Annotated in this window: 37 protein-coding genes; 21 read left to right on the top strand and 16 right to left on the bottom strand. The window is 45.9% G+C overall.

The features are described from left to right. On the top strand, positions 1-3,024 hold a 3,024-nt coding region (locus QUA40_RS09335; protein ID WP_445301138.1), incomplete at its 5' end, for an Ig-like domain-containing protein. Between the two features lie 256 nt (positions 3,025-3,280). Here QUA40_RS09335 and QUA40_RS09330 read toward each other — a convergent pair. The 4 genes from QUA40_RS09330 to QUA40_RS09315 form a co-directional block, all read right to left on the bottom strand. Continuing rightward, complete coding sequence (locus QUA40_RS09330; RefSeq protein ID WP_333124375.1) at positions 3,281-3,985, bottom strand: rhomboid family intramembrane serine protease; 705 nt, start codon at positions 3,983-3,985, stop codon at positions 3,281-3,283. Between the two features lie 464 nt (positions 3,986-4,449). Further along, positions 4,450-5,547, bottom strand: coding sequence for a DJ-1/PfpI/YhbO family deglycase/protease (locus tag QUA40_RS09325; RefSeq protein WP_333124372.1), 1,098 nt, complete (start codon positions 5,545-5,547; stop codon positions 4,450-4,452). A gap of 136 nt (positions 5,548-5,683) precedes the next feature. After that, positions 5,684-6,442 (bottom strand): SDR family oxidoreductase, encoded by a 759-nt coding sequence (locus QUA40_RS09320; RefSeq protein WP_333124369.1) that lies wholly within the window; start codon positions 6,440-6,442, stop codon positions 5,684-5,686. A 258-nt stretch (positions 6,443-6,700) separates the two neighbouring features. Then, entirely contained in the window at positions 6,701-10,948 is a 4,248-nt protein-coding gene (locus QUA40_RS09315; protein WP_333124367.1) for a PAS domain S-box protein, read from the bottom strand. A gap of 245 nt (positions 10,949-11,193) precedes the next feature. Here QUA40_RS09315 and QUA40_RS09310 point away from each other — a divergent pair, with 245 nt between their 5' ends. The 4 genes from QUA40_RS09310 to QUA40_RS09295 all read left to right on the top strand — a co-directional run bounded on the left by QUA40_RS09310 (position 11,194) and on the right by QUA40_RS09295 (position 17,658). Beyond that, positions 11,194-13,368 (top strand): EAL domain-containing protein, encoded by a 2,175-nt coding sequence (locus QUA40_RS09310; RefSeq protein WP_333124364.1) that lies wholly within the window; start codon positions 11,194-11,196, stop codon positions 13,366-13,368. A gap of 178 nt (positions 13,369-13,546) precedes the next feature. Further along, the gene (locus QUA40_RS09305; protein WP_333124360.1) at positions 13,547-14,491 is read left to right on the top strand and encodes an NAD(P)-dependent alcohol dehydrogenase; all 945 of its coding nucleotides are present in this window, start codon (positions 13,547-13,549) and stop codon (positions 14,489-14,491) included. Between the two features lie 186 nt (positions 14,492-14,677). Next, entirely contained in the window at positions 14,678-15,523 is an 846-nt protein-coding gene (gene tatC, locus QUA40_RS09300; RefSeq protein ID WP_333124356.1) for a twin-arginine translocase subunit TatC, read from the top strand. A 674-nt stretch (positions 15,524-16,197) separates the two neighbouring features. Beyond that, positions 16,198-17,658 (top strand): calcium-binding protein, encoded by a 1,461-nt coding sequence (locus QUA40_RS09295; RefSeq protein WP_333124353.1) that lies wholly within the window; start codon positions 16,198-16,200, stop codon positions 17,656-17,658. A 203-nt stretch (positions 17,659-17,861) separates the two neighbouring features. Here QUA40_RS09295 and QUA40_RS09290 read toward each other — a convergent pair whose 3' ends face one another. Beyond that, entirely contained in the window at positions 17,862-18,170 is a 309-nt protein-coding gene (locus QUA40_RS09290; RefSeq protein ID WP_106149684.1) for a carbon dioxide-concentrating mechanism protein CcmK, read from the bottom strand. A gap of 404 nt (positions 18,171-18,574) precedes the next feature. Next, positions 18,575-18,892 carry a DUF3067 family protein gene (locus QUA40_RS09285; RefSeq protein ID WP_333124350.1) on the bottom strand — a complete coding sequence of 106 codons (318 nt, stop codon included), beginning with the start codon at positions 18,890-18,892 and terminating at the stop codon, positions 18,575-18,577. Positions 18,893-19,106: 214 nt separating this feature from the next. Here QUA40_RS09285 and petC point away from each other — a divergent pair, with 214 nt between their 5' ends. From petC to QUA40_RS09255, 6 genes are all read left to right on the top strand, one after another. Next, a complete protein-coding gene (gene petC, locus QUA40_RS09280; RefSeq protein WP_333124347.1) occupies positions 19,107-19,649 on the top strand; it encodes a cytochrome b6-f complex iron-sulfur subunit in 543 nt (180 codons plus the stop codon). 165 nt (positions 19,650-19,814) lie between these two features. Beyond that, positions 19,815-20,804 carry a cytochrome f gene (gene petA / locus QUA40_RS09275; protein ID WP_333124344.1) on the top strand — a complete coding sequence of 330 codons (990 nt, stop codon included), beginning with the start codon at positions 19,815-19,817 and terminating at the stop codon, positions 20,802-20,804. A 105-nt stretch (positions 20,805-20,909) separates the two neighbouring features. Continuing rightward, entirely contained in the window at positions 20,910-21,761 is an 852-nt protein-coding gene (locus QUA40_RS09270; RefSeq protein WP_333124342.1) for an alpha/beta fold hydrolase, read from the top strand. Between the two features lie 111 nt (positions 21,762-21,872). Then, a complete protein-coding gene (gene psbQ / locus QUA40_RS09265; RefSeq protein ID WP_333124339.1) occupies positions 21,873-22,316 on the top strand; it encodes a photosystem II protein PsbQ in 444 nt (147 codons plus the stop codon). 187 nt (positions 22,317-22,503) lie between these two features. After that, on the top strand, positions 22,504-23,631 hold the full coding sequence (locus QUA40_RS09260) for an FAD-dependent oxidoreductase (RefSeq protein ID WP_333124334.1): 1,128 nt from the start codon (positions 22,504-22,506) through the stop codon (positions 23,629-23,631). A 51-nt stretch (positions 23,632-23,682) separates the two neighbouring features. Continuing rightward, the gene (locus tag QUA40_RS09255) at positions 23,683-24,165 is read left to right on the top strand and encodes a hypothetical protein (RefSeq protein ID WP_333124331.1); all 483 of its coding nucleotides are present in this window, start codon (positions 23,683-23,685) and stop codon (positions 24,163-24,165) included. Positions 24,166-24,359: 194 nt separating this feature from the next. Here QUA40_RS09255 and QUA40_RS09250 read toward each other — a convergent pair whose 3' ends face one another. Beyond that, entirely contained in the window at positions 24,360-24,776 is a 417-nt protein-coding gene (locus QUA40_RS09250) for an NUDIX hydrolase (protein ID WP_333124328.1), read from the bottom strand. Positions 24,777-25,059: 283 nt separating this feature from the next. Then, positions 25,060-27,690, bottom strand: coding sequence for a M1 family metallopeptidase (locus QUA40_RS09245; protein ID WP_333124325.1), 2,631 nt, complete (start codon positions 27,688-27,690; stop codon positions 25,060-25,062). Between the two features lie 224 nt (positions 27,691-27,914). Here QUA40_RS09245 and QUA40_RS09240 point away from each other — a divergent pair, with 224 nt between their 5' ends. Together QUA40_RS09240 and cas6 are read left to right on the top strand one after the other, a co-directional pair. Next, positions 27,915-28,997 carry a class I fructose-bisphosphate aldolase gene (locus tag QUA40_RS09240; RefSeq protein WP_333124321.1) on the top strand — a complete coding sequence of 361 codons (1,083 nt, stop codon included), beginning with the start codon at positions 27,915-27,917 and terminating at the stop codon, positions 28,995-28,997. Between the two features lie 191 nt (positions 28,998-29,188). Further along, positions 29,189-30,070 carry a CRISPR-associated endoribonuclease Cas6 gene (gene cas6, locus QUA40_RS09235; RefSeq protein ID WP_333124319.1) on the top strand — a complete coding sequence of 294 codons (882 nt, stop codon included), beginning with the start codon at positions 29,189-29,191 and terminating at the stop codon, positions 30,068-30,070. 130 nt (positions 30,071-30,200) lie between these two features. On the opposite strand, the gene QUA40_RS09230 is transcribed toward cas6, so the two are convergent. After that, a complete protein-coding gene (locus QUA40_RS09230; RefSeq protein WP_333027158.1) occupies positions 30,201-30,527 on the bottom strand; it encodes an antibiotic biosynthesis monooxygenase in 327 nt (108 codons plus the stop codon). 384 nt (positions 30,528-30,911) lie between these two features. Between QUA40_RS09230 and QUA40_RS09225 the strand changes: the two genes are divergently transcribed. Next, a complete protein-coding gene (locus QUA40_RS09225) occupies positions 30,912-31,379 on the top strand; it encodes a response regulator (RefSeq protein ID WP_333124317.1) in 468 nt (155 codons plus the stop codon). 100 nt (positions 31,380-31,479) lie between these two features. Then, positions 31,480-31,773 (top strand): DUF2103 domain-containing protein, encoded by a 294-nt coding sequence (locus tag QUA40_RS09220; RefSeq protein ID WP_333124314.1) that lies wholly within the window; start codon positions 31,480-31,482, stop codon positions 31,771-31,773. On the opposite strand, the gene QUA40_RS09215 is transcribed toward QUA40_RS09220, so the two are convergent. From QUA40_RS09215 to QUA40_RS09185, 7 genes are all read right to left on the bottom strand, one after another. Continuing rightward, a complete protein-coding gene (locus QUA40_RS09215) occupies positions 31,762-32,388 on the bottom strand; it encodes a HEAT repeat domain-containing protein (RefSeq protein ID WP_333124311.1) in 627 nt (208 codons plus the stop codon). The genes QUA40_RS09220 and QUA40_RS09215 overlap by 12 nt on opposite strands. A gap of 235 nt (positions 32,389-32,623) precedes the next feature. Next, complete coding sequence (locus QUA40_RS09210) at positions 32,624-33,463, bottom strand: HEAT repeat domain-containing protein (protein ID WP_333124308.1); 840 nt, start codon at positions 33,461-33,463, stop codon at positions 32,624-32,626. 238 nt (positions 33,464-33,701) lie between these two features. After that, positions 33,702-33,998, bottom strand: a complete 297-nt coding sequence (locus QUA40_RS09205) for a phycobilisome linker polypeptide (RefSeq protein ID WP_333124306.1) — start codon at positions 33,996-33,998, stop codon at positions 33,702-33,704. A gap of 101 nt (positions 33,999-34,099) precedes the next feature. Further along, complete coding sequence (locus QUA40_RS09200) at positions 34,100-34,969, bottom strand: phycobilisome linker polypeptide (RefSeq protein WP_333124304.1); 870 nt, start codon at positions 34,967-34,969, stop codon at positions 34,100-34,102. A gap of 191 nt (positions 34,970-35,160) precedes the next feature. Next, positions 35,161-35,976: a phycobilisome linker polypeptide gene (locus QUA40_RS09195; protein WP_333124301.1), complete on the bottom strand. Its 816-nt coding sequence runs from the start codon at positions 35,974-35,976 to the stop codon at positions 35,161-35,163. 149 nt (positions 35,977-36,125) lie between these two features. Continuing rightward, positions 36,126-36,614, bottom strand: coding sequence for a phycocyanin subunit alpha (gene cpcA, locus QUA40_RS09190; RefSeq protein ID WP_006631256.1), 489 nt, complete (start codon positions 36,612-36,614; stop codon positions 36,126-36,128). A 103-nt stretch (positions 36,615-36,717) separates the two neighbouring features. Then, positions 36,718-37,236 (bottom strand): phycocyanin subunit beta, encoded by a 519-nt coding sequence (locus QUA40_RS09185; RefSeq protein ID WP_333124298.1) that lies wholly within the window; start codon positions 37,234-37,236, stop codon positions 36,718-36,720. A 986-nt stretch (positions 37,237-38,222) separates the two neighbouring features. On the opposite strand from QUA40_RS09185, the gene QUA40_RS09180 reads away from it, so the two are divergent. The 6 genes from QUA40_RS09180 to QUA40_RS09155 all read left to right on the top strand — a co-directional run bounded on the left by QUA40_RS09180 (position 38,223) and on the right by QUA40_RS09155 (position 46,723). Further along, positions 38,223-41,042 (top strand): cation-transporting P-type ATPase, encoded by a 2,820-nt coding sequence (locus tag QUA40_RS09180; RefSeq protein ID WP_333124295.1) that lies wholly within the window; start codon positions 38,223-38,225, stop codon positions 41,040-41,042. 300 nt (positions 41,043-41,342) lie between these two features. Beyond that, positions 41,343-42,596: a DNA replication/repair protein RecF gene (locus tag QUA40_RS09175; protein WP_333124291.1), complete on the top strand. Its 1,254-nt coding sequence runs from the start codon at positions 41,343-41,345 to the stop codon at positions 42,594-42,596. 147 nt (positions 42,597-42,743) lie between these two features. Continuing rightward, a complete protein-coding gene (gene psb27, locus QUA40_RS09170) occupies positions 42,744-43,142 on the top strand; it encodes a photosystem II protein Psb27 (protein WP_333124289.1) in 399 nt (132 codons plus the stop codon). A gap of 476 nt (positions 43,143-43,618) precedes the next feature. Beyond that, positions 43,619-45,262: a family 10 glycosylhydrolase gene (locus QUA40_RS09165; RefSeq protein ID WP_333124288.1), complete on the top strand. Its 1,644-nt coding sequence runs from the start codon at positions 43,619-43,621 to the stop codon at positions 45,260-45,262. Positions 45,263-45,521: 259 nt separating this feature from the next. Continuing rightward, positions 45,522-46,418 carry a polysaccharide deacetylase family protein gene (locus QUA40_RS09160; RefSeq protein ID WP_333124286.1) on the top strand — a complete coding sequence of 299 codons (897 nt, stop codon included), beginning with the start codon at positions 45,522-45,524 and terminating at the stop codon, positions 46,416-46,418. Positions 46,419-46,531: 113 nt separating this feature from the next. Then, complete coding sequence (locus QUA40_RS09155) at positions 46,532-46,723, top strand: hypothetical protein (RefSeq protein ID WP_333124283.1); 192 nt, start codon at positions 46,532-46,534, stop codon at positions 46,721-46,723. Positions 46,724-46,771 lie beyond the last annotated feature (48 nt).

Raw genomic sequence — 46,771 nt, 5'->3', positions numbered from 1 at the left:
GGGACTTCTCCGACAATGACGGGGACTTCTCCGACAATGACGGGGACTTCTCCGACAATGACGGGGACTTCTCCGACAATGACGGGGACTTCTCCGACGATGACGGGGACTTCTCCGACGATGACGGGGACGGGCCCAGACATTTCGATCACCCCGGTGCCACGGCCAACTCTGACAGTTCCCACGCCTCCCCCACAGCCACTTTTGGTCGATGGCTTAGTGGTCGCAAATGACGGCAGTAACTATTTAATCGGCAGCTTGTTCAATGACACGATTTCCGGGGGTGGCGGCGACGACACGCTTTTGAGTCGGGACGGAGACGATCTACTTAGGGGCGAAGACGGTAACGATTCTCTCAACGGTGGCGCTGGTAAAGATATCGTTGAGGGCGGGCGCGGCAATGACACGGCGCGGGGCGGCAAAGGCGATGACTTGGTTTCTGGTGACCAGGGCGATGACGTAGCTTTTGGCGACCAGGGCAACGATCTTGTCTTGGGTTCTGAAGGCAACGACACGCTGTATGGCGGTAAAGGGAATGACTGTCTGCGCGGTGGTGGCGAGGATGACCTGATTTTTGGCGACAAGGGCAATGACAGTGTTTTTGGCGACACGGGTAATGACTGCCTGATCGGCGGCGCTGGCAATGATATTTTGTTGGGCGCCGAGGGCGGGGATGTCATCACTGGCGGTGTTGGTAACGATACTGGTGACGGCGGCGAGGGTGATGACCTGATCTTCGGGGGCGACGGCAATGATTCTCTGTCTGGAGATGCTGGGGATGATATTCTTTCGGGCGATCGCGGATCTGATACTCTGACAGGAGGCGACGGATCGGATATCTTTGTTCTCGGTAGGGTGGGCACGTCGCCTGCTAGCAACGGGTTTCTCACTACTGGTGGTCGCGAAATCGGCGATGCTGATGTAATTAGAGATTTTAATGCGGGAGATTTGATCGGTCTGGCTGGAGGTTTGAACTTTACAGAGTTAGAAATATTCCAAGGTCAAGGCTCGAATTCTAGCAACACGATTATTAGGGACAGGCGAACTGGGGAATTTTTGGCGGTGTTGATTGATGTTCGATCGAACTCGCTAGATGAATCTAGGTTCACTACAGGTCAAATACCGCGCGTAGACGACAATCCTTTCACCATTGAGGGGACAACAACGAGTCCCACAACGGGAACCACAACGAGTCCCACAACGGGAACCACAACGGGAACCACAACGAGTCCCACAACCGGGACAACCACGAGTCCCACAACCGGGACAACCACGAGTCCCACAACCGGGACCACAACGAGTCCCACAACCGGGACCACAACGAGTCCCACAACCGGGACAACTCCTTCTAAGACAAACGGGACCACAACGAGTCCTACAACCGGGACCACAACGAGTCCCACAACCGGGACCACAACTCCCACACCAGCGACAACAACTCCCACACCAGCGACAACAACTCCAACACCAGCGACAACAACTCCCACACCAGCGACAACAACTCCCACACCAGCGACAACAACTCCCACACCAGCGACAACAACTCCAACACCAGCGACAACAACTCCCACACCAGCGACAACAACTCCCACACCAGCAGGGACAACCACGAGTCCCACAACCGGGACAACTACGAGTCCTACAACGGGGACATTGCCGACACAGCTTCCGAGTCCGAGTCCGAGTCCGACTCCGACTGCGGGCGGGACAACTCCAAGTCCCAGTCCTTCGATCGTCCCGACTCCAACGGCAGCGCCCCCGACTCCTCCGCCTTTAGGCGGCGGGCCGACTCCGCCGAGTTTTACATCTCCGACTCCTAACCAGCCGCCGATCGTGGAAGCGGGCAAGACGTTGACTGGTTTGCAGAATTTGCCTCTGTCTCTGAGCATTTCGGCGCCCAGCGACCCGGAGGGCCAGCCACTGGCGATCGCGGTAGTCGGACTTCCCAATCCTACTTTTGGTCAGGTAATTACGGGTACGAGCCCGATCGCCGTGAACCAAAAGTTAACCGTTCAGGATTTACTTGGGCTGAAATTTCAACCTGGAACAAACGTGATCGGGCAAGCCGGTTCTTTCAGCTACAGCGTAGCTGACGACCAAGGCGGCACGGCAGCAGCGTCAGTGGCGATTAACATCAATTCTTTCGATACCTCCGTAACTGTTCCAACTATTCTGTCGCCGATTGCTGTCAATGACGGCATCGTATTTACCAATACGAATAATTTGCTGCCCACTTTCATCGACGTATTGGCGAACGATTCCAGCCCGCAAAAAGGGACGCTCAGCATTATCAATGTCAGCACACCGCAACTCGGAATAGCTGTAAATCTTGTCTCTCAAGTGCAATTCATCCCCGGCAACGTAGCGGGTACAACTGCTTTCACCTACAGCGTCAGCGACGGATTCGGGACAATTCCGGGCGTAGGTACTGTCACCGTCCAAATCTTGCCTGCAGATAGCGGGCCTAACAATTTAGTTGGGGGTTCTTTGCCGGACAATTTGGACGGTTTGGCGGGCAGCGATACTATTGATGGTCAAGGTGGCAACGATACGATTAACGGCGGTTTGGATAACGACGTGCTCGTAGGGGGGCTCGGCGCAGATACCATGACGGGAGGCGGCGGCAGCAATCAATTCCGCTATACCAGCCCTGCACAAGGTGGGCCGGCTTTTGATGCGGCTTCTTCGGCGGCGCTCGATGCTGCGATCGCGGCGGGCGGATACGATGTGATTACTGATTTTAACGGTCTCGGTGTGCCCATCGCCGATCAGTTTAATTTTGCCCCAGGATTCCCCAATCTCAGCGGTAACACCCAAGTTCTGCTGAATGTGCAGACAACTGTTTCTGCAAATATTCTGGGAGGAACTGCTTTCTTGTTTGCTTACGATTCGGGCGGCAATACTTACATAATTTATGACGGCAATGGCAATAACGTCACCGGTGCTGATTCTCGCATTTTGGCGAAGTTAAATGGTGTAACTGGGGTTTCTTCTCTTTCGGGATTTGACTTCACCTTTATCTAAAAAGATAAGAGGTTTGAAACCGCAGATTAACGCAGATAAACGCCGATTTTGTTGGCCGTTTATCTGCGTTAATTTGCGTTCATCTGCGTTGAAAAATTAAATCCGATTATCTTCCGAAAACAATCCCAACAAAGGGCAAAGCATAGCACCGAACTGTGATAAAAATCTGAGGTTTGAAACCACAGATGAACGCAGATAAACGGATAACAAAATCGGCGTTTATCTGCGTTCATTTGCGTTCATTTGCAGTGAAAAATTAAATCTGATTATCTTCCGAAAAAAGCCCCAACAAAGGGCCGAGAATAGCGCCGAAAACAAAGCCGCCCGCGTGGGCCCAATAGGCAACTCCCCCGGATTCCATGCCGACACTTGCCGGGGCATTCAATGAAGCCAGGCCGCTCAATGCTTGCTGTGCAAACCAAAATCCTAGAAAGAAGAAAGCGGGGACTCTGACGGTGGTAAAAAAGATTCCCAGGGGAAGCAGTGTCAGAACTCTGGCTTGGGGATATCTGAGGATGTAAGCTCCCATCACGCCTGCGATCGCGCCGCTAGCACCTAGGGACGGAATGGCAGATGCTGAGGAAAAAAACCACTGAGTTAGTGATGCTAAAACGCCGCAAGTAAGGTAAAATATTATAAATTTGACGTGGCCTAAACGGTCTTCTACGTTGTTGCCAAAAATCCACAAAAATAACATATTTCCAGCAATGTGGAGAAAGCCTGCGTGCAGGAATTGGGAGCTAATTAGAGTAGTCCATTCTGGAAATGACGAAACTGGCAGAGATACCCGGCACATATTGCTTAACTGGCAAGGAACTACCGCCCAAGAGTAGAAAAATTGCGTTAATTGTCGATCGCCCAAACTGAGTTCGTACAAAAATACTAATATGTTTGCCGCAACCAGCCCGTAGGTGACGTAGGGAGTGATAGTAATGGGATTTTCATCGCGTAAGGGAACCACAGCCTTTTTTTCCTCATCAAAATATTGGCAACACAGTACCGCATTTATAGCCCAGGTGTCTCCTGTCTAAAGGAAGAGGGAAGAAGTCAATCGATTTTAGATTTTAGATTTTAGATTAAAGAATTGAATAATTAAAGAAATCGACTTTACGGATGTATCCGGCGGCTGGTTATCCGATACTATATTTTTTATTTCTGCACGGATGAATCCGGGGGCTTGTACCGCCCCCGGTTGCCGAAAGCTTCTTTCAAACCCGCCGTTTCCCGCTGAAACAAAAATAAAACCCATTTAATAAAACCCTCCACCTTGCAGTTAGTTGAATATCTGCTTTTTAGTGTTGGGTTTTATTTTAGCACACACGAGTATATTGTAGGATTGCAGAGCAAGTTTGTAGTTGGGTTCTTACTCTTAGTACGGGTTTTCACCTCTCTACAAAACTACAAACTTATTTCTCCCCTTGCTGATTACATTTTTACAGCGGGGCTAGTCGAAGGTTTAGGAGACTTAATTTCCTGGGAAACTGCACGGGCGCGGTAGAGTTTAGCAACAACTTGCTCACACTTAGACAAATCCGATTCTATCTCTGTCAAAATGGCAGTTGATACCGGATCTGTGAACTTCACCCGCAGGTTGTTGACATCGACAACACCGGTTTGCAACTCACCTAGAGTGCTCCGCAGCAAGAACGTTTCATCGGTTCCTTGCATCGAGGTTTTTAATTTAGCGTATTTGTCAGCAATTTGAGCAGGAATTGAGGGTTTTTCACCAAAATCGTTGAGGCGTTTTTCGAGAGCGATGATGTGGTGCTGTTTGTTTTGAATCATTTCTCTCAAGAGCGATCGCAAATCGCTGTCTTGGGTTTTTTCCGCATAATTTTGAAACGCTTCGCAAGCATAGCGTTCCCCTGCGAGGGCGGTATTCAAACCTTTAACAATGTCGCCTTGTGTCGAGCCTCCCCAACCATTAGCTAATTTCCACCATTCTGCATTTTTGTCAGTTTCTTCTGGCAAACCGACTTCTTTTCCGCCGTAACCGAGGCGAGCCATAATTGCCGTGGTAAATATTGCTAAATCTCCCGGTTGGCGGGAAGTAATCAAGTTGCCGTCAACTACTAAAGCTTCGTTGATGTAGTTAGCTCCGGCATTGATCATGTCTGTTTTAATTGCCAAGAAACCCGTCGCATTTTTGCCTTTCAGCAAGTCGGCTTCAATCAAAACTTGCGGGCCGTGGCAAACAGCAGCCACGAGTTTTCCTTGCTCAAATGCTTCTCGTACAAACCTTACTGTGTTGGGATTAGTCCGCATTGTATCGGGAGCCAGGCCGCCGGGAATTATCACTGCATCGAATTCTGCAGGCAATGCTTCAGTGGTAGTTCCATCAGCCTGCTGGGCAACTTTTCCTTGTTTGCCTGCATACTTTTCGTTAGTCCGCGAACCGAGGACAACTACATCAAATCCTGCTTGTTTTAATGCGTTGTAAGGAACTAAAAATTCCGAATCTTCTACTCCATTTTCGATGAGTATGGCAACTCGTTTGGTGTGGGTGCCGTTATCTGTTGTCATAATCAACTTTCCTCAGACTATCTTTTATTTAACCCTAAATGATTTATGATGTTTTTAGCGTCTTGCTAAAGTGATAAATTAGTGAGGGTTAAAAGGTGTCAGCATGAGCCTTGAGAGGTATTTTACAGTAATTGTCTCAATGCACATAAGAGGCTCCGTTAATATCGATCGTAGTCCCGGTAGCGTGCGTAGCCAAACCCGACGCTAAAAACGCGATAACATTGGCAACATCTTGAGGAGGAGCGATTTTGCCGATCGGGATATCACGAATAATATCAGCTTCACCGAACTCCTGAATAAACTGATTAGACATTTCTGTACTGACAAAGCCCGGTGCAACTGTAAATGCCAAAATATTATCCGCCGCAAACCCTCTAGCAATACTACGAGTTAAAGCAACAATAGCACCTTTTGACGCAGCGTAGTGCAGATAATTCGGGTCATCGCCGCGAAAAGCAGCGCGACTTGCTATATTAATAATTGTACCGGCTCTGCGAGTTTGAAAATGCAGAATAGATTCCCGGCACAAATCGGCAACGGCAACTAAATTTACTTGTAGAGTTTGCTGCCAAGCTAAAGACCAAATATCGAATTTGTCCTCGATACCCGCTGACTGCATAATCCCGGCATTATTAACTAAAATATCAATATGACCGCGCCATTTTAAAGCATCTCGCCACAAAGTCGAGGCCGCGTTTTCCACCATCAAATCGGCTGCCAATAAATAACAGCGATCGCGCGCAACACTTGCTGCGATCGCTTCCGCTTCTTTCTGACTGCGAAAGTAATGCAAAATCACCTCGGCCCCAGCATTAACCAGAGTCCGCACCGTCACTGCACCAATCCCTTTCGAGCCACCAGTTACTAAAATTACCTTTCCGGTTAAATCAATCATTTCTGTCTCTCTTTTCTCTTTCTCTGTGGCCTCTGCGCCCTCTGCGGTTAATAAAAAAAATAAATTCCCTTCACGCCAAAAATATAATTGCTATATGATACAGCACATTCCATCTAATTTATATGCCATTGCCTCATGCTCATAGATATCTGCAACACACATCTCCAAAAACTTCCAAATCCTTTCCCATGTTGATTTCTATTGGAAATATAGCCACTGGTTACAGCAGTATAGCTTCTTTGTCCTTAAACTCGATAACTACAGTGGATTCGGCACCAAAGGTCGAATCAGCTCCATAATTCGATCCGAATAAAAATTATTGATATAATCGGTTAGTGCTTTGGATAAACTTGCTTTGGATTCGGGAATTTGTACAATTAATTCATTCATAATTTCGGTATCGAGATAGTAAGCGGCTTGATACATTTGTTCTAACCACTGAGGGGGCATCATGGATAGATCTTCTACAGACACCGTTTCAAGTAATGGTTTTTGTGGAGTTTGTTCTACGACTTCGTAGATATATTGCACTGGCAAATATTTAGCGATTTTGTCAAAGATGTCTCTCTGCTGAAATGGCTTGCTTATAAAGTCGTTAAAGCCAGCCATAAGAACTTTTTCTCGCTCTTCTTCAAAAATACTGGCAGTTAAAGCAATAATCACAGTTTCTTGGCTCTGAGGGCGTTCTCTAATATATTTAGTAGCTGTGTAGCCATCCACGATCGGCATTCGTAGATCCATCAGAATCAGGTGCGGCCGCCAACTCTCCCAGAGTGAGAGTGCCTCCACTCCCTGTTTTGCTTCTCTCACCTCAAAACCAACCCAGGTAAGGATCTCGACTAACAAGCGACGATTTTCTTCTAAATCTTCAACAATAAGAATGCGGTAAGTCGGTTGTCCGGGAGCTAAAGCAATTATTTTTTGATTAATTGATTCTGGTGGTAAGGATTCTGCTTGAGGTAACTGTACTGGAATCTCAAAGGAAAAAGTGCTACCTCGGTGCAAAGTGCTTTTAACCGCAATTTGACCGCCCATGAGTTTGACGAGTTTTTGACTGATGGCTAAACCCAGCCCACTGCCTTGACTCAAATTATTCCCAGCTTGGGCTTGCACAAATACCTTAAATAGGCTATCAATTTCTGTGGGCGCAATTCCCACGCCTGTATCCTCAACTTCAAAACATAGGTGACAAGATGTTGTGTCTTTTTGTGTTGCTCTTACCCGTAGAGTGACGCTTCCTTGGTTGGTAAACTTAATCGCATTACCGAGCAGATTGACCAAGACTTGATAAAGTTTTTTCTTGTCGCTATGCACAAATTTAGGAATGTCGGGAGCTAGCTCGAAAATTAATTGCAATTCTTTAGATTGGACTTTAACTTGGAACATTTCTTCAAGAGAAGCTAGCAAATTTGTCAAATCAAAGTTAGAAAGATTGAGTGTCATCCGTCCACTCTCTATTTTGGATAAATCTAAAATATCGTTAATCAAGTCCAATAAATGTCTACCGCTACGATTGACAATTTGTAAACGTTCTTGAATAGAAGGAGTCAGATTGCTCTCATAGCTCATCAATTGCGTGAATCCCAAAATAGAGTTCAGGGGGGTGCGGAGTTCGTGGCTCATATTGGCGAGGAAGACAGTCTTGGCTTGGTTTGCTTCATTTGCCTGGTGAAATTCCAACTCAGCTTGTTTACGATCGCTAATGTCAATTAAATATCCCAAGATTTCTACTGGTGTACCTGAACGATCTCGAATTAGCCTAAGCTGACCCAGAATCCAGCGATAAACCCCATCGGAGCGACGAAAACGGTATTCGTGTAAATAAAAATCATTAACGAATACATTTGCTAAGCCATTAAGCACTGGTTCTACATCATCTGTATGTAAGTGATTCACCCAAAATTTAGAATCTTCTAAAAACTCGTGGCTTTCGTAGCCCAATATATCTTTGATATTTTCGCTGATGAACGTTGCGCCATAATCGCCAGCAGGTTTACTGCTAAAAATGACCACGGGGCTGTAGTTTAGAAGAAAGTTGAGGCGATTTGTGGTAGCTTGCAAGGCTTGCTCAGCCAGTTTTAGCTCTGTTGAGTCTTCCTGAACGGCAACATATACAGTTCCGTATTCAGGATGCTCAAACCTGGATGTATGAACTCTGCACCAAAAGAGAGTTCCATCTTTCTTTCTATTGTGGACTTCATATTTCGCTTCCCAGGTCTGTTCAATTTGAGTGACGATATCTAGAACGGTTACACCTGGTGTAAAATTTGTATCGACATAATTCAAGACACCAAGGGGTTGACCTGCTAGTTCGTCCTCTGTGTAGCCAAACATAGCGTCAAAGGTAGGATTGGTGTAGACGATTATGAGGTCTGAGGCTTTAATTAAACACACTCCTCCTGCCATGTTATTCATGATAACGCTTTGAATCTCTAGCGTTTTTTGAGCTTCTTTTCGAGCGGTAATGTCTTGGATCTGAGCAATAAAATGCAGTGGATTTTCTTGTCCATCTTGTACTAGCGAGCCATCAAGAAGAATCCAAATTATATGTCCTTGTTTATGGAAATACCGTTTTTCCAGTTGGTAAGTTGAAATTGTTCCTACTAATAGTTGATTTGCATAACTAAGATCCGCATCTAAATCGTCAGGATGGGTAATGTCTTGGAAAGTTAACGCTAACAACTCTTCTGAGGAGTAGCCAAGAATCTGACATAAGGCAGGATTGACTTTAATCCAATGCCCATCAAGTGAAACGATCGCCATCCCGATAGAGGCATCTTCAAACGCATGGCGAAACTGCTCTTCACTGTTTCGTAAAGCTATCTCAATTTGCTGGCGATTTATTTCAGCTCGTTTGCGATCGGTGATGTCGCGTTTAATTACAGAACACCCAGTAATTCTGCCTGTTGTGTCCTTCAAAGGTGATATGGTACAAGATATGTGAATAAGCTGTCCATCTTTTCGGACACGCACGGTTTCATAGTTTTCAATCTTTTCTCCTTGTCGAATCTTTTCTAGGATTTGCTGTTCTTCGTAGGTAATATTGGAGGGAATTAGAATGAGGATCGATTGTCCTATGATTTCTTCAGCCTTGTAGCCAAAGATTTTTTCTGCTGCATTGTTCCAGGTTAAAATGATGCCGTCTAATGACTTGCTAATAACTGCCTCACCAGAGTATTCCACAATCGCTGCCATGTGAGCCAGTGATGCTTCTACTTGCTTGCGATCGCTAATATCGCGCATAATAACAGTAAATACCGTTTCGTCTCCCATTTCCAGCCTAGAAATAGAGGCTTCAGCCGAAAACAGCGTTCCATCTTGACGACGGCCTAAAATCTCGCCTCGTTCTCCCATCCTTCGCGCTCTGGTAGAAGACTGTGCAAATTGTTTGATATGCTGCGGATGTGCATCTCTAAACTGTTCTGGCAGCAGTAAATTCAGTGGCTTCCCTAAAATATCCTCAATTTTATAGCCAAAAATCTTTTCTGCCCCTTGATTAAACAGGGTAATGCGTTGAGTGCGATCGATAGATATAATTGCATCATTGGCGATTTCTAGAATTCCTGCAAAACGAGCCTGCGATTTTTGTAAAGCATCTGTTCGTTCAGCTACAAGAATTTCTAAAGTTTCGTTAAGTTTTTTAATTTCTGCTTCGGCTTGTTGGCGCTTGTAATCTATCTGGTTTAAAAAGCGAGCCGTCCCCAAGATGAGAATTGAGAACGTGACAACCATAACAGTTGAACGCAATGTATAGCCAAAATTAGCGTTATACCAGCCTAACTTTTGCCCCTGAAGAGTGAACCAGTTCAGTGTCACTGGAAAGATTGTCCCCCAAGGCAGCAACCACCGAACCATTACTCCGCCTACCAGGGGACTGGTTACTACTTGCATTAATCCTTCGTTGGGGCGGAGCAATAAAATTCCTCCATAGAGGATGAAAAAGGTGACAATCGTGTTTACGGGTTGAGTCGTCGTAATTGTGACCAAACGTTCAAGAATATCGACATTGAATAGGTATCCAAATAAACCTAGTAGAGAAATTAAAGCTGCAACACTACTAAAAATCTGAGCCAACCAAGTATCCCGTTGGGAATTTTGCCCTAACAGTAACAGTGCTAGTCCCATCAGCACAAAATTTAGGGCGGTATTTACTCCCATTCTTCCCGGATCACGAGTCGCTGAAGGCACGAAATCTCGGAAAAGCCACTCATCAATACCCAGCTTCCAACCAAAAATATACTCGCTGAGCGTCAGCAGACCCATGATGATTATCAATCCTGCCATCCCTTGAGCGATGCGATCGTGCAGTCGGGTTCTTTGGTACTGCAACAATCTCAAAGAAACTCCAGCCAGCAAAAAGCAAATTGCCGTGTTTGCTTTCATGGTCGAAGTCATACCGGGAAAACCGCTTTTGAGTAGGGAGATGTCAAATTGCCAACCAAGCAGCACGAGACATCCGATCGCAATGACGACTAGACTTGCCATTTGAGAAATGCGCTTGTTCATAAATCGGCTGCTTCGGTTGAAACAATCTTCTTCTGATGTTAGGCGAAGCGAAGAAGAGTAACCACGGGGGGAGTGCCCCTATCCGAACAATTCATATTTTGTATGGTTGCGCCCCCTTGCCAGCCCCATATCTCCGGGATCGCAGAATTTCTTTGTGAATAAAGTGACTTTTTTAACTGAATATTTAAACTATACTATTTGTGCATATGTTTATATTCCTCTAGCAGGAAACTAGGGAAATGAGTATGATTGTCGATAGAACTAGCGATAAGATTAACGATCGAGCTACAAACTACCGAGGCAATGTTTTAATTGTTGACGATCTGCCTGATAACCTGCGTCTTCTCAGGGATACTTTGCGCGCAGAGGGTTATAAAGTTCGCAGTGCCACGACAGGTGTAATGGCGATCAGAGCCGCCCAATCTCCATCGACGGAGTTAATTTTACTAGATATTAAGTTGCCAGATATCGATGGCTATGAAGTTTGCCGACAATTAAAATCTGACGAGCGCACCGCAGAGATTCCAATAATTTTTTTGAGTGCGCTAAATGAAACTTTTAATAAGGTGCAAGGGCTAGCTGCTGGAGGGGTAGATTATATTGCTAAGCCATTTCAAATCGAAGAAGTATTAGCTCGTGTCGAAACCCACCTAACTATCCGACGGCTGCAACAAAGTCTCCAAGAGCAGAATTTACGTCTCTTGATAGAAATTGAAGAACGGCAACGTCTCGAAGAGTCTCTCTTTGCCGAAAAGGAATTGGCTCAAGTGACACTGGAATCAATTGGCGATGCGGTGATTACTACTGATGCCCAAGGTAATGTGAGATATTTCAATCCTATAGCTGAGCGACTGACAGGCTGGGAGGCTCATGAGGTTCAAGGAGTTCCCTTGTCTACAGTCTTCCTAATTGTTGATTCAGTAACGCGAGAGCCAGTAGAGAATCCTATAGACAAGGCTCTCTTAGAGCAGCGAATTGTGACCTTAGCTAACAATACTATTCTGGTTGCCCATGATGGAACGGAGTATCCCATTGCTGACTCGGCAGCACCGATTCGAGACCGCGAAGGTCAAATAATCGGGGCAGTCATCGTCTTTCATGATGTTACTGAATCGCGCTATCTCACCCGTCAACTCTCTTGGGAAGCGAATCACGATGCCCTAACGGGGTTAATCAACCGTCGAAGATTTGAGCAGCACCTAGTTGAGGCGATCGCCTCTGTTAAAGATAGCGATCAGCAGCACGCTCTCTGTTATTTAGATTTAGATCAGTTCAAAGTCGTTAACGATACGGTAGGTCATATTGCTGGCGATGATCTACTACGCCAAATCACCGCACTTATTCAACAGGGAGTCGGTGCTAATGATATGCTGGCTCGCTTGGGAGGTGATGAATTTGGTATTTTGCTCTCTCAATGTTCGCTCTCTCAAGCAGCTAAGATTGCGGAAAATCTCAAAAACTTAGTGCATCAGTTTCGGTTTATTTGGAATAGCAAAACCTTTATCATCGGAGTCAGCATTGGAGTTGTTGCGATTGACCAAACAAGCCAAGATTTGAGGGAGCTTCTGGGGGCGGCTGATGCAGCTTGTTATGCCGCCAAAGCCAGAGGTCGCAACTGTGTTCATATTTATAGTCTAGATGATAGCGAACTAATTAAACAACGTGGTGAGAGGCAGTTGATTTCCCAAATCAGCCGAGCGCTGGAAACCAATCGTTTTTGTCTCTACTACCAAAAGATTGTCTCTATTACCTCTAAACCATTAGTAGAGCATTATGAGATTTTGATTAGAATGATGGACGAAAATGGAAAAATAGTATCTCCAGCTCAGTTTATTCCCGCCGCCGAGCGTTACGGCTTGATAACTGAGATCGATTGTTGGGTAATCGAAACTTTTTTCTCTAATTATCACAAATTGCCGGAGAAAGATGTTCTTAGTCAAGGCTTGTATACAATCAATCTTTCTGGGGCTAGCATTAGTAACAATCAGTTTCTGAGGTTTTTAATCGAACAATTTTATCGCTACAAAGTCCCCCCACAAACCATTGGTTTTGAAATCACGGAAACCGCAGCGATCGCAAACTTTGAGCAAGCCAGATATTTCATGAGCGAACTCAAAAAGATTGGGTGTTGCTTTGCTTTAGATGATTTTGGCAGTGGGTTGAGTTCCTTTGCTTATCTGATGAATTTACCAGTTGATTATCTAAAAATTGATGGTGCTTTTGTCAAGAATATTAGTCATAATTTGATTTCTCAAGCGCTGGTTGAAGGCTTTAATCGTATTGCCCATGCGATGAATCTTGAAACTATAGCTGAGTTTGTCGAAGACGAGACTATCTTAGAAAAATTGCGGGAGATTGGAGTAGATTATGCTCAGGGTTATGGAATCGCTCGCCCCGTCCCTATTAATTTTAATCGCTAGTCGATCGCACTGGGCCAGCGAACCCATTGCCTCACGCCTGCGTCCTGTCTGGAGGCCTCCAAGAGTCGATCGCCCGCTGCTACAAGGCTGGCTCAATTTACTGTGTCACATTTAGATCGAATGTGCTGTAATTGTAAAGGATTGAGTGTTCTATTGGAAATAAACCGGAAAATTTGCCATGAAAGCAGTTGCGTTCGATCGCTACGGTTCAGCCGAGGAATTGCAGTACCGAGAATTGTCCAAGCCGATCGCCAAATCCAACGAATTGTTAGTACGAGTTCGTGCTAGCAGCGTCAATCCCGTAGACTGGAAAATCCGGCAAGGACACCTGCAACTATTAACAGGATTTAACTTTCCTCGAATAGTCGGTTCTGACATCTCGGGAGTTGTCGTGGAAGTCGGCCGGGAAGTCACCAAATTTCAACCCGGAGATGAAGTTTATACTTTCTTAAACCCCATGAGTGAGGGTGCTTGCGCCGAATACGCAGTCGTCCCAGAATCGGATGCCGCCTTTAAACCGAAAAACATCACTCATGCAGAAGCAGCAGCAGTACCGATCGCAGGTTTAACTGCTTTGCAAGCACTCCGAGATTTGGGTCAAATTCAAGCAGGAAATAAAGTATTGATTAACGGCGCTTCCGGCGGAGTCGGCACTTTTGCTGTGCAAATTGCCAAAGCCATGAATGCGGAAGTAACGGGAGTTTGCAGCGCCAAAAATAGAGAATTTGTCAAGGGTTTGGGAGCAGATTTTGTCCTAGATTATGCGGAATTTGACTTTACTCAACAGCCCGAAAAATATGATATAATCTTGGATGCTGTCGGGACAAGAACATTTGCTGAATGCGAAAAAGTGCTGCAACCGGAGGGAGTTTATATCTCGACTTTGCCAAGTTTTGACAACCTGGCACCGATGTTGACGAGCTGGTTTATTCCTGGTAAAAAAGCTAAATTCATTCTAGCCAATCCCAATCCGGGTGACTTGGGGATTTTGCGGGAGTTAATAGAATCGGATAAAGTTGAGCCGATTGTCGATCGCACTTACAGCTTACAAGAAGTAGCAGCAGCCCACACTTACAGCGAAACGGGCCGCGCGATCGGCAAAATTGCGATCGTGATTGAATAATGAAGGCACTACACGGATTTTGATACCCCTACACGGATTAATTATCGATCGTTCCTTCTGCTGCTGAAGTCAGAATCAAGAATGAAGAAGGAAGTCGGAGCAATTATGAAATAACTATTCTCATTTACCCCTTTCCAATTACCAATTACCAATTTCCAATTACCCCTTACCAATTACCCATACCCTATGACTGCTCCCTCAAACTTGGAGACATCCGAACAAGGTTCCGACAACAACCTCGAAGCAATTAGCCCGGAAAACAGCATTGCACCAATCGCAGGCGGTGCGATGGGTTCTCGCAACTTAGAAAACGAATTTCTCGACGAACTTCCCGACGAAGTTGAAATGTCTTTATTCGACCATTTAGAAGAATTGCGTCTGCGACTTTTCTACTCGCTAATTGCCGTAGCAATCGCCGTAATTGGTTGCTTTTTCACAGTTAAACCCATCGTGCAACTCCTAGAAGTACCGGCCGGGCCCGTCAAGTTTTTGCAACTAGCTCCCGGCGAGTATTTCTTTGTTTCTATCGAAGTAGCCGGATACAGCGGTTTGCTCATCGCCAGTCCGTTTATTTTTTACCAGATAGCGCTGTTTGTTCTCCCCGGCTTGACTCGGAAAGAACGCAGGTTGCTCGGGCCTGTGTTTTTTGGTTCGAGTTTCCTATTTTTGGGCGGGTTAGTCTTTGCTTACATCGCTTTGATTCCGGCGGCGCTTAACTTCTTTGTTACCTATGGAGCGGATGTTGTAGAGCAGTTGTGGTCGATCGACAAATACTTTAAATTTGTGTTGCTGTTAATGTTCAGCACGGGCTTAGCTTTTCAAATCCCGATCGTCCAAGTATTGCTCGGAGTTTTGGGCATAGTTTCTTCCAACCAAATGCTCTCGGGCTGGCGGTATGTAGTCTTGGGAGCCGCAGTTTTGGGAGCGGTGTTAACGCCTTCTACTGACCCTTTAACGCAAAGTCTTTTAGGAGGTGCGGTGCTGAGCTTGTATTTTGGCGGGGTTGGTTTGGTGAAGCTTTTAGGGCGATGAGAATTAAGAATAGCAGACAATGTAAAAGTTACCGAACATCTGAATTTTAAAATTGTCTGCTATTTTTAGCCGAGATTGGGATTGTTGTCAACTTATCTTAAAAACATTGCTTCAGCTATTTTGAGGGCGAATTCCCTATTTACTTAAGTAAGCTTATAAACATTGTGTAAAGCTAAGCTTCTCAGCTATTTGAGTAAGTTGATGGTTTTATATTATAATCTTTGCTGATTTAGTGTCTGTTTGATAAGTATTTAATATAAAATATAAAATTCACATTAGCAAAGTTTAGTGTTAGGTGTCTGGGGTCAAGGTTTTGAGCCTTAATTCACACTATTCTTTAGGCGATCGGGCTGGGAATCATAAGTTATTTTAATGATTGAGTTTTTAAGGTTTTCATGAAGATTTGACACGAGCCGATCCTTAGTATTCGATTTAGACATAACATACATACCAACACAGTGAAATTACTGAACAAGAACGTAAAACTTTAGCAAGAGGGTCAACCGGGCTCACTGAAGTCTAGCTATATCTTTTGAGTTTCCTGGCTGCCTAAGATAGGAGACTTGTTGGTTTTTTGGGTGGATTTTTTAGTAAGTTCATTTGAAAAATCCACACTGTAGATTTTTACCTTTTTGACGGTTTCAGTTTCTTAATCTCAATAGGAAATTAAATATATGGCAATAATACCTGGCACTTCGGGCCCTGACTACTTATACGGCTCTGATTTCGATGACAGTATCTCTGGCCTGGCTGGTAATGACACTCTTTTGGGCGTGAGCAGCGATCTCTATGACGAATATGGCAATGACTCGCTTGATGGCGGGACTGGCAATGACTCTTTGTGGGGTGGTGGCGGTAATAACTTCCTAAATGGCGGCGATGGCATCGACACAGTATCTTACAGAGATGCAAGCGGTTCTATCAATCTTCAGTTAGGCGAAGTCGGCGACGGTTCTGGGTTAGGCAGGGCTAGTTGGATGTTTGTGGGGTTAGTTGAAGGGCCACCTACTCTTCCATTATTACCCTTTGTAGACTCGCTTTCGGGCATTGAAGTCGTTATCGGTTCTGACTTCGGCTCCAACACCTTAGTTGGCGGGAGCGACAATGAAACGCTCTTGGGCGGACGCCGTAATGACTTTTTGTCTGGTCGTGCTGGCAATGACTTGCTCAATGGTGGAGATGGCATCGACACAGTATCTTACACGAGTGCGACAACTGGTATCAATCTAGATTTGGGGTTAGGTCTTACTACCGATGGATTGGGCGGTGTAGACTCGCTTTCGGGCCTTGAAGTCGTTATCGGTTCTAGATTTAACGACACCTTAGTTGGCGGGAGCGACAATGAAACGCTCTTGGGCGGGCGCGGTAATGACTCTTTGTGGGGTGGTGCTGGCAATGACTCCCTCAATGGTGGCGATGGCATTGACACAGTATCTTACACGAGTGCGAGAACTGGTATCAATCTAGATTTGGGGTTAGGTCTTACTACCGATGGGTTGGGCGGTGTAGACTCGCTCTCGGGGATTGAAGTTGTTATCGGTTCTAGATTTAACGACACCTTAGTTGGCGGGAGCGGCAATGAAACGCTATGGGGCGGGCGCGGTAATGACTCTTTGTCGGGTCTTGCTGGCAATGACTTGCTCAATGGCGGCGAGGGCATCGACACAGTATCTTACAGTTTGGGAAGAACTGGCGTCTATCTCCAGTTGGGGGCTGTCGGTGACGGGTCTGGGTTAGGTCGGGCTTCCGACGGGCAGGGCGGCATAGACTCGCTCTCCGGCATCGAAGTAGCAATAGGTTCTAGGTATAACGATACTCTGCTTGGTGGAGACGGCAGCGAAACGTTGATTGGCGGGGCCGGCGACGACTTGTTGTTTGGCTTCAGCGGCAATGACTATCTGGTTGGTGGCAGGGGGGCTGACAAGTTTAGGCTTTGGAGGAGTTCGGGAATAGATACTATTGCTGACTTCAAGCAAGGTGAAGATAAACTTTTGGTACGTTCTCGCGCCCCGTTTGCAGATATAGTTTCTCAGTTGAATGGTTCAGATACCGAGATTCGTCAAAATGGGGTAATCATAGGAATTCTCAAGGGAGTTCAAATCACAATAACTGCCAGTGATTTGATTACTGGGTGATTGTATTATCTGCGTTTATCTGCGTTTATCTGCGGTTAAGAGTTCCAAGTTATTCTGGCTGTTGTTTCGGCCAAATATATCGCAGATAAACACAGCACAAAAATATATCGAGTCGCAGCCAAAAAATATAGAGACGCGATCGCCCGCGCCTCTATAATTACTAAAAGTTAAAATTCAACACCAAAGTTTTGTCAAAACTTTGACTACATTCGGAACTGCTCAACTTCGGGAGTGTAGCCGATCGGCAAAATGTAATCGAGATTCTCGTGGGGACGAGCAATTATGTGATACGATAGCAACTTTCCGCCATCGACCTTTTTAACTGATTCAATTCCAGCAGCAACGGCTGCTTGGACTTCAGAGATATCTCCTCGAACTATAATTGTCCAGTAAGCACGGGTTATCTTTTCATAGCGAACTAAAGTAACTCGGGCTGCTTTCACCATTGAGTCTGCAACTTCTACGGCAGCGGGAAATCCTAAGACTTCAACCATTCCAACTGCAACACCCATTACAACATTCTCCTAAATTTCACAAGATATCTTACACTCATTGTATGTGAAATTGTTGACAGAAATTGGTTCCAATGATTTTGGTAAGAATGAAGGACGATCGCCCAAAATTAAAAGAGCCCCACAAGCTGTTGCGGCATTTAAATCCAACAGTCGGGCGTCCAGGAAAGCGCGCCACACAAGACTTTGAATCAAAATAACTGTGGAAATGAGATGCGCGACAGGTTGATTCCTTACCGCCGGCAAGTCGGCTGACAAGCTCGCCGATCGATTTTCGGGACTTTGGGCTCAACAAATCCAGCGGCCAAACACAAAACTTTACAAGCCGGAAGATTGGCGATATGTCGCTTCTGACTAATGACTGAGGACTAATGACTAAGGACTGAGGACTCATGACTAAGGACTCAAAACTCGTCTAGCAACCACTCCGAGGCTCTTTCACCCAAATCTAGAGGGACGCTGACAGCTTTGCCCAAGCGCGGGCGATCGCGAGTATTTACAATGTATTCTCTCACCTGTGCCGTGCTGCCCCAGCCGTTGAGGTAATTGGCCACCGCATCCAAATGCTCGAAATAATCAGCCTCCGTCATCGGAAAAGATGCTTGTTCTAGATATTTCCACATAACTTGCACAAAAATCTTGCCCCGCGTCCGCCGCAATCTGATATCGTAAGACTTTCCCCATTTTTCTAGGAGTAGCTGGTGTAAATCCTTGCCCGTCATGGTTGCTCCTGAGTTAATCCATTAAACAATAAAAGACAAAGTTCAAAAAATGTAATAATACTCTAATAAAGGCTGGAAGGCGCATTCTTAAAAGGAATTTTCGCGGCCTAAAATTTGTGCGAGCAGATTAACGGCAATTATCCTCCTTCCTCTGCACGTACAGGTTCGCTAACAGCTAACAAACAAACGTAACTTAAAACCGTAAAGGCAGGTCATGGCTCAATCTTCTGCTGGAAATCCCGATGTCCCCGATATGGGGCGTCGCCAATTTATGAATTTGCTGACGTTCGGTACAGTCACAGGTGTTGCACTGGGCGCACTCTATCCTGTTGTCCAATATTTTGTTCCTCCGTCGAGTGGGGCAGTTGGTGGCGGAGTGACAGCTAAAGATGCTTTGGGTAACGACATCATCGTTAGCGAATATTTGGCTTCGCACCCTGCGGGCGATCGCACCTTAGCCCAAGGTCTCAAAGGCGACCCCACCTATCTTGTGGTGAAAGAAGACTTATCTATCGCCGACTACGGCATCAATGCAGTCTGCACTCACTTGGGTTGCGTCGTGCCTTGGAATGTTAGCGAAAACAAGTTTATCTGTCCTTGCCACGGTTCTCAATACAACAATGAGGGCAAAGTGGTGCGCGGCCCCGCGCCTTTGTCTCTGGCCCTGGCCCACGCCACTGTCGCAGATGACAAGATCGCTTTTACAACTTGGAAAGAAACTGATTTCCGCACCGGCGAAGCACCTTGGTGGTCTTAAACTATTTTGGATTTTAGATTTGAGATTTTAGATTGGGGGTGAATGGTGAAAACCACAGATAAGTGCATCCCTAAAGCAGTCTAATAATCCAAAATCCAAAATCCAAAATCCAAAATCCAAAATCCAAAATCCAAAATTGTCTGACCTTTGAGATTGAATACTCTAATGCCACAAACTAATTTATCTGCGATATTTCGCCGCAGTGCCAGGACGATCGCGAAAACAGCCTTAATTGCGATCGCCGCTGCAGGATTTTTCCTTACTAGCGACATCGCACTTCCCCAAGCAGCATTTGCTTACCCTTTCTGGGCCCAGCAAACAGCACCCGCTACTCCCCGCGAAGCAACAGGCCGAATTGTTTGCGCTAACTGTCACCTCGGTGCAAAAGTGACTGAAGTTGAAGTGCCGCAATCAGTTTTGCCTGACACAGTGTTTGAAGCTATTGTCAAGATTCCCTACGATACTAGCGTGCAACAAGTTGTCGGCGACGGTAGCAAAGGTGGCTTGAATGTCGGCGCAGTTGTGATGTTGCCCGAAGGTTTCAAGATTGCTCCCGCTGACAGAATTCCTGAAGAAATGAAGGAAAAAGTCGGCGATCTTTACTTCCAACCTTACAGCGAAACCCAAGAAAATATTGTTTTAGTGGGCCCAGTACCGGGAGAACAGTACAAAGAATTGGTATTCCCAGTTTTGTCGCCGAATCCGGAAACTGACAAGTCAGTTCACTACGGCAAATACCAAATTTATGTTGGTGGCAACCGTGGCCGCGGTCAGGTTTATCCTACTGGCGAAAAGAGCAATAATACTGTTTACAATGCTTCGGTAGCTGGCAGCATTTCTAAGATTGCTCAACCTGAAGATGGCGGTTATCAAGTAACAATTCAACCTGCAGAAGGTGCAGCCGTTGTTGATACGATTCCAGCAGGCCCCGAACTCATTGTTACCGAAGGACAAACAGTTGCAGCAGGCGAACTTTTGACGAACAATCCTAATGTGGGCGGCTTCGGTCAAAAAGACGTGGAGATTGTGCTGCAAAGTGCAGGTCGAGTTAAAGGATTGATGGCTTTCGTGGCTATAACCATGCTGGCTCAAATTATGCTGGTTCTCAAGAAGAAACAGGTCGAAAAAGTTCAAGCTGCTGAAATGAATTTCTAAACGCGGCTGTAATTAGTTGGGTAAGGTGCTGTGTGCACACCCAACTATTAGGTAAGTAGGGCGGGTATTCCCCGCCTTATTCTTTGATAAATAACCAGTAAAATAATGTCAATTGATGAGAAAATAGTTGAAGTAGGCCCGCTGCAATGGTTTTATCGGGAAACAAATCCGGTTAACGAAACTGCTAAACCGCCCGTACTGCTGCTGCACGGTTTGCCGTCCCAGAGTTTTACCTGGACTGTAATGATGCCGGATTTGGCTGCACAGGGATTTAGATCGATCGCCCCAGATTGGGTGGGTTACGGGCGATCGACAAAACCAGACAAACGCGACTTTTCCTATACTCCCGATGCTTTTGTTGACGCCCTCACAGGCTTTATTCAAGCTATAGAACTCGACCGATTTTACCTCGTTGTCCAAGGATTTTTAGCTTCAGCCGGTATTCAATACGCTTTGCGAAATCCCGATAAAATTGAGCGTTTAGCTGTTATCAATACACCAGTTTCAGGAAATATAAAATTGCCTTGGAAAATGCAGCAGTTGGGGCTGCCTTTTATTGGCGACATGATGACGCAAGACCCGCTTTTGGTTGACAGAACTCTCGAAGGCGGCAGCCGCCAGACGATATCAGACAAAGATTTAGATGTTTACCGCCGCCCGTTTTTGAAGAGTTCGGATGCAGGTCGATCGCTGATGAATACAGTCCGCAATATTCAATTGCCGCAGTCAATGGCCGAAATTGAATCCGGCTTGAAAGCCTGGACTCGACCAACTTTATTTGTTTGGGGTTTGACAGACCCTTGGCTGAGTGTTGAACCAGTTCAAAAGCTAGTCGGTTCCCTGAAAAATGCAGAGTTAGTCACACTGGAACAAGCGGGGCATTATCCTCAAGAACATTGGTCAGAAAAAGTTGGCGATGCTCTGATAACTTTTCTGCGCCGCCAGGAGGTAAAATAATATTTTGTACATAACTCTCGGTGCTAGGTCAGTGAACCAGCTCCTCGCCGAGCTGCATTCCCAGGCAGAGCCTGAGAACGAGAAATCTAAAATCTAAAATCTAAAATCGATATGACTCGTCCCCGTTCAATTTTTGCCTTGATGATGGCGTTTTTGATGGCATTTCTGGTTAGTTGCAGTAGTGTCGAAGCAAAAGTTCCAACGACTTACACAGCAGCCCAGATCCAGCAAATTCAGCGCTCTGTTCCTACCCTGACAGAGTTGCGATCGCGCATGGACAACCTGGGAACCCTAATTCAAAAACGCAATTGGGTTGATACCAAGACTTACATTCACGGGCCTCTCGGCGAATTACGCAGCGCCATGAGAACCGTGTCTGGCAGTTTGTTGCCGAAAGCTCAAGAACAAGCTGTTGATTTGACTAAGAGTTTGTTTGCCGATTTGGTTGAAATTGATATTGCTGCTAAAAACCTTGACTATGCAAAAGTCACGGCCAGCTATCAAAAAGCTGTCAATGATTTCGACACCTTCTTGCAGCTAATTCCTAAAGCTTAATTAGCCTTAACTCACATCTTGTATCATTGTCAAGAACAGGCAAGATGCCTGTTCCACAAAGAAAGAATCAGTTTTCTTGTGGGGCGGGCATCTTGCCCGTCCGAAAAAGGTTTATATCGACAAAACCTAGGAAGCAGTTAATCTAAAATCTAAAATCTAAAATTTAAAATCTAAAATCTAAAATTGAATGATTCGCGTTGCAATTATTGGTTGCGGTATTATTGGCGCATCGATCGCCTTTGAACTAAGTCAATTTCCCGAACTGAAAGTTACTGTGTTCGACAAACAGCCGCCGGGCCAAGGTTCTACTGGCGCGGCACTCGGTGTTTTGATGGGAGTGATCAGCCACAAAACTAAGGGCAGAAATTGGCAGTTGAGGGAAACCAGCCTTCAGCGCTACGAAACTTTGATTCCAGAATTGGAAGCAGTTACGGGGCGAAAAATTCCTTTTAACAAACAAGGAATTTTAATGCTGTGTTCGGAGGGAGAGGATTTAATTAAGTGGGAAAATTTGATAGCAACTCGCCGTTCTCAAGGTTGGCAATTGGAACTTTGGGATCTGGAACGAGTGCGCGATCGCTGCCCTCATCTCTCTTTAAACGATCGCATTATTGCTGCGATTTATTCGCCTCAAGATCGGCAAGTCGATCCGACGGCGCTAACTTTGGCTTTGGTTGATGCTGCTGAACGAAATGGCGTGATTTTTGAGTTTGGGGTGGAAGTTGAAGGAATTACTCAGTTGAATTCTCAGGTGTCTGGGATTCAACTCCCATCTTCCATTGCTGTCAATAAGTCTTGTGGAACAGGCATCTTGCCTGTTATTGAAAATTTCGATCGACTAATTGTGTCTGCTGGTTTGGGTTCTGCTGCTGTGACTGCATCGTTAAATCAATTGGTTGACATTCGCCCGGTGTTGGGACAAGCCCTGCATTTGCGATCGGCCAATCCTGTAGGAAACCCAGATTTTAGACCGGTAATTACTTGCGATGACGTTCACATTGTGCCCTTAGGAAATCAGGAATTTTGGGTGGGGGCGACAGTGGAGTTTTCCGAAAATGGCGGGGAAATTCAGGCGAATGCTGATATGTTGGCGCAAGTGATGGCGAGGGCGATCGCACTTTGTCCGGCTTTAGCATCCGCTGAAATCATCAGGAAATGGTCAGGATTGCGCCCGCGGCCGGAAGGGCGGCCGGCCCCAATTATCGAGACGCTTCCCGGTAACGATCGCGTTCTCATCGCCAGTGGCCACTATCGCAACGGTGTTCTGCTGGCCCCTGCAACCGCGCGATCGATTCGAGAAATGATTTTGCAATAATTAACAAATGTTAATACAATCAAGATAGCCATTCATATCTTACATCTAAATATGTCCGACAAACCTTTAGGTAAACCCCGCTCTTTGTGGCGAGTAATTTTGCTATCAGCAGTCAGCTTGCTGCTATATTACGGATGGTACAAATGGATTATTCAAGAAGAATTGCGTCGCTATAACGGCAGCGGTTGGTCGGGAACTCTTTGCTTGCTTCCTTTTGTTTTAGGAGTAGCCGTCCCCCAAGCTTTGCGGATATTCGATCCTGACGTTCCCGGATGGTTTGGTTGGTTTTCCTTGCTGGGTATTGCTTGGATTTACATCGTGCAGTTCAAACTTTACAACACAGTTAATGAATTGTACCGCCAAGAAGGAATCAAAGAACCGCTAACAGTTTGGTGGATTTTTGTACCAGGTTTAAATTTAGTTGTCGGGTTGCGGCAAATTCACTTTTTGAGCCAGTTTTGGGCGAGAAAACAGGGAATTGAAGTTAAGGATAACTTAGCCGAAAGTATTCCTTTTCTCTCAGCTAACGCTTAAGGGGAAACTTTTTACACCGATATCATAAGTTTGTAGGGGGCGTCAGTAATCATAGCTCGATTTTCAAATAATTTAGCTGACAGACGCACCCTACAGCTTTATACTAAGACCAAAAAGTGGTTTGACGCGCGAATTATGGCGGTAAGGTTCGCAGTGCGCACTCTACATAATTAGGTTTTGCATCCATGACTGAATCACCAGAACCGATTCGGCAAATCCCCCAAAATGAGTTTGAGTTCCGGTTCATTAACCCGCTTAATTGCTTTAGGAATACTTACCCACTGCCGCTTTCTTTTGCTAGCTTCGGGCCAAATTTCCAGAACTGCTTGCACTTGCAGTAGAAATACTCCTACCTGCCAAGTACAGCCGGACTTTTGATACTCGTAAGTTCCTAGCAAATCCGGGAACACTTGACCCAACAAACCTGCTTCTTCCCAAGCTTCCTTGGCAGCGGAATCTTGGGGAGTCATGTCAGGTTCAATTAATCCTTTGGGAATCACCCAGCGCTTGCTAGCCGAAGAAGTAATCAGCATTACTTCAATTTCTCCGTCTTGAATGCGGTAGGGAATTACCCCCGATTGATCAACCAGTAAAGCGATTTTTATACTCATGATTTCTGCAATATTTATGGGTTAAAAAGCTTCGGCTACCTCATGAACGATTGACAACTAACAAATAAAAATTGCATCCACATTCTAGATAATTCCTCAGTTGAGACAACCAAGGGGAGAATAAAGATATTTAATTTTTCCCCTCTGTGGAAAAGAGGAAATTCCCCTGCACTCCCACTGAACAATAATATTATTATAATAACGGCGCACAATCCTCTACCGACGAGCAGATAAAAGCCGATCGCCAATATCTGCCTTTATCTGTCGGTATGAGGTTTTACACCTAATCTTTCTTCGCCTTAGCCTCCAAATTTTCCATCCGACTCCTCAAATCTTGATTCTCCTTTTTCACCTGATCTAATTCCTCCCGCAACTGCTTTACCGCTGCATCAGAACCAGCATTTTTCTGCACTCTTTGCACAGCTTCATCAGCCATGCGGCGGACGCGGCCATCGGGAGTTTGGTCAGCTAAAGAACGCAAAATGCGAATTGCTTTGCGAGTTTGCATTTGTCCTAATCCCACTACTACAGAGACTTGAGTCAAGAAAAACGTCTCTTTAGATAATTCTGCCAATCGCTGCAAAATCCGTTCTAAATTGACCTTCGTTTGACCAGTCGAAATTGTGCCCAAAGATCGAATTGCAGCCAAGCGCAAAGCTTGCGGAGTACCGACGGCTGTGTATTTCAAAATTAGATTCAGCGCATCTTCAGAAGTTTTCATCTGCGCCAAACCGGCGATCGCACCCGATCGCACTACCTCATTCCAGCCCTGACGCTCTTTCAGCACCAATTTTAACTCTTTCAGTACCTGTTCGTCGGTCGGTTTTTCGTCGGGGTTAGCCCCTGCAATGGAGCCCATAGCACTCGCTGCTGCTGCTTCTACGTAATAGCTGTCGTCGCCTTTTTCGACGATCGACCTCAGCACTTTATAAGTTTCGTGAGTTTGGATTTTACCCAGCGCATTCACCACCGCGCGACGAACACGAGCATCTTTATCTTTTAAACCACTTACTAAACCTTCAAAAACTTGGTCGAGTTTAATTTCAACTAACTGACCGGCAACTTCCGCCCGTACTGCCCAGAACGGCTCTTTCTTGAGAACTTCTGACAGCGTTTTCACCGCTTCTAGTCCTCCCTTTTTCGCCAAAGCTTGGGCAGCGTAAATCCGGGAAACCGGGTCTGGATCGAATTGCAACTGAGCTTTTATTTCCGCAACTCCATACTCTAACACAACAGTTTTTAAGTATTTATTGCCGACATCAAAACTGATAAATGCAGGCTTCTCTTCGAGAGGAAAATAGAAGCTTTGATCGCGTTCGTAGACTCGCACTGTGAAAGTTTTTAGGTTCTGGGTTGAACGTGCAGAACTCTCATCGTCTGCCTCTTTTTCCGGCTTGTAACCGAAGCCGATCGGAATTTTTAGATCGAATACATCTTTGCTGTTGCCGTTGTCATTTTTGCTGTCTTTTACCTGAGTTTGTGTTACAGTCACTTTTGCTAATTTGCTGTCGCCATCCCAGGAATAAGCAACCTTATAATCTGGATGACCGCCACGATAAACGTACTGATCAAACAAAAACATGAGATTGCGACCAGTAGCCTTTTCTATCGCCCTGAGCAAATCGATCGTTTCTACAGTTTTGTGAGCGTTATCCCGCACAAAAGTGTGAATTGCTTTGTAAAATAATTCGTCGCCCAACTCGGCGCGAATCATGTGATAAACGCAAGCGCCTTTTTCGTACAAATGGCGATCGTACAATTCAATGGCTTCGCGGTAAACGTGAGTAACCATCGGCCGCCGGTAGCGGGAACTATCTTCAGCTAAATAACTGCGGGCTTCATTTAACATATAGTAAGCCGCGTCTTCTTTGCCATATTCTTTATCAGTCCACAGCACCTCGGAATAAGAAGCCATGCCTTCTTTCAGCCAAGCGTGAGACCAATGTTTAATTACTACTAAATCGCCGAACCACTGGTGAGCCAATTCGTGGGCTACTAAGCTTTCAGTGCCTCGATTGTCGAGGGTAGCGCGTTCGTCTAACAAGCACCTATCTGTCAGCAAAGTTGTGGAAGTGTTTTCCATACCGCCGAAGATGAAATCATCGACGCAGACTTGAGCGTATTTGGGAAAAGGGTAAGGATAGCCAAATGCTTTAGAGAAGAATTCAATCATTTGAGGCGTTTTGCCCATGCTGCGCTTAGCGTCTGCTTCGCGGCTTCTTTCCACGTAATAATTAACTGGTTTGCCGTTCCATTCGTCTTTAATTTCGGCAAAATCTCCGACTGCTAAGGTCATTAAATACGTCGGGTGTACCTGGGTTTGGGCCCAGTGATAAATTTTATCGTCGCCTTCGTTTTTGGTACTAATTAATTCGCCGTTGGAAATAGCAAATAATTGTCTCGGAACTTGCACTCGAATTTCCGAAGTAGCGAGTTGTCCAGGATAGTCGAAACAGGGAAACCAGAAGCGGGAATCTTCATCTTCGCCTTGAGTCCAAACTTGTGTTGGTTTGTCTGGATAGTGTTTGTCCGGGCCGACGAAATAGAGGCCGCGCTGGGGTTTTTCGACCGAGTATTCGATCGCAATTGTAATTGGTTGGTAAGCTTCTGTTGGTTCGTGCAGTTGAATTTGCAGCACTTCGCCATCGCTGTCGAAATTTTGCTCAATTTCGCCGACTTTTACTGATTTAATATTCAGGTTTACCGCATCTAAGGTTAATTTGTCAATACCGCTGCGGACTGGATTGATGCGGATGCTACAAGTGCCACGAAAGCTTTGTTTGGGAATATTCAGCACTAAGTCGAGGAAAATGTGCTCTACTTGACCAGGGCGATCGGGGTTGTAGTGCGGCCTGGCACCGGGCATCTCGAAGGATTTGTGAGCGTTTTCAGAATCAAAGTAAGTTTGTGACATTGTGATGGCAAAGTTGTGAGTCGATCGGCGATCGCTGGCAGCGCCGATCCGGCTGAACTGCCAGCTTATTATAGAGTAGCGCGTCCTAGCTGCTGTTGTCGCTAACTTGTTAAAAACTGGGTCTATCGTTGAGGGGATGGAAAATATGATTTTTTCGCTACAATATCAGCAAGGCTAATGTCTGCAATCATCAGCCTGCAATTGAAATTGAGAGGGAAATCTGTATGACAGCTACACTATCAGTTCCCAGTTCGATCGAATCTTGGCTTGGCGACGAAGCCGAAGACTTGCTCACCCATCAAGCAAAAGTTTCTAAAGATTTGTTGCACCTGCCGGGTCCGGATTGGGTCGATCGCATTTTTGCTCAAACCGATCGATCTCCTCAAGTTTTGCGATCGCTTCAGCAACTCTATTCTAGCGGACGCTTGGCTAATACCGGCTATTTATCGATCCTGCCAGTAGACCAAGGAATCGAACACTCAGCGGCCGCTTCTTTTGCACCAAATCCCATCTATTTTGACAGCGAAAACATCATTAAATTAGCAATTTCGGCTGGCTGCAATGCTGTCGCGACAACACTGGGAGTTTTGGGAAGCGTATCTCGCAAATACGCGCATAAAATCCCTTTTATTGCCAAGCTCAATCATAACGAATTGCTGACTTATCCCAATCAATACGACCAAATAATGTTTGCGACCGTCGAGCAAGCTTGGAATTTGGGAGCAGTTGCAGTCGGAGCAACAATTTATTTTGGTTCCCCGGAATCGACGCGGCAAATCCAAGAAGTCAGTCAAGCTTTTGCTCACGCTCACGAATACGGAATGGCGACAATTTTGTGGTGCTACCTCCGCAACGATATTTTTAAACAAGACAAAGATTATCACGTTGCGGCAGATTTGACAGGTCAAGCAAATCATTTAGGAGTGACAATTCAAGCTGACATTATTAAGCAGAAGTTGCCCGAGTGCAATAACGGTTACGAAGCTGTGGCTAAAGCTAGCGGTCACAGTTACGGCAAAACCGACAAGCGGGTTTATTCGGATTTGACAACGGATCACCCGATCGATCTAACTCGCTATCAAGTGCTCAACTGTTATGCGGGAAGGATGGGTTTAATTAACTCCGGTGGTGCTTCCGGGAAAAGCGATTTTGCAGAAGCAATTCGCACGGCGGTAATCAACAAGCGCGCTGGGGGATGTGGCTTAATTTCCGGCCGCAAAACTTTTCAGCGTCCCTTTGAAGAAGGTGTAAAATTGTTCAACGCCATCCAAGACGTTTATTTGTCGTCCGAAATTACGATCTCCTAAAAGTTTACCGCACAGAGATTTGCCTCAATATTACCACCTAAACGTAGGTGTACACGCTCCATAAATCGTCGTAAACGTAGGGTGTACAGTGTGCACCTTACGTGATGAAAATTCCTTAATCTAAGTTGCAACTTAGCTGTAATACTAATACTAGCTGAAAATATATACAGACACAGTATATAAATTTTAAAATGCCCCACAGCCTTGTTTTAAACCTGCTGCCAGTTGCACCAATTCCATCTCAGTTTTTAACGGGACGGCATCTCCACGCTTTATTTTTGAACCTTGTGAGTGCTGTAGACAGCGATTTGAGCGCGTACCTGCACGACCAATCTCAGGAAAAAGCTTTCACTTTAAGCCCTTTTCAAGTAAGCAGAAAAGAGGCTTACAAAAGCAGCACGCCCCAGCCACAAAAGAGAGTTTTACCTCCGGCTTCCCGCACAATTTCACAGGCTGTACAGTGGGATTACAAGCAAGCAATTCAGGAAAATACGCCGATTTGGTGGCGAATTACTCTCCTGGATGACGGTTTGTTCGATCGCCTAACTCAACTTTGGCAGCAACTCAATTTCGATCGCCCCTGGCATCTGGGCCCGACAAATATATACATTACTAATATTTTGAGCGAACCGCAATCAAACCAGCCGTGGGTAAAATTTTGTACTTACACCGAATTGTTCGAGAGAGCTTCGGAAACTGAGCGCCAAATTGCTTTTACTTTTTGCACTCCTACTAATTTTCGGCAAGGTGTATACGATAGTGCTATGCCAAGTAGAGAAAGTGTTTTTGGCAGTTTAGTGAATCGCTGGAATAAATATAGCGGGATTGCGATCGAACCTACTTTCACAGAAGCTATTTTCCCCAGTTTCTTCGATATCCGAACAGAAGTTAGTACAGATTCTCGAAGTAAATTTATTGGCTGCGTCGGCGATGTTAGTTACCGAATTATGGGAGATGTTAATCCGGTTGCTATTAAGCAAATTAATGCTTTAGCTGATTTTGCACTTTACAGCGGAGTCGGGCGAAAGACGCCGATGGGAATGGGAATGACGCGCAGGTTGCAGGATTTTTAATTATTAGACTTGAATTGCAAAAATAGCTAGGACGCTGCTCAAAGCCCATCCCACAAGAAAAAAATATTTTTGTGGGATGGGCTTTGAGCATCGTCCTAAAATTTGATTAAAAGGACTTTTGCAATCTTGTCTATTCACTTTTAGGCTGAATTTCACTGACGATTTCATAAACATCAGTATCGGGAATTTTCGCAAACAAAGGCGTCATCTGCTTTAATATTTCCTGATAAGCTTGGCTTTGATTGGCGGCCATCTCTTCTACGCTTTCCCAAAAAATGATGGCAATACCTTTGTCTGTATTGGGCAATTGCAGGAGGTATGCTCCCTTAAAACCTGTAGCATAAGTTGCAACGGCTTTTTCAAAAAGTTCTTCTGCTTCTTTAAATTTTCCGGGTTTAAATTCGCCAATGGCAACGTAAGCAAACTGATGTCTGAGAAAGTCTAGAAATTCTGACATATCCTTTTCCTCAACAAATCGCGATACACCAATGTATATTTTACCCGAAAAAATTGGTTTAAAGCCTCTCCCTGATCGGGAGAAATTAAAAGAAGACTATTCCTTACTCCAATCCTCTTCCTTCCAGATAGAGGTCGCTATCAACAGTCAACAGTCAACTCTCAACTGAACCGATCGCCCGAAATTTGTGAACTTCGCAGTTTGTAGCTTCGCGCTCAGCTCATCGGCGGATTTATGAGATATTGCACCTAGCTGCGATCGCACTTTACCCGTAAAAACACGTAAAAAGCGGTTTTTTGCAATAACCCTATTGAATATCTTAAAACTTACTTGCAATAATTATAATAGATAAATACCAACGAACTAAAAAGCTAGCTAAAACAAATGAAAAAAATATTAGTAATTGAAGACAATAACTTAATCCGAGAAACTGTATTAGAACTTCTGGCAGCACACGGTTTTGAAGTTGTCGGCGCCGAAAACGGACAAGTTGGTATCCAGTTAGCAGCCGAAATTCCCGATTTAATTTTGTCTGATGTCATGATGCCAGAACTAGACGGTTTTGAAGTATTCGCAGCCGTGCGATCGCACCCTGCAACCGCCAGCATTCCGTTTATTTTTATGACGGGTTCAGAAATGGAAAAAGTTCTCGAACTCAAAGCAGACGGCTATCTCAAGAAACCTTGCAGCGTCAAAGAAATGCTCCAGGCGATCGCAACTCAACTAGAAAAACCGACAGTTGCCAACCCACAACCTCAAAAAGTACAGGACAATTCTGCGCCATCAAATCTTAGCTTGCGCGCCAGGAAGCAAAAATCTAGGTTTGAGATTGCGTCGGTTTGCTGGCAATGACACGCACAGTAACGTTATTGATACATAAGTTGAGGGAATTTCAAACTGGTTCCACCCAGGGGTAGCTTAGACTGGGTATGTTGAATTTGGTTAAAAATTTATGAACGCACAACCCAAAGGCCGCCTAGTTTGGAATCACTCTACCCACCTTCCCGGTTTGATACCAATTTTAGAGCGCCTTACCCTAAAAATCGGCATTCAAACTGTCACTCCGGGTGTCATCAACAAAGTTAAAGGACACATCCCGCGCATGACATTAAGAGTGTCAGTACCCATCCGCGGGGGATTTAAAATCATCGCCAGACAGGGCAAAACCGTACAAGAAGTCTTTATATTAACCACTCTCAGTCAAGGGGACTTGGAAGAGATGATCGCCAAAACCCTAGCCAAGTGACAATTTTTCCTTAGCAAGCAAAGCCCGGGCCCTAACTGAAGTAGTTTCATCGCTTTGGGCGATTTCCTCAAGCCTAGCCGAAACTTCCGCTAACCAATCCGGTTTAACAGTCGCAGCACTCGCCAAAGCTTGCAAACCCCCCGCTGCTGCGTAGCGAACCACCCATTCTGGATCTCGGGACGCTTGCAGTAGCGTTTTCACAGCGCGAAGTTGAGCATCTGCAATTTGTTCTGCCGCCATCAGTTGCCAGCAAATCGTCCCCAAACCCCTAACCGCGGCCCGCCGCACACTCAAAGCAAAGTCATTCGCCGCCGCATCGAGCAAAATCTCCAAACCCCTGGGGTCGCCAATTCCCGCCAAAGCCCGAACAGCCCAAGCTCTCGCCCCGTAATTGTAGCCGTCAAGCTGTTCTAGAAGCGGCAGCACGGCAGCTTCTCCGAGTTGAATCAGTCCCTCAACGGCGGCAACTGCGGCGCCTGGGTTGTTGTAGCCGAGCACTGTAATTAAGGTAGGAATTGCTTCTGTTGAGTCAGCCGCCGCCAGTGCTTTGACTGAGTTTAACAAGCCTTCGGAAGAATCTGCTTGTTCGACAGCCTGAATTAGTTCTAATGCCATTTATTTGTAAGCTTTACCGTGACTATTTTAATTGTAGGTTGGGTCGATCGCGCGATCGAACTTTTTGCCGCATCACCCACCAACATTCTCATCAAAATAGATAGGGAAACAGCACTGCTGTGTCCTGCCTAAAATACAGATATGCCGTAGGGAAACAGCACTGCTGTGTCCTAAATATACGGCAGACAATTGAGAATCTCTACAGCAATCCTATTTTAGTTGTGAACTAATTTTTTCACAGTAAACAATCCATTAAATCCATAACGCGGATAGCATCATCTGACAAAGATAGTGATTCTTGTTGATTGAGGTGATGCTCCAAAACTCCTTTGAGTGCAATCAATTTCATGCTATTTTCTGCTAAAGTTTCAGCAATAGCTGGCGCAGACGGCAAATAGCCGATCGCCCCCAAGTCCATCAAAGCCGATCGCCTCAACTGCAAATTATCCCCATTCAGAGCAGTTACCAACCGCTCTCCGTAAACCGGGTCGCCAGTCAACTGATACATCGCCCGCGCCGCAGCGTACTGCACCCGCTCCACAGAATGTTCTAAAAAAGGTGAAATTAGCGGTATTGCTTCTGTCGCTTGCAGGGTTCCCAAAGCTTCAATTACCGAGTCGTAAGGCTGCACAAGGTGCGATTTTCCAGGCACTCGCACAGCCACAGCTACGCCCCCATCCAATAGCTTCATTAGCGGCGCAATAGAATCGCGATCGCCCAGCATTTCTAGAGCTTGAGCCGCCGCTTCCCGCACGTAATAATCGGCGCATTCCAAACAGCGAATCAGGGCCGGCAAGGCTTGTTTATCGCCCAATTTACCCAGGGCCCGCGCCGCATTTCGCAATAGGGAATAGTCGCCGATTTTTGTTTGTTCTGACTCTTCTTCCAATGCGGCAATTAAAGCTGCAATAGCTGCTGGTTCGTTGACTCGAAATCTGCCAATCCACCAAGCAGCATAATACCGGAGACTGTAATCTTGGGAGTGCAAATTTGCGATCGCCTTTTCTACTGTTAAAGACTCGCTCTCAGCTACACCCGCCGGCGGTGAGTCGGATTCGTAATAATCCATAGTCATTAGTTATTAGTTATTAGTTATTAGTTATTCGGCGATTGAAATGGCTGCTACACAGAAAAAACCTGCAAGTCTTAGGGAAACTCGCCGATGAAAATCGCTACTAAACACACAAAACCCGCCGGGGCGGGTTAAATTAACTCTTAGTCCGCTTGTGGAGTGGACTTTGTTTGTCTAGTAGCGATTTTCATCGCCCCTTCTAGCTTGTGTAGGAGCGATGAAAATCGCCCCTGCAAACAAACTATTGGTGATCACCAGATGATTCATGCGATGATTCATGCGATGATTCATGCGATGATTCTGCGATCGCACTTAAAGCCTGAATGTTCACAATTTTCCCGCCCATGCGAGTAATCCGCTGCATTTCTTGATTCATCCGATTGTAAGGCACGGTGATAAATGTACTCGCGCTCGATCGAATCGAATAATCCACATTATTTGTTTCATCGCTTTGGCGCAAGCCGACGACTTCATACCGAAAGCAGCGACCCGCCGAAGCTGTATTGCCACTTTTTCCAGCTACAATTTGACCCAACATAAGCTTCTTGGTAATTGGTAATTCTGACTGTTGACTGTTGACTGTTGACTGTTGACTGTTGACTAAAAGCTAGTAACTGCCAACTGCCAACTGCCAACTGACTAAATTGGAGTAATGCTGGCGATTTTCGCGCCCATGCGTTGAAATTTCTGCATTTGCGAGGACAAATCCTCAACAGGTACGATGAAAGCCTTGCTGCTGCGGCGCACGCTGGGATAGCCGCCCGTGCGAATGCCCGAAACTTCCACGCGCACCAGCCGCCCTTCTTTGCCGTAAGCTGCCGCACCGCCGAAAGTGCTGCCGGGAGTTACGTTTCTGGCAGAAGGTCGATATGCCCAACCTTCGTTACCGCCAGAAGGCCCAACTACAGCCGTAGCGCTGTTAGTGCCGAGTTCGACAGCTAAGCGAGAGTTATTGCCTTCTAGTTGAGATGTATCGCTGTTTGCATAGCCGCGATACAACCGGAACATCCGGGTAAAACCGACGGTTTTTTGACCACGCTGGGTGTTAAAGCCACGGTAGTAAGGCACGATACTTTCGCCAAAGTTTTCTTGATACTCTACTGAATCGATGTAAGAATCAATATCAGCGTCGTAGCCTTGTGTTTGGTACAAATCTAAGTGCTCAACTACTTCAGATTCGTCGTAGGGAGCGCGACCGAGCAAGTGTTTGTAGTTTAGTTCGATCGTCCGAGTTTGGAAGCTGTTGTAGAAAAACTTGGTTTTGTACAGTTCTGACTTAGCTACAGCCCGTACAAATTCTCGTACCGTCAAACTGCCGTCCCGCAGCAAAGACTCGGAACTTGTAAGTCGCTCGGATTTCATTAAATAGTCGTTGCCCAGCACCTGACGGTAAACTGCACGAATCACAGCTTCTACGTCGTCTTTCGTGTAGTTCGGGCGCAGTTCTACCTTCGGCGCATCGCTCAATGCGGATGTTCCCAGTCTGGACGCTGCTGTCGTAATCGCCACCAGATTTTCTCCTAAATTATTAATGACAAAAGTTTAATGCTTGGTTGCACTTGAAATTTTTAGGACTAAGGATAATATGCCTCAAAGTAGGGTGTGCACTGCACACCTTACCTATACACATAAAATTGAAGAATTTTTTAGCCTTAGTCCTAATTTGCTAAAGACGTTTCAAAAAAACGTCTTTACAAACTTTAAGCTGTGGTAATACTTACCACTTTGCCGCCACGTTTGTTGATTTGCTGCAAGCGACTCGAAAGTTGCTCGTAAGGCACGAGATATTCGGTAGTAGTCCGCCGCACTTGAGGCGAAAACTTAGCCGAACCTTGCATTGCGGTGACTCGGTAGAGTTGGTCGCGAGAACCGCCGGAAGTCCCACCCAGCGCTTTTCCGGTGGAGGCCGTGTGTATCGGGGAAGCCATATTTCTCGCTACTTCCCAAGTCAGTCGGGCTTGGGTTTGGTTTTGCGATCGATCGCTCGAAGCAAAACCCCGGTACAGTTGAAACATCCGGTTAAAACCGACGGTTTTTTGACCTCTTTGAGTCGCGAAACCGCGATAGTAAGGCACTATACTGTCGCCAAAATTTTCTTCATACTCAACTGAGTCAATGTAAGAATTGATTTCAGCTTCGTAGCCTTCTGCATTGTACAAATCAACGTGGAAAGCAATTTCCGACTCGTCGTAAGGAGCGCGGCCCAACAAATGCTTGTAATTAAGCTCAATTAACCGCGTTTGCGAGTTCGGATAAAAAAACTTTTTCCGATAAGTTTCGGAATGTGCAATTGACCGCACAAAATCTTTCACTGAAATCTGCCCTTGCAGCAGCAGAGATTCTGCACTGGTAAGTCGTTCGCTCGACATTAAATATTCGTTGCCGAAAACTTGGCTGTAAGCGGCACGAATTACTGCTTTCGCATCGTCTTGCGTCCAGTGTGGACGCAGTTCAACCCGTCCCGCTTCTTCAAATGCTTTTATTCCCAACCGTTCTGCTGCACCTAATCCCGCCATCTTCGCTTCTCCCTTTTTTGCTTTAAAAACTGAAAACTGCTTAAAAAAAGTATTTGCAAAACTAGGCTTTGATCGCAGATGCCCGGAATTCTAAACAACCGCTAACACTTAAGCTAACAGCAGCTTACAATTCCGGGCATCACGCAAATCTAGCTCAGGGCGTTGATTGCGTAGTCGATGTAGGAATTCGCTTCAGTTGCAGCGTCGCCACTCAGACCGTGGTTGCCTTTGATGTACTTGAGAGCTTCAACGTACCAGCTAGGAGACAATTCAAATGTCCGGTTGATTTCGTCAACACCTGCAATCAGGTACTCGTCCATCGGACCGGTGCCGCCTGCAACTAAGCAGTAGGTTACCATCCGCAGGTAGTAGCCGATGTCGCGAGAGCACTTGGCTTTACCTGTTGGGGTAGAAGCGTAGTTCGGGCCTTGCATTTGTTGGGTGTACGGGAATTTGTTGTACACAGCTTGAGCTGCACCGTCGATCAAGCGCTGAGAATTGGCGGTCAAAGCCTTGGCTGCTTCCAAACCGGCTGCTGCTTGGCGGAAACGTCCGAAGGCGACTTGTAGTTCAGTGCTGCTCAGGAAACGGCCTTGAGAATCGGCTGCTGTTACTGCTTCAGTCAAAGGGGTTTTCATTGTTCTGGTTTCTCCCTAATGTTGTGTTGTTTTTGTACAAAAATGATTGTTTGCAAAAATGCGATGCTCGCTATCTTTACAAGAAATGTTCGCTTGGCTATTTTTAGCCGACTGCATTAGCTGCGCGGTCGAAGTAGCTGCCGATTTCAGACATCAGCGAGCTGCAATCACCACGGGTAACACCGTTGGGGTCGTTAGCGAGCGCGATTGCTGCTTCCTTCATTTTTTGCACGCCGGCTGCAACCGAGCCACCTGGAACTCCCAGAGCTTGGTATGTTTCACGCAGACCGTTCAAGCAGCGATCGTCCAAAACGCTGGCGTCGCCTGCAAATGTTGCATAGGTGACGTAGCGCAAGATGATTTCCATATCGCGCAAGCAAGCTGCCATGCGGCGGTTGGTGTAAGCATTGCCACCAGGAGCGATCAGTTGTGGCTGTTCAGCGAACAGGGTGCGAGCTGCATTGGCTACGATGCTGGATGCGTTGCCGGTGATGCGGTTTACTGCGTCAATCCGCTTGTTGGCGTCGGAAACCATGCTGCTGAGAGCATCTAGTTGGCCCGGAGCTAGAAATTCGCCGCGAGCGTCAGATTGGGAAACCACTTTTGTAAATGCGTCAAACATGAAACAACTCTCCTACTTGAGTTAATTGAGTTTGGTTGCGGTATAAAACCGTTAAGTTAAATTTGTTCAGGCTGTTAAGCCTGCAAGGGTTGAAGGTAGACGCCAGCTACTATGCCTGCCGGCTCGTTCTCTCCCTTTCCGCTACCTGCACTATTGTTACATTGCAACGGAGGTTTAAGAAACCTTAGAAAATTTTACACCTTTTATGAGATTGCGACAAACCTTGTCAATCAGTGTTTTGGTTAACTTTGGCCTGTCGTTTCAACCCTCTGATAATCTTTATACAATGCTCGTCCGTCTTTGTTTATTACAAATTATTACAGAAACTTATCTCTCTAAGAAGGTAAAGATCGGGGGGGCAAATGCGGGCAAAACTCCTTCCTAGGGTAGATGCGCGATAGCCTAAAAAAATGATGAGTTTGCTTCTAGCGCTCCTGCAGTGGGGGTGGAACCGCCCCAAACCCTCCCGTGGGCCGATCGCCTTTGTGGGCTTTCTCTGGAAAAGCGGGATTGTTAAGAAGTGTTAAGTAAATTTAAGTTTTGGTAAAAGAAGGCTGGGGGAATAGGGAAAAAAGCCAAAATTCTGCCCAATGTCAGGATGCCTGCAGAATTCGGTATGGGAAAAATCCCAAAGATTGTGAACCCGATCGCCACAGCCACAACTTTTGCCCGAAATATCACCATTTAAAGACTAAACTCAGCCGTTGGGCCTTGGGTAAAAGCCGAAGAAATTGCTAATTTTTAGTAGTAAGGTGGATAGGTGCTATCAGCGGTAGGTCTACAAACGGCGCGATCGAGTCGCCAGACGCATTGAAGTTAAAAGCTTTTTGCTTCCTCGGCATCGAACCGCCCAAAACGAGTCGCAAGTTAAACAGTTTTTTATTCAGAACTCAAAACTTAAAAGTCTCTCACTGTAATCAGCCAGATGGATCGGCTGTAGCTGTCCGGCCGCAACCACCTTTATGCCCCATGCTCGATCGTAATTTATGTCTTCAAATTCTCCCTCTTCTTGGCACACCGTAGCAATTGACAAAACTCTCCAGCAGCTAAGCAGCAACAAAGACGCTGGCTTGAGCAGCCAACAGGTGTCAGAACGCTTGCAGCAATACGGCCCCAACGAACTAGAAGAAACAGGAGGCCGCAGTCCGTGGTCGATTTTTGTCGATCAGTTCACCAACATCATGTTGTTGATGCTGATAGGTGTGGCAGTGATTTCGGCTTTTTTGGACATCAGGTCGAATACTTTTCCCAAAGATGCGATCGCCATTTTTGCGATCGTCATACTCAACGGCATTCTCGGCTATTTCCAAGAGCAAAGTGCTGAAAAAGCCCTCGCAGCCCTCAAAAACCTCGCTTCCCCCCTAGTCAGAGTCCTGCGGGACGGCAAAACTTCGGAAATAGCCGCCAAGGAACTCGTACCTGGAGACGTGATGCTGTTAGAGGCTGGGGTAAAAATAGCAGCAGACGGACGCTTGATCGAAACATCAAATCTGCAAGTCAGAGAATCTGCTTTGACAGGAGAAGCTCTAGCAGTTACCAAGCAAGCTGATCTAGAACTTCCAGAAGATGCTTCCTTGGGCGATCGACTCAACCTGATTTTTCAGGGCACAGAAGTTGTTCAGGGACGAGCAAAGGCGATCGTCACCAACACTGGAATGCAAACTGAACTGGGCAAAATTGCCACCATGCTTCAGTCAGTAGAAAACGAACCGACTCCCCTGCAACAGCGGATGGACCAGTTGGGAAAGATTCTAGTCTCCGGAGCCCTAAGCTTAGTCGCAATTGTCGTCATCGGCGGCATGATTACCTTCCAAAACGGCAGCATCGGGTTCGATACCAGCAGGTGGGAAGAGTTGTTAGAAGTTTCTCTCAGCATGGCTGTGGCTGTGGTTCCCGAAGGACTCGCAGCAGTCGTGACAGTGACTCTAGCACTCGGAACTAGGCGGATGGTGAAGCGAAACGCCCTGATTCGCAAACTGCCGGCCGTAGAAACTTTGGGATCGGTTACTACCATTTGTTCTGACAAAACAGGTACTCTGACTCAAAATAAAATGGTAGTTCAGCTAGTGTCTACGGGCGACTGCACTGTCGCCGTCGCAGGATCTGGCTATGCCCCGATCGGAGATTTTACCGATCGGCATACATCGACCCAAATTAATAATTTAGAGGAATATCCAGAACTCGAATCTTTATTAATTGCCTGTGCAGTGTGCAACGACGCAGTATTGCAGCAAGAACAGCAAGAATGGAAGATTTTGGGCGACCCCACGGAGGGAGCTCTGCTTTGTGTAGCGGGAAAAGCAGGCATATATAAGGAAAAACAGTCTCAATTGCTGCCGCGGACGGCGGAATTTCCTTTTTCTTCCGAACGCAAGCGGATGAGCGTGATTTGCGAAGTTCCCGGCAGATCCGGAAATTCGGGATTTCCCGCAGTTGAAGGACAGCAGCCGAATTATTTGATGCTGACCAAAGGTTCTCCAGAGTTGAGTTTGGAGCGCTGCAAAGGCATTATAGTCGGCGATCGAGTACAACCTTTAAATCAGGAAATGCGCAATCGCATCCTCGCGGAAAACAACAACATGGCAAGCGGCGGTTTGCGAGTCCTCGGGTTTGCGTACAAACTCTGGGAAAACGTGCCGCCCGAAGGTTCTGAGGAAACCAGCGAACAAGATATGATTTGGCTGGGACTCGTCAGTATGCTGGACGCGCCGCGCCCGGAAGTGTGGGAAGCAGTGGTGAAGTGCCGCAATGCAGGCATTCGGGTGGTGATGATTACAGGAGACCACCAGTTGACAGCAAAAGCCATCGCCTACGATTTAGGTATTGCTAAAGAGGGCGATCGAGTTCTCACCGGTCAAGAATTAGAAAAGCTCAGCCAAGAAGAACTCAAACAGCAAGTCGAACAGGTTAGCGTTTACGCCCGCGTCTCCCCAGAGCACAAATTGCGGATTGTCCAAGCTTTGCAAAGTTGGGGCAAATTTGTCGCAATGACCGGCGACGGCGTTAACGACGCCCCCGCCTTGAAACAAGCCGATATCGGCATCGCTATGGGGATTACCGGCACCGATGTCAGCAAAGAAGCTAGCGATATGGTGCTCCTCGACGACAACTTCGCAACTATTGTCGCCGCCGCTGAAGAAGGGCGAGTGGTTTATAGCAATATTCGCCGCTTTATTAAGTACATTTTGGGCAGCAACATCGGCGAAGTTTTGACAATTGCGGCCGCACCTTTAATCGGTTTGGGAGGAGTGCCGCTGACGCCGCTGCAAATTTTGTGGATGAACTTAGTAACAGACGGCGTTCCCGCTTTGGCCTTGGCCGTGGAACCGGGGGAACCGAACGTGATGAAAAGGCCTCCTTTCAGTCCGCGAGAAAGTATTTTTGCGCGGGGGTTGGGTTCTTACATGATTCGGATCGGGATTATTTTTGCAATTTTGACGATCGCGATGATGTCCTGGGCTTACGGATATACTCACACTCCCGGGCACGGCGATCCAGATGCTTGGAAAACAATGGTGTTTACAACTCTTTGTTTGGCGCAAATGGGTCACGCGATCGCAATTCGGTCTAACACTCAGCTAACTATTGAGTTAAATCCCTTCACTAATGTTTTTGTGTGGGGGGCTGTAATTGTGACTACTATTCTGCAATTGATGCTGATTTACGTTCCGCCGCTGAGAGCATTTTTCGGCACTCATTATTTAACGGCGTTTGAATTGATGGTTTGCTTCGGTTTCAGCGCCCTGATGTTTGTCTGGATTGAAATGGAAAAACTGTTTGTGCGCTGGTACAAATCTAGAAAATAGTGTTAATAATGGCTAACGCATACTGCTCGATGTTTCCTTATTAGCTAGAGCGATCGCATTGGGTGCTATTTTCAATACTAGAATAGACAACATTGCTTTCGTTCGCTCTCCTGTCTTGAAATTATCTGCGTTTATCTGTATTTATCTGCCTTGCATCTGCGGTTGACATATCAATCAAAAAATCATGCAATAAGTCTACTGTATTACCAATAATGACCAGATTACAAATTACTAAACGGTAAGGTTCTATAAGATCGCATCCTACCAATCACCAATTACCAATTACCAATTACTAATATTATGTATTTGAAAACGCTGCACCTACGGCAGTTTCGGAACTACTTCGATCAAAAGGTAGCCTTTGACGCTCCCAAAACCATTTTAGTAGGAAATAACGCTCAAGGAAAATCTAACTTGTTAGAAGCGGTAGAGTTGCTTTCCACATTAAAAAGTCATAGGGTAGGGCGCGATCGCGATTTAATACTCGACTCAAAGCCGATCGGGCAAATTGATGCTACACTCGAACGTCAAACCGGACCGATCGACTTAGCTTTAACTCTTCGCTCTGGGGCGCGTAGAACACTGAAGCTCAACGGTGAACCGCTGCGCCGCCATTTAGACTTTTTGAGCGTCTTAAATGTAGTGCAATTTTCTTGTTTGGATTTGGACTTAGTGCGCGGCGGGCCCGAAGGAAGGCGCAATTGGATCGATCGCTTAGTCATCCAGTTAGAACCGATTTACGCTCACATTTTGCAGCAGTACAACCAAATTTTGCGCCAGCGAAACGCTCTGTTGAAACGTTCTAAAGAAATCAGGAAAGCGGAATTTTCCGACAGTTTTGACAAGATGCGATTTATCGGATCTGAAACTCCCGAAGACCAAAATATCGCAGAATTCCCAATGCCCAATGCCCAATGCCCAATGCCCCCTTCCCAATTCCCCATTCCCCGTTCGGAATTAGCTTTGTGGGACGCGCAGTTGGCGACAGCGGGCGCTCGCGTGATCCGCAGGCGCGATCGAATTTTGGAGCGATTGATGCCTTTAGCTCGAAATTGGCACCGTTCAATTAGCGGTTCAGCCGAAGTTTTAGATGTGAAATACGATGCTAATATTGAAGTAGGCGCGGAATTAATCGCTAAAGATAATCTCGAAGGAGTGCGACAAGCATTTTTAGAGAAAATTCAAAAAAGGGCGATCGCCGAACAGTTTCAAGGAACCACTTTAGTCGGCCCCCACCGCGACGATATTACATTTACAATTAACAATACCCCAGCTCGTCAATACGCATCCCAAGGTCAGCAGCGAACTCTGGTATTAGCATTAAAATTAGCCGAATTGCAGCTTATTGAAGAAGTCGTCGGTGAAGCGCCTTTACTATTGCTCGACGACGTACTTGCAGAACTCGATCTGAGCCGCCAAAATCAACTTTTAGAAACAATTCAAGAACGATTTCAAACTCTGATTACTACAACTCACCTAGGCGCTTTTGATGCTCAGTGGCTGCGACAAACCCAAATTCTCTCCGTCGTTGCTGGAGAAATCAATCGATTTTAGATTTTAGATTTTAGATTTTAGATTGACAAAATTTCTGTTTTATGGTAAAGGTGCAAAAGTTTTGAAAAATTGGCATTATCAGCTCAATTCGAGATAGGATAAAGGTTAATTTTCATTGCAGCTTTCGCTTCCATTTTTCTAACCCTTATGAAGCATTACATTTCCCGTCTGTTAGCCCTGGTATTAGTTGTTGTCATCGGCGTAGCGGGCTGTACCAATGTTCCAGCCACTCTGAGTGGAGATTATGGCCAAGACACATTAGCATTAGTGAAGAGCTTGAGAACAGCGCTCACTTTGCCAGAGGGCGCGCCGGAAAAAGCAGCCGCTCAAGCCGCTGCTCGCACAAGTATCAACGATTTTTTTGCTGCATACCGCCGCGATCCCGCTCTTACCAAGCTGGCATCTTTCACGACAATGCGGACGGCATTAAACTCTTTGGCAGGACATTACAGTTCCTATCCAAACCGTCCCGTTCCTGAAAAATTGAAAAAGCGTCTTGAGTCAGAATTTCAGCAAGTAGAAGCGGCTCTCAACAGAGGATCTTAATCTCTAAATTTAGGATCAAGGATAAATTTTAATAATTCATCTTTCATCCTTGATATTTGAGTGTTAACAATTTTTAGTAGAAATATCAACTGCTTTTAGCGCCCACTGTACCCAGGCGCTTTTTTATGCAGAATTTAGTGAAAAAATACTGAAAATCGAACGGGATATGATATCAAATCCGGGCTTTTTACCCCCTATATTTTTGATTCCGCGAAGGCGCGTGCCTGCGCGCCAACACTTAGGCAGAGGAAAGTTTGTATAACATCATAGCAGCGGTTTAATCGCCCAGTCTTATCTTACCCGATCGCCCTTATTGAATTTAAATAGCCGCCAGATATAATTTGCCTTGTGCGATCGACTTGTGCCATAACTAAGTCAACCGAAAAAAGTAGAAAATTTGTAGCTGCTTGTTGAACGCGATCGCATTTTTGCGATCGCCACCCAATTTAAACCAAACAACCCCATTCCATTCTCCCATGAAAATTGCACCAACTCGCATCGCGAATTTTCAACACCAGCGACGCTTTTTAAGTGCGGTAACTGCTGTTTTAACCAGTAGCTTCATCAGCCAGCTTGTTTTGCCGTTTATTGAAAATCAACCAGCTTTTGCCGAAACATCAGCCTATTGCCAATTATCCCAAGAACAGGTCAATCAAAAAGAAGACTTGCGCCGCGCCGCGCTGTCGGGAAAAGGGGAATCTCAGCAAGCATATTTTGCTGTTTTGAACAAACACGCGCGAGAAATAGCAGAATGCCGCCAAAAAACTTGGCCCGAAACCCAAGCAGTTTGGCTGCGTTTGTATCCCTGCGATGTCAGACCCGGAGAACTCGATCGAGTATTAGACAAAGTTGTGAATAAAGGCTACAACCAAGTCTACATAGAAACATTTTATGACGGTCAAGTGCTGCTACCAGTCGCAGACAATCCTACGGCTTGGCCTTCTGTTGTGAGAAATCGCGGCTACGAGAAATACGACTTGTTAGAAAAGGCGATCGCCAAAGGCAAACAACGAGGTTTAAAAGTATACGCCTGGTTATTTACCATGAACTTTGGCTATACATATTCTCAGCGTTCCGACAGACAGCAAACCCTCGCTATCAACGGTAAAAATCAGACAAGTTTAACAGTAAGTGAAGACGCAGCAATTAACCAGGACTTCGGAGAAGTTCCGGGCAATCAAGCCTTTATCGATCCGTACAACCCACAAGCACGGCAAGACTATACTTTGTTAGTAAATCAAATAATCAAGCGCAAGCCCCAAGGAATGTTATTCGACTACATTCGCTATTTACGGGGCATCGGACCCGCTTCAGTTGCTAGCAAAGTTCAAGACTTGTGGATTTACGGCCCAGCATCGCAGCAAGTTCTTTTGCAGCGGGCTACCAATCAGCAAGGGCGAGATTTAATTCAGCGATATTTGACTAAGGGATTTATCAATCCTAATGACGTTCAAGCAGTAGTCAAACAGTATCCAACTGAGCGAGAACCTCTTTGGCAGGGCCGAATTCCGCTGGCGATGTCAGTAGCCACTCCACCTTCTAGAGGAGAGAATGTCGCATCAAGAACAGCCTCAACAACTCCCCCCGCTAACAAGCCAAACGCTGCAACTCCCACATCAAAAGCGACACCGCCACTTCCCGATACTAGCATTCTGCAAAAAGACCTGTGGAAACTGAGCGTTGCTCACGCCGTCCAAGGAATTTTAGATTTTTTGGGGATAGCAATTCAACCAGCTCAAAGGATGGGAATTCCTGTAGGAGCAGTGTTTTTTCCCACTGCAAATCAAGCGATAAATCAAGGGGGATATGATTCGAGATTACAGCCTTGGGACAGCTTTCCGGCTGCTGTAGAATTCCACGCCATGTCTTACGGAAATTGCGGGGATGTAAGCTGCATTGTGCCACAGGTGCAGCGGACAGTGAGTTTAGCGCCTGCGGGAGCAAAAATTATTCCTGCCATTGCTGGAGATTGGGGAAAACCTCTCAGAAATCGGCCGTCTTTGGAGATTCAAATGCGGGCAATTCGCTCGGCGACGCCGCAAATTAATGCGGTGAGTCATTTTGCTTTTGGGTGGCAAGAACCGGAGGATGAAAGGGCGCGGCAAACTTGCCGATTGTAGATAGTCCTTGACAGATAGGGTGTCATCACGTTGTTTTATTGTCGCAGAAAGAGCCTGAAAGTGTAGATTTTTTATTAAGAAACCGGGTTTTGATAGCGGAAAGGGTGGCTAGCCACGATTGATTTGCCTAAAAAAACCCGGTTTCAGCCTAAGTCTAGCTTTAGTGCGATCGACGTTTTGCAAAAAAAAATAATTTACCAAATTTTTAAGCTAGCAGAACCAGGCATAATGAGATTGTTCCAAATAACTCCTATAGCTGATGAGTCGCAAAGGCCATAAAAAACAGGTTATTAAAACCGTTATAATTATCGGATTGAGCATCACAATTTCTCTGTTGTCGGAAAACAGAAAAACCGCCAATTCAAATCCGCTAATACCGATCGCACCAGTTAAAAATCCCCCGCCAAACCTCCAGAAACTGCCCAAACCCCAAACACGCGATTCTCCCCCCGCAACTCCCTCTCCCAAGCCTCCCGAACAACCTTTGGTCTTCGCACCGCCCGCGCAATTTCGCAGCCAAATTGTTTATAAAGCCAGTATTAACAACTCAAAAGTTATCGCCCTGACATTTGACGATGGCCCAACGCCTGAAACTTTGAAAATATTAGAAGTTTTGCACAAACATCAAGTTGTGGGCACATTTTTCTGCTTGGGTGCAAACTTGCGGGAGTATCCAGAAATCGCGAAAAGAGTTGTGCAAGCGGGAAATGCGATCGGCAATCATACATGGCATCACTATTCTCACAATGTTACCGAAAAAACAGCATCCGATGAAATAGATAATACTGGCGTTCATATTTATCGATCGACTGGGGCAAAAAGTTTCTTGTTTCGCCCCCCCGGCGGGCGCTTAAATAACGGTTTGGCAGATTACGCTAAAAAGAAAAATTATGTAGTCGTCATGTGGTCGATCGACCCTAAAGACTTTCTGCAACCTCCGGCCGCTGCGATCGCCCGTAGCGTGCTATCCCAAGCGACATCAGGGGCGATCGTATTGTTGCACGACGGCGGCGGCAATCGCCAGCAAACAGTCGAGGCGCTATCTACAATTATTCCCAAACTCAAACAGCAGGGATATCGTTTTGTAACCGTGCCACAATTACTGGAAATGCAAGCAGCGCAAAAACAGCGAATTGCCGATCGCAAATCCCAATGAACAGACATCTGGGCCAAATTAACTTACCCAGAATTTCATCTGCGTTCATCTGCGGTTAAAAAACCAAATTATGCTAAATTTATTAATAATCATAAAAGCCTTTATTAATCCTAATGCAAAAACTACAAGCAAGAGATATCAACCTCCGCTATCTAATCGATAAATTCGGCTTGCAGCGAGTTCGCAACAGCGAATTTTTCCGAGAATGGCAAGAAAACTTAGCCGAAGTAACAGACTCAGAAAAACAATTGCTCGATCGCGTCCAAGACATATACTGGGTGCATCTCAGTTTTGCAAATCCATGAAAAAATAGCTAAAATGAAAAAGCTAGTAAAACCGTAAAAAAAAACGAT

Origin of the sequence: Microcoleus sp. Pol11C3 (genome assembly GCF_036701485.1) — a bacterium.
Taxonomy (GTDB): Bacteria; Cyanobacteriota; Cyanobacteriia; order Cyanobacteriales; family Microcoleaceae; genus Microcoleus.
The sequence above is the reverse complement of the archived record's forward strand: the minus strand, read 5'-3'. Positions and strand labels throughout refer to the sequence as shown.

Excerpts from the sequence above, each read along its gene's own strand:
- QUA40_RS09315 (WP_333124367.1), bottom strand. The coding sequence starts at position 10,948 with ATGAACAAGCGCATTTCTCAAATGGCAAGTCTAGTCGTCATTGCGATC.
- QUA40_RS09195 (WP_333124301.1), bottom strand. The coding sequence starts at position 35,976 with ATGGCGGGATTAGGTGCAGCAGAACGGTTGGGAATAAAAGCATTTGAA.
- QUA40_RS09250 (WP_333124328.1), bottom strand. The coding sequence starts at position 24,776 with ATGAGTATAAAAATCGCTTTACTGGTTGATCAATCGGGGGTAATTCCC.
- QUA40_RS09155 (WP_333124283.1), top strand. The coding sequence starts at position 46,532 with ATGCAAAAACTACAAGCAAGAGATATCAACCTCCGCTATCTAATCGAT.
- QUA40_RS09225 (WP_333124317.1), top strand. The coding sequence starts at position 30,912 with ATGAAAAAAATATTAGTAATTGAAGACAATAACTTAATCCGAGAAACT.
- QUA40_RS09320 (WP_333124369.1), bottom strand. The coding sequence starts at position 6,442 with ATGATTGATTTAACCGGAAAGGTAATTTTAGTAACTGGTGGCTCGAAA.
- QUA40_RS09160 (WP_333124286.1), top strand. The coding sequence starts at position 45,522 with ATGAGTCGCAAAGGCCATAAAAAACAGGTTATTAAAACCGTTATAATT.
- QUA40_RS09220 (WP_333124314.1), top strand. The coding sequence starts at position 31,480 with ATGAACGCACAACCCAAAGGCCGCCTAGTTTGGAATCACTCTACCCAC.
- QUA40_RS09290 (WP_106149684.1), bottom strand. The coding sequence starts at position 18,170 with ATGGGTGTTGCAGTTGGAATGGTTGAAGTCTTAGGATTTCCCGCTGCC.
- QUA40_RS09205 (WP_333124306.1), bottom strand. The coding sequence starts at position 33,998 with ATGTTGGGTCAAATTGTAGCTGGAAAAAGTGGCAATACAGCTTCGGCG.
- QUA40_RS09310 (WP_333124364.1), top strand. The coding sequence starts at position 11,194 with ATGATTGTCGATAGAACTAGCGATAAGATTAACGATCGAGCTACAAAC.
- QUA40_RS09180 (WP_333124295.1), top strand. The coding sequence starts at position 38,223 with ATGTCTTCAAATTCTCCCTCTTCTTGGCACACCGTAGCAATTGACAAA.
- QUA40_RS09230 (WP_333027158.1), bottom strand. The coding sequence starts at position 30,527 with ATGTCAGAATTTCTAGACTTTCTCAGACATCAGTTTGCTTACGTTGCC.
- QUA40_RS09325 (WP_333124372.1), bottom strand. The coding sequence starts at position 5,547 with ATGACAACAGATAACGGCACCCACACCAAACGAGTTGCCATACTCATC.
- cas6 (WP_333124319.1), top strand. The coding sequence starts at position 29,189 with ATGCCCCACAGCCTTGTTTTAAACCTGCTGCCAGTTGCACCAATTCCA.
- petC (WP_333124347.1), top strand. The coding sequence starts at position 19,107 with ATGGCTCAATCTTCTGCTGGAAATCCCGATGTCCCCGATATGGGGCGT.
- QUA40_RS09305 (WP_333124360.1), top strand. The coding sequence starts at position 13,547 with ATGAAAGCAGTTGCGTTCGATCGCTACGGTTCAGCCGAGGAATTGCAG.
- QUA40_RS09240 (WP_333124321.1), top strand. The coding sequence starts at position 27,915 with ATGACAGCTACACTATCAGTTCCCAGTTCGATCGAATCTTGGCTTGGC.
- cpcA (WP_006631256.1), bottom strand. The coding sequence starts at position 36,614 with ATGAAAACCCCTTTGACTGAAGCAGTAACAGCAGCCGATTCTCAAGGC.
- QUA40_RS09260 (WP_333124334.1), top strand. The coding sequence starts at position 22,504 with ATGATTCGCGTTGCAATTATTGGTTGCGGTATTATTGGCGCATCGATC.
- QUA40_RS09210 (WP_333124308.1), bottom strand. The coding sequence starts at position 33,463 with ATGACTATGGATTATTACGAATCCGACTCACCGCCGGCGGGTGTAGCT.
- tatC (WP_333124356.1), top strand. The coding sequence starts at position 14,678 with ATGACTGCTCCCTCAAACTTGGAGACATCCGAACAAGGTTCCGACAAC.
- QUA40_RS09295 (WP_333124353.1), top strand. The coding sequence starts at position 16,198 with ATGGCAATAATACCTGGCACTTCGGGCCCTGACTACTTATACGGCTCT.
- QUA40_RS09285 (WP_333124350.1), bottom strand. The coding sequence starts at position 18,892 with ATGACGGGCAAGGATTTACACCAGCTACTCCTAGAAAAATGGGGAAAG.
- psb27 (WP_333124289.1), top strand. The coding sequence starts at position 42,744 with ATGAAGCATTACATTTCCCGTCTGTTAGCCCTGGTATTAGTTGTTGTC.
- QUA40_RS09255 (WP_333124331.1), top strand. The coding sequence starts at position 23,683 with ATGTCCGACAAACCTTTAGGTAAACCCCGCTCTTTGTGGCGAGTAATT.
- petA (WP_333124344.1), top strand. The coding sequence starts at position 19,815 with ATGCCACAAACTAATTTATCTGCGATATTTCGCCGCAGTGCCAGGACG.
- QUA40_RS09215 (WP_333124311.1), bottom strand. The coding sequence starts at position 32,388 with ATGGCATTAGAACTAATTCAGGCTGTCGAACAAGCAGATTCTTCCGAA.
- QUA40_RS09270 (WP_333124342.1), top strand. The coding sequence starts at position 20,910 with ATGTCAATTGATGAGAAAATAGTTGAAGTAGGCCCGCTGCAATGGTTT.
- QUA40_RS09185 (WP_333124298.1), bottom strand. The coding sequence starts at position 37,236 with ATGTTTGACGCATTTACAAAAGTGGTTTCCCAATCTGACGCTCGCGGC.
- psbQ (WP_333124339.1), top strand. The coding sequence starts at position 21,873 with ATGACTCGTCCCCGTTCAATTTTTGCCTTGATGATGGCGTTTTTGATG.
- QUA40_RS09165 (WP_333124288.1), top strand. The coding sequence starts at position 43,619 with ATGAAAATTGCACCAACTCGCATCGCGAATTTTCAACACCAGCGACGC.
- QUA40_RS09245 (WP_333124325.1), bottom strand. The coding sequence starts at position 27,690 with ATGTCACAAACTTACTTTGATTCTGAAAACGCTCACAAATCCTTCGAG.
- QUA40_RS09175 (WP_333124291.1), top strand. The coding sequence starts at position 41,343 with ATGTATTTGAAAACGCTGCACCTACGGCAGTTTCGGAACTACTTCGAT.